The 56,363-nt window shown below is 70.4% G+C and carries 52 protein-coding genes (2 of these 52 cut by a window edge); 30 read left to right on the top strand and 22 right to left on the bottom strand.

Translation table 11 applies throughout. From position 1 onward, the window contains the following. The 4 genes from HNP84_RS26405 to HNP84_RS26390 form a co-directional block, all read left to right on the top strand. On the top strand, window positions 1-922 hold the 3' portion of the coding sequence (locus HNP84_RS26405; RefSeq protein ID WP_185052585.1) for a carbohydrate ABC transporter permease. It extends 71 nt beyond the left edge of the window; the window shows 922 of its 993 coding nt (coding positions 72-993); the start codon falls outside the window, past its left edge; the stop codon is at window positions 920-922. Further along, the gene (locus HNP84_RS26400; protein WP_185052584.1) at window positions 919-1,803 is read left to right on the top strand and encodes a carbohydrate ABC transporter permease; all 885 of its coding nucleotides are present in this window, start codon (window positions 919-921) and stop codon (window positions 1,801-1,803) included. Before HNP84_RS26405 ends, HNP84_RS26400 begins: the two co-directional genes overlap by 4 nt. 82 nt (window positions 1,804-1,885) lie before the next feature. After that, window positions 1,886-3,088: a glycoside hydrolase family 1 protein gene (locus HNP84_RS26395; protein ID WP_185052583.1), complete on the top strand. Its 1,203-nt coding sequence runs from the start codon at window positions 1,886-1,888 to the stop codon at window positions 3,086-3,088. Between the two features lie 40 nt (window positions 3,089-3,128). Then, window positions 3,129-4,565 carry a glucoamylase family protein gene (locus tag HNP84_RS26390; RefSeq protein WP_185052582.1) on the top strand — a complete coding sequence of 479 codons (1,437 nt, stop codon included), beginning with the start codon at window positions 3,129-3,131 and terminating at the stop codon, window positions 4,563-4,565. Window positions 4,566-4,626: 61 nt separating this feature from the next. Here HNP84_RS26390 and HNP84_RS26385 read toward each other — a convergent pair whose 3' ends face one another. Further along, window positions 4,627-4,890, bottom strand: coding sequence for a hypothetical protein (locus HNP84_RS26385; protein ID WP_345600089.1), 264 nt, complete (start codon window positions 4,888-4,890; stop codon window positions 4,627-4,629). Window positions 4,891-5,156: 266 nt separating this feature from the next. On the opposite strand from HNP84_RS26385, the gene HNP84_RS26380 reads away from it, so the two are divergent. From HNP84_RS26380 to HNP84_RS26355, 6 genes are all read left to right on the top strand, one after another. After that, the gene (locus HNP84_RS26380) at window positions 5,157-5,930 is read left to right on the top strand and encodes a hypothetical protein (RefSeq protein WP_221336763.1); all 774 of its coding nucleotides are present in this window, start codon (window positions 5,157-5,159) and stop codon (window positions 5,928-5,930) included. A 375-nt stretch (window positions 5,931-6,305) separates the two neighbouring features. Continuing rightward, a complete protein-coding gene (locus HNP84_RS26375) occupies window positions 6,306-7,550 on the top strand; it encodes an MFS transporter (RefSeq protein ID WP_185052580.1) in 1,245 nt (414 codons plus the stop codon). Between the two features lie 88 nt (window positions 7,551-7,638). Continuing rightward, window positions 7,639-8,322: a M15 family metallopeptidase gene (locus HNP84_RS26370; protein ID WP_185052579.1), complete on the top strand. Its 684-nt coding sequence runs from the start codon at window positions 7,639-7,641 to the stop codon at window positions 8,320-8,322. 145 nt (window positions 8,323-8,467) lie between these two features. Next, window positions 8,468-11,533, top strand: coding sequence for an AfsR/SARP family transcriptional regulator (locus tag HNP84_RS26365; RefSeq protein ID WP_185052578.1), 3,066 nt, complete (start codon window positions 8,468-8,470; stop codon window positions 11,531-11,533). Between the two features lie 133 nt (window positions 11,534-11,666). After that, window positions 11,667-13,124, top strand: a complete 1,458-nt coding sequence (locus tag HNP84_RS26360) for a CHAP domain-containing protein (RefSeq protein ID WP_185052577.1) — start codon at window positions 11,667-11,669, stop codon at window positions 13,122-13,124. Between the two features lie 20 nt (window positions 13,125-13,144). Further along, a complete protein-coding gene (locus tag HNP84_RS26355; protein ID WP_185052576.1) occupies window positions 13,145-15,256 on the top strand; it encodes a N,N-dimethylformamidase beta subunit family domain-containing protein in 2,112 nt (703 codons plus the stop codon). A gap of 468 nt (window positions 15,257-15,724) precedes the next feature. Here HNP84_RS26355 and HNP84_RS26350 read toward each other — a convergent pair whose 3' ends face one another. The 3 genes from HNP84_RS26350 to HNP84_RS26340 form a co-directional block, all read right to left on the bottom strand. Next, on the bottom strand, window positions 15,725-15,964 hold the full coding sequence (locus tag HNP84_RS26350) for a hypothetical protein (RefSeq protein ID WP_185052575.1): 240 nt from the start codon (window positions 15,962-15,964) through the stop codon (window positions 15,725-15,727). A gap of 89 nt (window positions 15,965-16,053) precedes the next feature. Beyond that, window positions 16,054-16,707, bottom strand: a complete 654-nt coding sequence (locus HNP84_RS26345; RefSeq protein WP_185052574.1) for a response regulator transcription factor — start codon at window positions 16,705-16,707, stop codon at window positions 16,054-16,056. A gap of 8 nt (window positions 16,708-16,715) precedes the next feature. Next, the gene (locus tag HNP84_RS26340; RefSeq protein ID WP_185052573.1) at window positions 16,716-17,933 is read right to left on the bottom strand and encodes a sensor histidine kinase; all 1,218 of its coding nucleotides are present in this window, start codon (window positions 17,931-17,933) and stop codon (window positions 16,716-16,718) included. Window positions 17,934-18,093: 160 nt separating this feature from the next. On the opposite strand from HNP84_RS26340, the gene HNP84_RS26335 reads away from it, so the two are divergent. Next, on the top strand, window positions 18,094-19,236 hold the full coding sequence (locus HNP84_RS26335; protein ID WP_185052572.1) for a serine hydrolase domain-containing protein: 1,143 nt from the start codon (window positions 18,094-18,096) through the stop codon (window positions 19,234-19,236). Between the two features lie 146 nt (window positions 19,237-19,382). Here the strand turns inward: HNP84_RS26335 and HNP84_RS26330 are convergent, their stop codons facing one another. Both HNP84_RS26330 and HNP84_RS26325 read right to left on the bottom strand, forming a co-directional pair. Then, on the bottom strand, window positions 19,383-20,021 hold the full coding sequence (locus HNP84_RS26330) for a response regulator transcription factor (RefSeq protein ID WP_185052571.1): 639 nt from the start codon (window positions 20,019-20,021) through the stop codon (window positions 19,383-19,385). Further along, window positions 20,009-21,214, bottom strand: coding sequence for a sensor histidine kinase (locus HNP84_RS26325; RefSeq protein WP_185052570.1), 1,206 nt, complete (start codon window positions 21,212-21,214; stop codon window positions 20,009-20,011). Before HNP84_RS26325 ends, HNP84_RS26330 begins: the two co-directional genes overlap by 13 nt. A gap of 110 nt (window positions 21,215-21,324) precedes the next feature. On the opposite strand from HNP84_RS26325, the gene HNP84_RS26320 reads away from it, so the two are divergent. Together HNP84_RS26320 and HNP84_RS56210 are read left to right on the top strand one after the other, a co-directional pair. Continuing rightward, window positions 21,325-21,558 carry a hypothetical protein gene (locus HNP84_RS26320; RefSeq protein ID WP_185052569.1) on the top strand — a complete coding sequence of 78 codons (234 nt, stop codon included), beginning with the start codon at window positions 21,325-21,327 and terminating at the stop codon, window positions 21,556-21,558. Next, window positions 21,464-22,663: an alpha/beta fold hydrolase gene (locus HNP84_RS56210; protein WP_312925725.1), complete on the top strand. Its 1,200-nt coding sequence runs from the start codon at window positions 21,464-21,466 to the stop codon at window positions 22,661-22,663. Before HNP84_RS26320 ends, HNP84_RS56210 begins: the two co-directional genes overlap by 95 nt. Here the strand turns inward: HNP84_RS56210 and HNP84_RS26310 are convergent. Then, window positions 22,644-23,240, bottom strand: coding sequence for a QsdR family transcriptional regulator (locus HNP84_RS26310; protein WP_185052568.1), 597 nt, complete (start codon window positions 23,238-23,240; stop codon window positions 22,644-22,646). The genes HNP84_RS56210 and HNP84_RS26310 overlap by 20 nt on opposite strands. A gap of 277 nt (window positions 23,241-23,517) precedes the next feature. Between HNP84_RS26310 and HNP84_RS26305 the strand changes: the two genes are divergently transcribed. The 3 genes from HNP84_RS26305 to HNP84_RS26295 all read left to right on the top strand — a co-directional run bounded on the left by HNP84_RS26305 (window position 23,518) and on the right by HNP84_RS26295 (window position 26,320). Next, window positions 23,518-23,910, top strand: coding sequence for a GNAT family N-acetyltransferase (locus tag HNP84_RS26305; RefSeq protein WP_221336761.1), 393 nt, complete (start codon window positions 23,518-23,520; stop codon window positions 23,908-23,910). 774 nt (window positions 23,911-24,684) lie between these two features. Further along, on the top strand, window positions 24,685-25,230 hold the full coding sequence (locus tag HNP84_RS26300; RefSeq protein ID WP_312925724.1) for a sulfotransferase: 546 nt from the start codon (window positions 24,685-24,687) through the stop codon (window positions 25,228-25,230). Beyond that, window positions 25,139-26,320: a thioesterase domain-containing protein gene (locus tag HNP84_RS26295; protein WP_312925740.1), complete on the top strand. Its 1,182-nt coding sequence runs from the start codon at window positions 25,139-25,141 to the stop codon at window positions 26,318-26,320. Before HNP84_RS26300 ends, HNP84_RS26295 begins: the two co-directional genes overlap by 92 nt. 34 nt (window positions 26,321-26,354) lie before the next feature. Here HNP84_RS26295 and HNP84_RS26290 read toward each other — a convergent pair whose 3' ends face one another. Both HNP84_RS26290 and HNP84_RS26285 read right to left on the bottom strand, forming a co-directional pair. Then, a complete protein-coding gene (locus tag HNP84_RS26290; protein ID WP_185052565.1) occupies window positions 26,355-26,522 on the bottom strand; it encodes a hypothetical protein in 168 nt (55 codons plus the stop codon). A 49-nt stretch (window positions 26,523-26,571) separates the two neighbouring features. Continuing rightward, window positions 26,572-26,823 carry a hypothetical protein gene (locus HNP84_RS26285; RefSeq protein WP_185052640.1) on the bottom strand — a complete coding sequence of 84 codons (252 nt, stop codon included), beginning with the start codon at window positions 26,821-26,823 and terminating at the stop codon, window positions 26,572-26,574. A 266-nt stretch (window positions 26,824-27,089) separates the two neighbouring features. Here HNP84_RS26285 and HNP84_RS26280 point away from each other — a divergent pair, with 266 nt between their 5' ends. From HNP84_RS26280 to HNP84_RS26270, 3 genes are read left to right on the top strand one after another with little or no spacing between them, the layout of a single operon-like run. Then, window positions 27,090-27,674 carry an ArsR/SmtB family transcription factor gene (locus HNP84_RS26280; protein ID WP_185052564.1) on the top strand — a complete coding sequence of 195 codons (585 nt, stop codon included), beginning with the start codon at window positions 27,090-27,092 and terminating at the stop codon, window positions 27,672-27,674. After that, a complete protein-coding gene (locus tag HNP84_RS56205; RefSeq protein ID WP_185052563.1) occupies window positions 27,667-28,359 on the top strand; it encodes an SRPBCC domain-containing protein in 693 nt (230 codons plus the stop codon). Before HNP84_RS26280 ends, HNP84_RS56205 begins: the two co-directional genes overlap by 8 nt. Before the next feature lie 16 nt (window positions 28,360-28,375). Further along, window positions 28,376-29,293 (top strand): TIGR03619 family F420-dependent LLM class oxidoreductase, encoded by a 918-nt coding sequence (locus tag HNP84_RS26270; protein ID WP_185052562.1) that lies wholly within the window; start codon window positions 28,376-28,378, stop codon window positions 29,291-29,293. 93 nt (window positions 29,294-29,386) lie between these two features. Here HNP84_RS26270 and HNP84_RS26265 read toward each other — a convergent pair whose 3' ends face one another. After that, window positions 29,387-30,244: an NAD(P)H-binding protein gene (locus tag HNP84_RS26265; protein WP_185052561.1), complete on the bottom strand. Its 858-nt coding sequence runs from the start codon at window positions 30,242-30,244 to the stop codon at window positions 29,387-29,389. 260 nt (window positions 30,245-30,504) lie between these two features. On the opposite strand from HNP84_RS26265, the gene HNP84_RS26260 reads away from it, so the two are divergent. After that, complete coding sequence (locus tag HNP84_RS26260; protein ID WP_185052560.1) at window positions 30,505-33,237, top strand: AAA family ATPase; 2,733 nt, start codon at window positions 30,505-30,507, stop codon at window positions 33,235-33,237. A gap of 11 nt (window positions 33,238-33,248) precedes the next feature. On the opposite strand, the gene HNP84_RS26255 is transcribed toward HNP84_RS26260, so the two are convergent. The 4 genes from HNP84_RS26255 to HNP84_RS26240 all read right to left on the bottom strand — a co-directional run bounded on the left by HNP84_RS26255 (window position 33,249) and on the right by HNP84_RS26240 (window position 37,207). Further along, a complete protein-coding gene (locus HNP84_RS26255) occupies window positions 33,249-34,205 on the bottom strand; it encodes a phosphotriesterase family protein (RefSeq protein ID WP_185052559.1) in 957 nt (318 codons plus the stop codon). Window positions 34,206-34,340: 135 nt separating this feature from the next. Further along, the gene (locus HNP84_RS26250; RefSeq protein WP_221336759.1) at window positions 34,341-34,799 is read right to left on the bottom strand and encodes a nuclear transport factor 2 family protein; all 459 of its coding nucleotides are present in this window, start codon (window positions 34,797-34,799) and stop codon (window positions 34,341-34,343) included. A 291-nt stretch (window positions 34,800-35,090) separates the two neighbouring features. Next, window positions 35,091-36,110 carry an alcohol dehydrogenase catalytic domain-containing protein gene (locus HNP84_RS26245; RefSeq protein ID WP_246518621.1) on the bottom strand — a complete coding sequence of 340 codons (1,020 nt, stop codon included), beginning with the start codon at window positions 36,108-36,110 and terminating at the stop codon, window positions 35,091-35,093. Window positions 36,111-36,388: 278 nt separating this feature from the next. After that, window positions 36,389-37,207, bottom strand: a complete 819-nt coding sequence (locus HNP84_RS26240) for a helix-turn-helix domain-containing protein (RefSeq protein ID WP_221336758.1) — start codon at window positions 37,205-37,207, stop codon at window positions 36,389-36,391. A gap of 118 nt (window positions 37,208-37,325) precedes the next feature. On the opposite strand from HNP84_RS26240, the gene HNP84_RS26235 reads away from it, so the two are divergent. Genes HNP84_RS26235 through HNP84_RS26220 form a run of 4 tightly spaced genes read left to right on the top strand, consistent with a single transcriptional unit; the run spans window position 37,326 to window position 41,592 of the window. Continuing rightward, on the top strand, window positions 37,326-37,958 hold the full coding sequence (locus tag HNP84_RS26235) for a (2Fe-2S)-binding protein (protein WP_185052557.1): 633 nt from the start codon (window positions 37,326-37,328) through the stop codon (window positions 37,956-37,958). Next, the gene (locus HNP84_RS26230; protein ID WP_185052556.1) at window positions 37,955-38,926 is read left to right on the top strand and encodes an FAD binding domain-containing protein; all 972 of its coding nucleotides are present in this window, start codon (window positions 37,955-37,957) and stop codon (window positions 38,924-38,926) included. Before HNP84_RS26235 ends, HNP84_RS26230 begins: the two co-directional genes overlap by 4 nt. 1 nt (window position 38,927) lies before the next feature. Beyond that, window positions 38,928-41,132 (top strand): xanthine dehydrogenase family protein molybdopterin-binding subunit, encoded by a 2,205-nt coding sequence (locus HNP84_RS26225; RefSeq protein ID WP_185052555.1) that lies wholly within the window; start codon window positions 38,928-38,930, stop codon window positions 41,130-41,132. A gap of 58 nt (window positions 41,133-41,190) precedes the next feature. After that, the gene (locus HNP84_RS26220; protein ID WP_185052554.1) at window positions 41,191-41,592 is read left to right on the top strand and encodes a VOC family protein; all 402 of its coding nucleotides are present in this window, start codon (window positions 41,191-41,193) and stop codon (window positions 41,590-41,592) included. A gap of 136 nt (window positions 41,593-41,728) precedes the next feature. On the opposite strand, the gene HNP84_RS26215 is transcribed toward HNP84_RS26220, so the two are convergent. Further along, complete coding sequence (locus HNP84_RS26215; RefSeq protein WP_221336757.1) at window positions 41,729-42,712, bottom strand: LacI family DNA-binding transcriptional regulator; 984 nt, start codon at window positions 42,710-42,712, stop codon at window positions 41,729-41,731. 189 nt (window positions 42,713-42,901) lie between these two features. Between HNP84_RS26215 and HNP84_RS26210 the strand changes: the two genes are divergently transcribed. From HNP84_RS26210 to HNP84_RS26190, 6 genes are all read left to right on the top strand, one after another. Then, window positions 42,902-44,170: an MFS transporter gene (locus HNP84_RS26210; RefSeq protein ID WP_221336756.1), complete on the top strand. Its 1,269-nt coding sequence runs from the start codon at window positions 42,902-42,904 to the stop codon at window positions 44,168-44,170. 22 nt (window positions 44,171-44,192) lie between these two features. After that, on the top strand, window positions 44,193-46,685 hold the full coding sequence (locus HNP84_RS26205; protein ID WP_221336755.1) for a glycoside hydrolase family 78 protein: 2,493 nt from the start codon (window positions 44,193-44,195) through the stop codon (window positions 46,683-46,685). A 90-nt stretch (window positions 46,686-46,775) separates the two neighbouring features. Then, on the top strand, window positions 46,776-49,121 hold the full coding sequence (locus HNP84_RS26200; protein ID WP_185052552.1) for a beta-glucosidase family protein: 2,346 nt from the start codon (window positions 46,776-46,778) through the stop codon (window positions 49,119-49,121). 14 nt (window positions 49,122-49,135) lie between these two features. After that, window positions 49,136-49,906, top strand: a complete 771-nt coding sequence (locus HNP84_RS26195) for an SDR family NAD(P)-dependent oxidoreductase (RefSeq protein WP_185052551.1) — start codon at window positions 49,136-49,138, stop codon at window positions 49,904-49,906. A 168-nt stretch (window positions 49,907-50,074) separates the two neighbouring features. Next, window positions 50,075-50,452: an alcohol dehydrogenase catalytic domain-containing protein gene (locus HNP84_RS51295; RefSeq protein ID WP_221336754.1), complete on the top strand. Its 378-nt coding sequence runs from the start codon at window positions 50,075-50,077 to the stop codon at window positions 50,450-50,452. Beyond that, a complete protein-coding gene (locus tag HNP84_RS26190; protein ID WP_246518712.1) occupies window positions 50,398-51,060 on the top strand; it encodes an NADP-dependent oxidoreductase in 663 nt (220 codons plus the stop codon). The genes HNP84_RS51295 and HNP84_RS26190 overlap by 55 nt, the downstream gene beginning before the upstream one ends. Here the strand turns inward: HNP84_RS26190 and HNP84_RS26185 are convergent. The 7 genes from HNP84_RS26185 to HNP84_RS26155 all read right to left on the bottom strand — a co-directional run. Then, window positions 51,044-51,265, bottom strand: coding sequence for a hypothetical protein (locus HNP84_RS26185; RefSeq protein WP_185052550.1), 222 nt, complete (start codon window positions 51,263-51,265; stop codon window positions 51,044-51,046). The genes HNP84_RS26190 and HNP84_RS26185 overlap by 17 nt on opposite strands. Before the next feature lie 47 nt (window positions 51,266-51,312). Then, on the bottom strand, window positions 51,313-52,116 hold the full coding sequence (locus tag HNP84_RS26180) for an SDR family NAD(P)-dependent oxidoreductase (protein ID WP_185052549.1): 804 nt from the start codon (window positions 52,114-52,116) through the stop codon (window positions 51,313-51,315). Between the two features lie 21 nt (window positions 52,117-52,137). Further along, window positions 52,138-52,779 (bottom strand): enoyl-CoA hydratase/isomerase family protein, encoded by a 642-nt coding sequence (locus HNP84_RS26175; protein ID WP_221336752.1) that lies wholly within the window; start codon window positions 52,777-52,779, stop codon window positions 52,138-52,140. Between the two features lie 8 nt (window positions 52,780-52,787). Next, window positions 52,788-54,047 carry a CaiB/BaiF CoA transferase family protein gene (locus HNP84_RS26170; protein ID WP_185052547.1) on the bottom strand — a complete coding sequence of 420 codons (1,260 nt, stop codon included), beginning with the start codon at window positions 54,045-54,047 and terminating at the stop codon, window positions 52,788-52,790. A gap of 107 nt (window positions 54,048-54,154) precedes the next feature. Beyond that, the gene (locus HNP84_RS26165) at window positions 54,155-55,096 is read right to left on the bottom strand and encodes an alpha/beta hydrolase (protein ID WP_221336751.1); all 942 of its coding nucleotides are present in this window, start codon (window positions 55,094-55,096) and stop codon (window positions 54,155-54,157) included. Beyond that, entirely contained in the window at window positions 55,093-55,833 is a 741-nt protein-coding gene (locus HNP84_RS26160; protein WP_185052546.1) for a Crp/Fnr family transcriptional regulator, read from the bottom strand. The genes HNP84_RS26165 and HNP84_RS26160 overlap by 4 nt, the downstream gene beginning before the upstream one ends. Before the next feature lie 8 nt (window positions 55,834-55,841). Further along, window positions 55,842-56,363 carry the 3' portion of an alpha/beta fold hydrolase gene (locus HNP84_RS26155; protein WP_221336750.1) on the bottom strand. 384 nt of this gene lie beyond the right edge of the window, so the window shows 522 of its 906 coding nt (coding positions 385-906); the start codon falls outside the window, past its right edge; its stop codon occupies window positions 55,842-55,844.

Below are 56,363 nucleotides of genomic sequence, written 5' to 3'. Positions count from 1 at the left end.
ACCACCGGCCGCGACGGCCCGGCGGCGGGGCGGGCGCCGCCCGCCGGGCCGGCGCAACCTGCAAGGCTGGCTGTTCTCCACCCCGTTCCTGGTGCTGTTCGGCGTCTTCATGCTGTTCCCGATCGTGGCGACGCTCTGGATGAGCTTCACCGACTTCGGGGTACGCAACGTCAGGCGGCCCCTGGAGGCGGAGTTCGTCGGCCTGGGCAACTACGCGAAGCTGCTCGGCGACGAGACCTTCCGCACGGCCCTGTTCAACACCGCCTACTTCGTCGTCGTCGGCGTGCCGCTGACCATCGTGCTCGGCCTGCTGGTGGCGCTGCTGCTGAACAACGGCATCGACCGGGCCCGCACCTTCTTCCGGGTCGGCTTCTACGCCCCGGTCGTCACCTCCATCGTCGCGGTCGCCGTCGTCTGGCGCTTCGTGCTCGACCCGTCGGACGGCCTGGTCGCCGGGCTCGCCGCCGAACTCGGCATGAAGGCGCCGGACTTCCTCGGCTCCGAGACGTGGGCCATGCCGTCGCTGATTCTCATGGCGGTCTGGCGCAACCTGGGCACCGTCATGGTGCTGTTCATCGCCGGCCTGCAGGCGATCCCCACCGAGGTGCGGGAGGCCGCGCGGCTCGACGGCGCCGGCGCCTGGCACGAGCTGCGGCGCGTCACCGTGCCGCTGCTGCGGCCGACCATGCTCTACGCGACCGTCATCACCACCATCGGCTACCTCAACGTCTTCGAGGAGCCGTTCGTGATGACCCAGGGCGGGCCCTCCAACGCCACCTTGACGGTGTCGCTGGACATGTACCGGGAGGGCTTCAACTTCTTCCACATGGGCTATGCGAGCGCCATGGCGTACGTCCTGTTCGTTGTGATCATGGGCATCACGGTGCTCCAGCTCCGACTGCTGAAGGACAACACCCGATGAGCGTCCCCACGGCATCGATCAGAACCGCCTCCACCCCGGGTGGCCGGCGTCGCGAGGGCCGCGTCCGCCGGCCGGTGCTGTACGCACTCGCCTCGCTGGGCCTGCTGGTGATGGCGGCGCCGTTCCTGTGGATGGCGTTGTCCGCCTTCAAGACCAGGCAGGACCTGACGGCCGGCCCGCCCGTGTGGATCCCGTCGCGGTGGACGCTGGACAACTTCGGCGAGCTGCTCGACCAGCTCGACATGCCGCGCTACTTCATGAACTCGCTGGTCGTGGCGGTCCTCGTGACCGCCTGCAACCTGCTGTTCTGCTCGATGCTCGGCTACGCCCTCGCCAAGCTCGACTTCGCGGGCCGCTCCCAGGTCTTCGGCATCGTGCTCGCCGCGCTGATGGTCCCCGGCAACCTGCTGATCCTGCCGCTGTACGTGCTGATGAGCAGGCTGGGCCTCATCGACACCTACGCCGGGCTCGTCCTGCCCTTCGCCGCGGGCGCCTTCGGGGTCTTCCTGATGCGGCAGTTCATGAAGTCGGTGCCGGACGAGCTGCTGGAGGCGGCCAGGATCGACGGCGCCGGCGAGTGGTTCATCTTCTGGCGCATCGTGCTGCCCCTGGTCAAACCCGCCCTGGCCACGCTGACGATCTTCACGTTCCTCGGCTCGTGGAACAACTTCGTCTGGCCGCTGGTCGCCACCAACGACCCCGGCAAGTACACGCTGCCGGTGGCGCTCGCGACCTTCGCCAACGACCCCAACCGCACGATCGCCGGCGGCAACGGGATGCTCATGGCCGGTTCCCTGCTGGTGGTGCTGCCCGTCCTGGTCGTCTTCGTCATCCTGCAACGCCACTTCACTCAGGGCATCGCGACCGCCGGCCTGAAGTGACCCCCGCAGCCCTCGCGCGGACGGCCCCACCGGCCTCCGCCAGCGCTGCCCACCGGCCCCGACAGAGAGACAGAAACGAACGATGACCGATACCTCCCTTCGCTTTCCCGACGGCTTCCTGTGGGGCGCCTCCACCGCCGCCCACCAGATCGAGGGGAACAACGTCAACAGCGACTGGTGGCGCAAGGAACACGACCGGGCGGCCGGCATCGCGGAACCGAGCCTGGACGCCTGCGACAGCTACCACCGCTGGGAGCAGGACATGGACCTGCTCGCCCGCCTCGGCTTCACCGACTACCGCTTCAGCGTCGAGTGGGCCCGTATCGAACCGGTCCCCGGAGCCTTCTCCCGGGCCGAGCTCGCGCACTACCGCCGCATGGTCGAAGGCGCCCTGGCCCGAGGGCTGCGCCCCATGGTGACCCTCCACCACTTCACCGTGCCGCAGTGGTTCGAGGACCTCGGCGGCTGGACCGCCGACGGCGCCGTGGAGCTGTTCGCCCGGTACGTCGAGAACTGCGCGCCGATCATCGCCGACGGCGTCCGCCACGTGTGCACCATCAACGAACCCAACATGATCGCGGTGATGGCGGGCGCCGCGAAGGCGGGCGGTCAGGGCTTCCCGCCGGCGGGCCTGCCCACCCCCGACGAGGAGACCACCCATGCGGTCATCGCCGCGCACCACGCCGCGACCAAGGCGGTCCGGGCCGTCAACCCGGACATCCAGGTCGGCTGGACCATCGCCAACCAGGTCTACCAGGCGCTGCCCGGAGCCGAGGAGGTCACCGCCGCCTATCGCCGCCCGCGCGAGGACGTCTTCATCGAGGCGGCCCGCGGCGACGATTTCGTCGGCGTCCAGTCCTACACCCGTACCAAGGTCGGACCCGACGGCCCCGTTCCCGCGCCCGAGGACGCCGAGCGCACGCTGACCCAGTGGGAGTACTACCCGGCCGCCGTGGGCCACGCCCTGCGCCACACCGCCGACGTCATCGGCCGCGACATGCCGCTGATCGTCACCGAGAACGGCATCGCCACCGGCGACGACACCCGCCGCATCGACTACTACACCGGCGCCCTCGCATCGGTCGCGGCGGCCATCGAGGACGGCCTCAACGTCCAGGGCTACCTGGCCTGGAGCGCCCTGGACAACTACGAGTGGGGCTCCTACACGCCCACCTTCGGCCTCATCGCCGTCGATCCGGTCACCTTCGAGCGCACCCCCAAGCCGTCCGCCGTGTGGCTCGGCAGCCTCGGCCGTACCCGCCGGCTGCCGCGCATCGCCACCTGACGACCCCACCTCCCGCCCACCCGGAGAAGAGTTGATCCCCATGAACCGTCGCCGGTTCCTCACGGCCGCCACCACGGCAGCGGCAGCCGCGGCCGTCTGCGCCACCGGCCCCGCCGCCCTCGCCGCCCGAACCCCCACCGCCTCCCGAGCCCGCACCGCCTCGGACCTCGCCCTGCCACGCACCTGGTTCGAAGCGACCTACCGGTCGATGACGGCCATGACCACGGACTTCGGCCTGACCGCCGACAAGATCGACGTCAGCCGCCCAGGCACCCCCGTCCCCTCGGCACAGACCTCGCCGACCAACATCGGCTGCGGAATGTGGTCCACGGTGGCCGCGGCCGGCCTCGGCGTCATCTCCCCGTCGCTCATGCACGACCGTCTCGCCCGTACGGTCGCGGCCGTGGAGAGGCTGGAACGCGCCCACGGCTTCTGGTTCAACTGGTACAACGCCCACGACGGGTCGGTCCTCACGACGTGGCCGGAGAGCGGCGCCCCTGTCCGCCCGTTCCTGTCCACCGTCGACAACGCCTGGCTGGTCACCGGCCTGAAGATCGCAGCCGACGCCGCCCCCGCACTGCGCCCCCGCATCGCCCGGCTCCTCGACGGAGCCGACTGGTCGTACTTCTACACCCCCTACGACCCGGCCGACCCGGTCGCGGGGCCTGGCCAGTTGCGCGGCGGCTACTGGCCCGACAAGCCCGGCAAGGGCGAACCCACCGGCTTCCACTACGGAGCCCTGAACACCGAACCCCGCATGGCCGGCTACCTCGGCATAGCCGACGGCTCCCTGCCCACCGACCACTACTGGCACCTCTACCGCACCCTGCTGCCCGGCATGGGCCAGGAACAGCAGCCGGCGGGCACGTACGTCACCGTGGACGGCGTACGCGTCTGGCAGGGCCACTACACCCACCGCGGGCGCAAGCTCATCCCCACCTGGGGCGGATCGATGTTCGAAGCCCTGATGGTCCCCCTGTTCGTACCCGAGACGGAGTGGTCACCGCACTCCTGGGGCACCACCCACCGGCGCTACGTGCGCAGCCAGATCGAACACGGCCTGATCGAGGAGCAGTACGGATACTGGGGCTTCTCTCCCGCGAACATTCCAGAAGGCGGATACCGCGAATACGGCGTCGACGCGATCGGCATGCAGGAGGACGGCTACCACAGCCTGGGAGTGGTCACCCCCCACGCCTCCTTCCTGGCCCTGCCCCAGGCCCCCGGCGAGGCCGTCGCCAACCTCAAGGCGCTCGCGCGCGACCTCGGCGCGTACGACGACCGATACGGCTTCCGTGACTCCGTCAACGTCACGACGGGCCGCGTCAGCGACTTCGTCCTCGCACTGGACCAGGGCATGATCGCCGCCGCCCTGGCCCAGCACCTGCGCCCGGGACTGCTGCAACGCCCCTTCCGCACCGGCGGCTTCCGATCACGGGTGAAGCCCCTGCTGGCCAAGGAGCGCTTCTCCATCTGAGCCGGCCTTCCGCCACACGCACGAGCCGTGCCTACGACACGCCTCCACGATGTCGGGCCGGTCAGAGGCCGATGTTCAGGCTGTGCGCCGGTCGTGCCAGCAGCTCCACCAGTTCCGTCACGTCGTCGAGGTCGTCGAGGCCCAGCACCAGGCTCTCGATGCGCCGCCAGGTCGTGGGCGGGGTCACGTCCGCCGTCAGCGTGCGGGACTTGGTGACGATGTCGGCGTCGCTCAGTGGGTTGGTCGGGCCGCCTCGGGGGCCGGCCACCTCGATGGTGTGCCGGCGCCCGGAGCGGGTGGTGATGGTGACGCGGGCGCGGGTCAGGTTCTCGCGGGTGGCGTTGCGGGCGAAGGATGCCGGGGCGCTCAGCGAGTCCTTTTTCGACGGGTGATGCCGCGACCGCAGGGCGGCCTTGGCTCGGGGACGGCGACTCTGGCCGGTCCCGGTGCGAAAGCACCGCAGATAGCGTCGCGCTTGCCGTTCGGTGCCGGCGTATCCGAGCGTGGTGATCCTGTTGGGGCGACAGACCGACGAAAGGGCTCGTCCCTACACTCGCTCCTCGAAATTCGGCTACGGATTCCGAGGAAACGATGACATCCATTTCAAGGTATGCAGGTGCGCTGGCGCTCGTGGCCCTGGCGGCGGGTGCTGCCATTTCCACGCCGTCCTGGGCGGCCGTGCCTTCCTCCGCGATGGCGACCCAGAACGAGGATCGGACGTACTTCCTGAAGCCGGGGCAGCGGCTTGAGCCCGGCGAATCCGTACGCTCAGGAAACGGCAAGTACCGGCTCATCATGCAAACCGACGGCAATCTGGTGCTTTACCAGACCGGCGGCGGGGCGCTGTGGAGCAGTCAGACCCTGGGCGGCGGGGCGTTCGCCGCGATGCAGGACGACGGCAATCTCGTGCTCTACAAGGGCAGGACGCCACTGTGGGCGTCCAACACCGACGTCCCTGGCGCCTATCTCGCCGTACAGGACGACGGCAACCTGGTGATTTATAAGGGCGGCAAGGTGCTGTGGCACCGGGGTGCCCGCATCGGCACGCTGGAGCCCGGGCAACGGCTCAAGACGCACGAGTACGTTCGCTCGGCGAACGGCGACTATCAGCTCGTCATGCAAGACGACGGCAACCTGGTCCTGTACCGCGCCGGAAAAGCGTTGTGGGCGAGTTGGACGAAGGCTCCCGGCGCGTACGCGATGATGCAGGAGGACGGCAATTTCGTCATCTTCAATGGCAAGACACCGGTCTGGAACACCAAGACGCACAAGCATCCTGGCGCCCGGCTTGAGGTGCAGAATGACGGAAATGTCGTGATCTACCACGGTCGTACACCGCTGTGGTGGAGCAAAGAACGTGCATAAGGGACAGGTGCCAACGCCCGCGTGACCTGTGGCCTCGCTCTGCACCGGGGCGAGGCCTTTCCGGGTTCCTGGGACTACACGGGACAGCCCAAACCTGGTCACTGATCGCCGTACCCGGTCGTCGTGCGCGGGCGGGGCGGCGACAGACAGAGGACAGGGACGCGACATGGCCATCGGGGAGACTGCTGAACCGCCGATGAGGACTTCCCAAGGAAAGAAACGGATGACGAAGAACAAGAAGGGCGTAGATGCGACCGGCTGAATGTCACCCGGTCGGTGAGGGCTTCGATCGCACCGACGCCCGCCGCACCATGGCGGCTTCCCCCTGCACGCCGGGTCAGGGACGGCGCGACGGTGGCGTTCCCGGGACGTGAGATGGAGGCGGCCACCTCGGAGAGGAAGGCGACGTTCGCCGCGGTTCTGGCGGTCGCCGAGTTCAGGGCGTTGTGGCTGGCGGAACTGTTCTCCCAACTCGGTGACCAGGCTGCCAGAGTGGCGCTCGCGGTCCTGGTCTATCAGCGGACCGACTCGGCGGCGCTGACGGGCCTGACGTATGCGCTGACCTTTCTACCGTCGATGGTCGGCGGGCTCACGTTGAGCTGGATCGGCGACCGATACCCGCGCCGTGAAGTGATCTTCGTCGTGGATCTTCTGCGTGCGGCGCTGGTCGCGCTGATGGCACTGCCGGGTATGCCCCTACCGGTGCTGTGCGTCCTGCTGGCCGTCATGACCGCACTCGGCGGCCCGTTCAAGGCCGCCCAACTGGCCTTGCTCGCCGACGTCCTCAAGGGTGACCAGTACGTGCTCGGCCTGTCGATCCGGCAGATCACCATCCAGTCCGCCCAGATCGCCGGGTTCCTCGGTGGGGGCTTGCTGGCGCAAGGGTTCAGCCCCGCCACGGGTTTGGTCATCGATGCCGTGACGTTCGTGATGTCCGCCCTGCTCGTCAGGCTCGGCTTACGCCACAGGGCGCCGACGGCCCGCGATTCGGGACGGCGCGGGGCGCTGGGGGGAGGGCTTGGGCTGCTCACGGTGTGGCGAGATCCGCGGTTGCGGTCCCTGGCGGCACTGAGCTGGCTGGCGGGCTTCTACATCGTGCCCGAAGGGCTGGCGGCCCCCTATGCGGCCTCTCTGAACGAGAGCTCGGCCGTCGCCGTCGGGGTGATTCTGGCGGCGGATCCGGTCGGATGCGTGATCGGCGCCTTCATCTTCGGCCGGTTCGTGCCGGAATCGGTTTGGACCAGAACGGTGGCAACGCTGGCCCTGCTGTCCGGCGTGCCCTTGATGGTGTGCGCGCTCCGTCCTGACCTGGCCATGTCCGCGATCTTGTTCGCGCTCGCCGGTGCCTGTGCGATCTGTTACCAGATGCAGGTGGGCGCACTGTTCGTGGAGATCCTCCCTGATCATTGCCGTGCTCAGGGAATGGGGGTGATGTCCTCAGGACTCCTGACCGTACAGGGACTCGGCATCCTGGCCGGCGGGGTCGTGGCCACGTGGACGGGACCGGCAACGGCCGTCGCGCTGGCCGGATTCGCCGGAGTGGTGTTCGGCGCCTACCCGGCCTGGCAATGGACGGCGGCTCGGCGAAGAACAGACCTGACGGCTCTCGGTTCCAGATAGCGCACCCACATGGCCTCGCCCGTCAGGACTGCCTACAGAGGAACTGCAGCGGTACTACAGCGCCCCCGGTCAGCCTGTTCGTGTGTGGATGGATCTGCCCCACGGGGAGGACTTGTCGTCCGGCATCGTGCTGCTCGACGACGAACGGATCGCCGCGGTGCCCGTCAAGGACTGTGGTGAGTCGCTGGTCGACCTGCGCGCCGTTGGCCGGCTCGACGTGGACGATCGGCAGGCCGATGCCGACGGCGCGTTCGCTCGGGTGCGGACGGGCACCCTGGAACGGCTGTTGGCCGCACAGCGTGCCCTGCCCTCCGGATACCGGCTCGTGGTTGTGGAGGGCTATCGCCCTCCCGCGTTGCAACGGCAATATTTCGAGGAGCATGTCGCATTTCTCCGCGACCGGTATCCGACGTGGTCGGCGGGGGAGGTGCGCAGCCAGGCGGCCCAGTACATATCTGCGCCCATGCTGGCCCCGCACACGACCGGAGGTGCGGTCGATGTGACGCTGCGCGCCCCGGATGGGGGATTGTGCTGGATGGGTACCGAGGTGAATGCTTCACCGCAGGAAAGTGACTGCGCCTGCTACACCAGCGCGGACAATATCGGTCATGAGAGCCGGGCCCACCGGCTGATGCTGGGATCCGCCCTGGTCGCGGCGGGCTTTGTTAACTATCCCGGGAAGTGGTGGCATTGGTCGTTCGGTGACCGATATTGGGCCTTTATGGCCGATAAGCCGTTCGCTCTGTACGGGCCGGTAGCGTCGATGTCTTGATAATTCGGATAGCTTCCTGGAAACTGGTCTTCCGCACCAACCTTTCAATGGTGTCGCTGTGGGGAGATCGGTGGAGTTTCGGTTACTTGGCGCGCCTGAGGTATGGCACGACGGTCGACAACTCGCGTTGACAGCCGGCAAACCCATGGCGCTGCTCGCCGCCGGCCTGCTGCGGGCCAACCGGGTTGTGTCCACGTCGGATCTGGTCGACGCCGTCTGGGGGGACGCCCCGCCGCCGACGGCGTCGGCGCTGCTGCAGACCTATGTCTCCAACCTCCGCCGGGCTCTGCACGCCGTCGATCGGCAACTGATCATCACTCGCCCGCCCGGATACCTGTTCCGCGTCGAGCGCGAGGACATCGATGCCGCCCGTTTCGAATCGTTCGCCGCCCAGGGACGTGCGGCGGCTGCGGCGGGACGGCCCGAGGAGGCCGCCGAGGCGCTGCGGACCGGGCTGGCACTGTGGCGGGGACCCGCGCTCGACGGTTTGAACACTCCGATGCTCCGACAGGCCGCCAACGGCCTTGAGGAGCTCCGGCTCGACGTCCTGGAAGAGCGAATCGGCTGCGAGCTGCGACTCAACAGGATCGGGCCGCTCGCCGCCGAGCTGGCCGCGCTCGTGGCGGAGCACCCCTTGCGGGAAACGCTTCGCGCACAGCAGATGCTGGCCCTGTTCAGGTTGGGCCGGCAAGCCGACGCGCTGGACGCGTTCCACCAAGCGCGCAGCGTGCTCCAATCGGAGCTCGGCGTCGAACCCGGGGCGGAGCTGCGCCGCGTGCACCAGGCGATCCTGACCGCCGACCCGTCCCTCGGACCGCCGGTCCCTGTCCACGCCGTCACCCGCATCGATCCACAAAGAGAGCCGGGTCCCGAACACGACACAGCGTCGGACAGCGGACCGGCAGTGGCGATCGACGACAACGGCGGCAGGCGGATCGATCCGGCGGACCGGCTGCCTCGCCAACTGCCGCCGCAGCTCGGCGAGTTGATCGGACGCGACAGGGAGATGGCGGACCTGCGGCAGACGCTGCTGACCGCCGCGAGCGCCGACCATCCCGTTTGCTGTGTCATCACCGGAAAGGCGGGCAGCGGCAAGACGGCCCTGGCGAACGCCGTCGCGCACGAGGTCCGCGACGTGTTCCGGGACGGGCAGCTCTACGCGGTCTTCCGCGGGGGCGGAACAGGGACCAACGAGACCCACGAGATCCTCGGCGCGTTCCTGCGCGCGCTCGGGGAGCCCGCATCGCGGCTGCCCGAGTCGCTTGAGGAACGCAGCAGCCTGTTCCGCAGCCGGATCGCCGGACGGCGGATCCTCATCGTGCTGGACAACGCCGGGCCGGAGGCCCAGGTCCGGCCGCTGCTGCCGGCGCACGGTGGTGGCGCGGCGCTGCTCAGCAGCCGCGCCGCACTGGTCGGCCTGGAGTCCCAGAGCAACCTCGCACTGGACGTGCTGGAGCCGGACGACGCGCTGCGGCTGCTGAGCCAGTTGGTGGCTCCCGAGCGGGTGTCGGCCGAGCCCGCGGCAGCCGAGGAGATCGTGCGCTTGTGCGGCGGGCTCCCCCTGGCCGTACGGACGGTCGGGGCCCGGCTGGCAGCGCGGCAGCGGTGGCCGCTCAACGTGCTCGCCAGTCGATTACGCGACGAGCACCGGCGCCTCGACGAACTCGTGGCGGGCGATCTGGAGGTGCGGGCCACCCTGCAACTGAGCTACTCCAGCCTGCCAGATCCCATCCGGCTGGCCTTCCGCAGACTCGGCCTGATCAGTCCGGCGCAGTTCTCGCCATGGCTGCTCGCACCCCTTCTCGACGTCACCCCGGCCAAGGCCGAATACTTCGCCGAGCGGCTGACCGACGCGCAGCTTGTGGACGCCGCCGGCGTCGGCCTTGACGGCCAGTTACGGTACGGCATGCACGACCTCATCCGGCTCTTCGCCCGCGAACGCGCCGACGCGGAGGAGCCGATCGCCGATCAATGCGAGGCGATCGAAAGGTTGGGGGGTCTCCTCCTGACGCTCATCGGCGGCCTCCGAATCGGCACCCAGCCACCTGCCGGTACCGATCCGGTTCGGACCGACCGGCCCGCCGGCATCGCCTCCGGCGACGAACCGCCGGACGACGTTCATACCTGGCTGGACCAGGAACAGTGGACGCTGGTCCACACGGTCGAGCAGGCCGCTCGGCTCGGCCGGCATCGGCTCGCACGTCGGCTCTGCGAGGCGCTTCTCCCCTGGTTCCGGCTGCGCAACAGCTTCGAGCCGTGGCTGCGCACCCACAGCGCGGCTCTTGAGGCCGTCAGGGCGGCCAAAGACCGGCCGAGTGAGGCGATCCTGCTGCGCGGCCTCGGGCAGCTCTACTACGAGCAGGACCTTTTGGACGAAGCGGCCGAGTACTACCGTGGCGCGCTGACGGTGTTCCGCGACCTGGGTGATCGGCGCGGAGAGGCCGGCTGCCTGCTCGGCGAGGCTTCCACCCACCGCGAGCAGGGACGGTTCACGCGGGCGCTGGAGTTCCTCGAGGGGGCCCGTGCGATCTACTCCCAGATGGACGACATGGCCGGCCTGGCCGAGTGCTCGTACGGCTTCGGCCATGTCAACCGCGAGGTCGGCAACCTCGCCGGCGCGGCGGCCGCCCTGGAACAGGCATTGGCCGCGTACCGCCAGGTCGGCGACCGGCGCGGAGAAGGCATGACCCTGCGGTCGATGGCGATGGTGCACCGGGCGGATGGCGCGCTCGCCAAGTCCGAACAGCTCGCTGAAGAGGCGATCTCGGTGCTCCGCGAGATCGGCGACCGGCTGCTCGTCGCCTACGCGATGCAGTGCCTGGCGAAGGTGAAGATCAGGCAGGGGTGCGGCGAGCATGCCGCGAGTCTGCTGAAGGAAGCGCTGCAGGTCTGCACAGACCTCTGTGACGGTTTCGGCGTTGCGCTGGTGACGCGCACGCTCGGCGAGCTGCATCTGGCCGCCGGCGAGCTGGACGAGGCGGCGGCGCACCTGACCGCCGCCCGTGACCGGTGGAGCGCCATGCGCCTCGATCTGTTCCGCGCGCGCACCGACCGAGACCTGGCGGAGGTGCATCGGCGGCGTGGCGATCTCGCCGCAGCCGAAGAACTGCGCGGGCTGGCGCTCGCGACCTTCCGACGGTACGGCAGCCGCGAACAGTCGGAACTCGCGAACCTCCTGGAAGCGGGGCGGGAGCCGACCGGCAGCGAGTAGTGCCCTCGGCTGCTGTAGCCGGCTGGTGCAGGGTCACTGCAGAGGGCTGGAGAGCCGGTACAGAGCTTCTAGATGGACGGATCCCACTCTGGATCTGCGACGCCGGCAAGCGTCGCGGACAAAGGGAGGGCACATGTCCATGGTTCTTTTCGCACGGCAGCGTGCGGGCCGACTGTTAGCGCGGATCGCGGCGGTCGCTTTGGGCGCCGGGTTGGTACTGAACGTCTTCGTGGCGGCGTCCCACGCGCATTCCGGCGCGTCGTCGAGCGTGGCTATGGCCGCCTCACGGGACAACATCGTCGCCGTCGCGACCGCGGAGATCGGCAAGTCCGAAGCGAACGGCGGATGCCTCAAGTACGGCTCCTGCCGCACGCTCGAATGGTGCGCCATGTTCACCAACTGGGTGTGGCGCACCGCGGGCGTATCACCTGCCCCTTCCACCTTGGTGGCCAGGGCCGTTGGAGCCTGGGGCGTCTCCAACGGCCTGTTCAAGGCTCGGCCCAGCGGCACCCGCGGCGGTGACCCGCAGCCTGGCGACATCGTCGTATACGGCACACCCGCCGGCGCCACGGGCGGACATGTCGCGATCGTGGCTCAGGTGCTCGCCGACGGTCGCCTGGTCACGATCGACGGCAACTCCACGGGCGAGGCGGTCGTCCGCAACACCATCGACCCGCTGACCGCCCGCGCGGGCGGCAGCAACCTCCTCATCTCCGGTTACGTCAACCCGCCCAACCTCACCACCACGCCACCTGCTCCTCGCGACCGTTCGGTGAGTGATCTGACGGGTGATGGGTTCGCGGATGTGCTGGCGTATCGGGCGAATGGGGAGTTGTTGCAGTACGACAACAACATGCTCATCAACGAGGGGGGCCGGCCTTATACCGGGGGGCGGTTGATCGGTGAGGGGTGGAGTGCCTTCAAGCATGTGCTGGCGGCGGATGTGACCGGTGATGGGTTCGCCGAGGCGATCGCGGTCAATCCGGAGGGCACGATGTACCAGTACGACAACAACATCCTGGTCAATCCTGATGCGAAGCCGTATACGGCTCAGCGGGAGATCGGTCGTGGCTGGCAGGGGTTCAAGAAGCTGATGGCGGCGGATGTGAGCGGTGACGGGTCCGCGGACATTCTGGGCATCAGCGCTGAGAACGAGTTGTGGTATTACCCGAACAATCGCGGCAGTAATCCGGGTGGTGTTCCGTTCACCGGTGGGGTCAAGATCGGTGAGGGGTGGGATCGGTTCGACAAGGTGCTGCTGGGTGATGTGACCGGCGATCGGTATGCGGATGTGCTGGGTGTGGAGCCCGATGGGCGCATGTTCCTGTTCCCCAATTACATCGGGGTGTCCCCGGCTCGTCCGTTCGGTGAGAACAAGGTCATCGGCGAGGGTTGGCAGGGCTTTCAGACGCTGATCGCGGCGGATGTGAGCGGTGACGGTTCGGCCGATGTGCTGGGCGTGGACGGTGAGGGGCAGATGCGCTACTACCCCAACAACAGCGGCAGCAATCCGGGCGGCTTGCCGTTCACCGGTGGCCAGGTGATCGGCACCGGCTGGCAGGGCCTCACCATCGCCTCCTCCAGCTCCTGAACCACGGAAGGAACGACACCATGTCTCAGGTGATCAGGCGTCGCCGCCTGCTGCAAGGCGCCGCCGCACTGGTCGGCGCGGCCGCGGTGCACGCCGCGCTGCCCCAGGCGGCGCGTGCGGCGAGTTCCGACCCGCGGCAGCGATTCATCCAGCTGACGGCGAGCGGCGCGGGAGCCGTCTACGGGATCGAGGCCGACGGTACGCTGCTGTGGTTCCGGCACACCGGCTGGGAGACCGGGCGGCCGGAGTGGTCGCCCGGAGTGGGCCGCGCGATCGGCACCGGGTTTCACGAGTTCGAAACGGTGCTCGCCGGCGATGACGGGCAGCTCTTCGGTGTCTGCGGGGACGGCAGGATCCGCTGGTACCGGTATGTCGTCACCGATCCGGCCACGGGTGACGGGCGCTGGGCGAACGGCGGCGGCCCGGTCATCGGCACCGGGTTCGACCGCTTTCCGGAGATCTTCGGTGGCCGCGGTGGCGTCCTCTACGCGCGGGACACCAACGGCGCGCTGTGGTGGTACCAGTACCTCGCCGGGGACGGCACGGCGGGTCCCGGGGCCTGGGCGAACGGTGGCACGGGCGTTCGGATCGGCGACGGCTTCAAGCCGTACATGCGTCTGCTGGCCGGTCCGAGCGGGGTCATCCTCGGACTCCGCAACGGTGGAAACCTGCACTGGTGGCGCTACCGCGCCGACACCGGCCGATGGGAGGGCGGCGGCAACGCCGTCGACATCGGCGGCGGATGGGGAGAGGGCGGCCAGAAGCACGTGTTCGCCGGCGACGGCGGCGTGATCTACGCCGTTGCCACCGACGAGGGCGCGGTGCCGGGAGATGACGACACGCTGGTGTGGTACCGCCTGACCAACGCCACAACGGTCGCCGCCGACGGCCGCGCCATCTGGGCGAACGGCGGCAGCCGCACGGTCGTGGGGAAGGGGTTCTCGATCGAGCGCACCGGCGCGCTGCAAGGCTACCCGATCACGTCGGCTATCAGGCAGGGAACGCGGGCAGGGTTCGCGATCTCGGCGACCACCGCTTCGGTGACCGCCGCCGTCGTCCGCCACACCGGCGAGGGTGCGCCCGCCGTGGTGCGCGCGGCGGCGCCGGTGGCCGGCGGCTTGCAGATGCTGCCCGAGGGCTACCGCCGTGACGGCTGCGGGTGGGCCGAACGGTTCGGCTTCACCGTGCCCGCGGACTGGCAGTCCGGGGTGTACTCCGTCCGGCTCTCCACAACTGAGGGCTTACGCCGCCACGTGCCCTTCGTGGTGCGGCCGGCTCGCCCCCAGGCCGCCATCGCCGTCCTTTTGCCGACGAACACCTACAACGCCTACAACCACTGGGGCGGCCACAACCAGTACACGGTGGGCGAGGCCGGGCGCCGCCGTACCGTCACCTTCCACCGTCCCACCACCAGCATGGAGGTCGAGGACGACGGGCGGATCAGCCACACGCTGTACAGCGATCTGCTCCTGCTGCGATGGATGACCGGGGCGGGCATCGCGTACGACTGCTACACCGACCAGGACCTGCACGCCGATCCCGGATGGCTCGGCCAGTACCGGGCCCTGGTGCTCGGCAGCCACCCTGAGTACTGGTCCCAGCGCATGCGCCAGACCGTGGTCTCCTACCTGGATGGCGGCGGCCGCGTCGTCTATACCGGCGGGAACGGCCTGTACGAGCGCATGGACTACACCTCGGACGGGACCGCCGCCCTGCACCGCACCGCGAACGGAGACAGGGACGTCTTCGGCGCGATCGGCCTGTCCGAGGCGCAAATCCTCGGCGTCGAGCTCGGCCCCGCCTACATGGACTTCCATCCTTACCGGGTGGTTTCCGCACACCCGCTGCTGGAGGGAACCGGCCTGCGCCCAGGCGACACCTTCGGCGGGAGGGCCTTCAACGGCGCGGCGAGCGGCTGGGAGGTCGACATCATCCCCCGCAGCGGCACACCAGGGGCCCAGATCATCGCCCAGGGCGACAATCCGGCGGGCGGGGCGGCCATGCTGTATCTGCCCAAGGCCAATGGGGGCTGGGTGTTCAGCGCCGGTTCGATCTCCTTCAACGGCGCATTGCCGTACGACGCCGCGATCGGCCGGATCATGCGGAACGTCCTCGCCCGCGCCGCCGGATGAGCACGAGATCCCCGCGTCGCCGGATCCGCTACTGACACCTCCGGCGGCGCAGAGCTCCACCTGCATCACCGGCAGCCGGGCCGTTGCTGAGATGGCCTGAAGGAGGTCGCCGAGATCCCGTCCGATCCTGGATCGGACGGGATCTCGCCGTTTCCGTGCCGCCGGGTACGGGTGCGCGGGCGCGAGGCGGCAACAGCCCGCGAAGACAGCAACGGAACTCCCGCCAGAACGGCGTCGCTCGGGATCACCTTTCAGCGGGAGTTCCGTTGGATGTGCTGTCGGTCATGTGCCGAACCTACTGGTCCCTACTGCGACGCATTCGCCTCCCCTTCCATCATCGACATGGAACCATCGTGTCCCGGACGGCTGTCGCGAGCCTTACACCGATCTGTCATGGCCTGTGGCCCACTCCGTCACCCGTCCACGGGAGTGGTGTACGAGTTCGATCCGGTCACAGGCGTGGCAGGTTCAGTGCCCGCCCCCGGAGGAGCCCAGATCCACCAGAATCTCATCGGGGCCCAGCCGGAGTCCGCGCAGCATCGCCGCGAGTACCGACCAAGTACAACTGCTGGTGGGGTCTACCTCAGCCGGGTACTCGTCCGCGAATGCCTCGGCATAAAGTCGGCGTTGCAGCTCGCCCGCGGCGTATGAGGTGTGGAAACGGTCCGCGCGTTCGGTGGTGAAATCGAACGGGTCGGTGGTCGTCATGTGCCCCTCCTGACAGCCCTCGCGGTATTTCGTAGGACAAGCCGCCGGGCCGCTGGGAGAGCAGTCCGCGCCGTGGTAGCGGGTGGGGCTCAGCCGTTCGCCTGGTCGAGGTGGCGGAGGACGGCGAGGACCCGCCGGTGCGCGTCCTGGGACATGGGCAGGCCCAGTTTGGTGAAGATGCCGCTGATGTGCTTCTCCACCGCACGGTCGCCGATGTGAAGGCTCCGTGCGATGGCGGTGTTGGAGCGGCCCTCTGCCATGAGCGCCAGCACCTCCCTCTCGCGTGCGGTGAGGGCGTCGATCGGGTCGGTGCGGCGGCCGGCCCGCATGAGCTGAGTCACCACCTCCGGATCGAGGGCGGTGCCGCCCGCGGAGATCCTCTCCAGAGCGTCGAGGAAGTCCTCCACGGCCGACACGCGGTCCTTGAGAAGGTAGCCCACCCCGCCGGAGCGGCCGGCGAGGAGTTCGGCGGCGTAACGCGTCTCGATGTACTGGGAGAACAGCAGGATGCCCACGTCCGGATGGTCGCGGCGCAGCGCGATCGCCGCGCGCAGCCCTTCGTCCGTGTGGTGCGGAGGCATCCGGACGTCGATGATGGCGACCTCGGGCCGGTGGGAGGCCACCGCGGCGCGCAGCGACTCCCCGTCGCCTGTCTCGGCGACCACCGTGTGCCCGTGATGGTGCAGGAGCCTGGCCATGCCCTCGCGGATGACCACCGAATCCTCCGCGATCACGATGCGCATATATGGCCTCACAGCCGGATCGGCAACTCGACGACGACCAGGGTAGGTCCCCCAGGCGGGCTGCTGATCGTCAGCCTCCCGTCCACGGCCCGCACCCGGTCGCCGAGCCCCGCGAGGCCCCCGGTCGCGCCGGCCACGGCGCCTCCGGCGCCGTTGTCCTGCACGCGCAGGCGCAGCAGGTCGCCGTCCTGGGTCACTTCGAGCCAGGCCTGTTCGGCGCGACTGTGCTTGAGCACGTTCGCCAGCAGCTCGGCGGCGCAGAAGTAAACGATCGACTCGATCGCCTTGGCTGGCCGCCGCGGCAGGGCGACGCGCAGGGTGACCGGGACGGCGCTGTGGGAGGCGAGGGTGGCGAGCGCGGTGTCCAGCCCTCGGTCCAGCGCCGCCGGGTGGATGCCCCTGGCCAGGTCGCGCAGCTCGGTCACGGCCGCGGTGGCGTTTCGGTGCGCGAGATCGATGACCTCTCCCGCCTTCTCCGGATCGCCGTCCTTGAGGATCTTCTTGGCGGTCACCAGGTCCATGGTGACCGCCACCATCCTGGCCTGCGCGCCGTCGTGCAGATCCCGCTCGATACGGCGCAGCATCGCCGCCGAGTCGTCCACGACCTGGCTGCGGGTGGATTCGAGGTGGCGAAGGCGCTCGGAGTACCGGGTCGGGCCGAGCAGCTTCCTGGCCAGCAGCCGGTCCAGCGCGAGCGCGCCGTGCACCGCCCGCGGCGCGAACAGCAGCAGCACCGCGCCCACCGCGGCCGCCAGGAGCGAACGCGGCCAGTCATCCAGCGGAGCGCCGCCCCACTGCTGGGTCAGGCCGGCGAGCCGCCAGATCGGGTAGGTGAGCTCGGCCAGGCCACCGGCCCAGAAAACCGTTACGGCTCCCAGGCCGGCGAAGGCCGTCACTGGCTTGAGCAGCGCGTGCAGCGCGGCCCGCCAGCCGGCCGGATCGGCGAGCCGGGCCCGGATCCTGCCCAGAAGGTCCGGCGGTGCGGCCGGCCGTACCGGGGCGGCCACCGTGACGCCGAGCCCGGCGGCGGCGCGCCGCCGTTCCAGCGCTCCCAACCAGGTGGCCACGTGGAGCCCGCCCACGAGCACCGGCAGGCCGACCACGGTGATCGCCAGCACGAGCCCCGCGCCCAGCAGGACGGCCACGCAGGCGAAGCCGGCCACCGCGACCGGAAGGCCGGTGACCGCGTACCGGAGCTCCGACCAGGTTCTGGGGGAGGAGTACACCCGTCCAGGTTTCCCGAACGTGTCACCGCCTGTCCATCGTGCAGGCCGAACCATCGCGGTGCGGGGGGCACGCGGCGGGAGACGGGAGCGTGCCCGATCGCCCGGCACCCCGCCCGTGCCTACGGTTGGCGGCACGCAATCCCTCCGGAAGGACTCTTTCATGCCGTCATCGTTCGTCACGGGCCTCACCGTCGCGTTCTTCGCGGCGACATCCTTCTCCGCGCCCGGCTACGACCAGGCCCGGCTCCAGCGAGACGTGAACGCCGTGCGCGACATCGGCGTCGCCGGCGTCCTCGCCGAGGCGCACCTCGACGGGCGACGGTTCAAAGCCCGCAGTGGCGTCGGGGACCTCCGCACGAGGCGTCCCGTCCCGATGAACGCCCGGATCCGCATCGCCAGCGTCACCAAGCCCTTCGTGGCCACGGTGATGCTTCAACTCGTGGGCGAGGGCAGGCTCGCCCTCGACGACACGGTGGACAAGTGGCTGCCCGGCCTGGTCGCGGGCAACGGCAACGACGGGCGGAAGGTCAGCGTGCGGCACCTGCTCCAGATGACCAGCGGGCTGCCGAGCCCCACCGACGAGGACTACGCCGGAGGCGCTTCCGAGCGGGGCTACCTGCGCCACCGCTTCCGCACCTACAGCCCTGAGCAGGTCGTCGCCCTCGCCATGCGCAACCGGCCGCTGTTCTCCCCCGGAGAGGACTGGAACTACTCCAACATCAATTACGTGCTGGCCGGCATGATCATTCAAAGGGTCACCGGGCGGAGTTGGCAGCGGGAGGTCACCGAGCGGATCATCGTCCCGCTTCGGCTCGCCGACACCACGACGCCCACCGAGAACCCGTTCATAGCCGGTCCCCACGCCCGCGGCTACCGGCAGTTCACGCCAGGCGGGCCAATGGTCGACACGACCGTGCTCAACCCCACCGTGGACGGCGCGGCGAGCGGCATGGTCAGCAGCACCTCGGACGTCAACCGCTTCTTCACCGCCCTGGTCACGGGCAGGCTGCTCCCTCCCGCCCAGCTCACGGAGATGCGCCGCACCGTTCCGGTCAGCGCCGGATACCGCAAGCTCCTGCCCGGCATGAGGTACGGCCTGGGCCTGATGTGGTTCCCGCTGACGTGCGGCGGCGGATACTGGACGCACTGGGGTGACGCGCTCGGCTACTCCACGCGCGGTGGCGTCACCCCGGACGGCCGGCGCAGTGTGGTGGTGTCCGCCAGCAGCAACGGCGATCACCTCCAGGCCCGCGACCACAAGGCCCTGCACCCGCTCGTGGACCACGCGCTGTGCGCCCGGTGAACCGCGTTCTCCGCCCGGTGGTCTGGCTCGGGACCCGCCCCCTGTTCTGCGCGACATACGTCGCATCGGACAGAAGAGCGGGTCAGGACGACGGTGGGCGGGACGCTTCACTCCAGGCATGGTTCCGGCGGATGCCGCAGGGTGCGTCATCCCTCCAGATAGCGCAAGACCGCGGTGACCCTGCGGCTCACGCGGTCGGTCGGGGCCAGGTCGAGCTTGCCGAAGATGCTGCTGATGTGTTTGTGCACGGCACCTTCCGTGATCTGCAGGCGCTCCGCGATCACGACGTTGCCGAGCCCCTCGGCCATCAGCGCGAGCACCTCCCGCTCCCTGGGGGTGAGGCGGTCCAAGGGCCCACGGCGGCGGATGAACAGCTGGGCGATGACTTCGGGGTCGATGGCCACGCCGCCGGAAGCCACTCTCTTCAGCGCGTCGAGGAACTCCTTGAACTGTCCCACGCGCTCCTTCAGCAGGTAGCCCACGCTACGGGCGCCGTCGGCCAGCAGTTCGGTGGCGAACGCCTGCTCGACATAGGCCGACAGCACGAGCACGCCCATGCCGGGGTGTGACCTTCTGGCCTCTACAGCGGCTTTGATGCCTTCGTCGGTATGGGTGGGCGGCATGCGGACGTCCACCACCGCCACGTCGGGAGAGTGCCGGGCGACCGCGGCGAGGAACTCCTGCGGATTCGAGACGGCCGCGACCACCTCGAAGCCTTCGCCGCCGAGCAGCATGACCAGACCTTCGCGCAGGAGGGCGTCGTCCTCAGCGATCACGATGCGCACGGCAGTTCCAATTTCATCCTCGTCGGCCCGCCTCGGGGACTGGTCAGGGTGAGCGAGCCGTCGTGTGCTTCCACACGTCGACGGATGCCCGCCAGGCCCGACCCGTCGCGTTCCCAGGCGCCTCCGACTCCGTCGTCCTCCACCTCGATCTGGAGAACCTCGCCGTGTCTGGCCACCTCGGCCCTGAGGCGTGTGGCGCCGCTGTGTTTGGCGGCGTTGGTCAACGCCTCCGCGACCGTGAAGTAGGCGGTCGCCTCCACGGACAAGGGCAGGTGCCCGAGTTGTCCTACGCTCAGGTCGCAAGGGATGGGGGAGCCGGTGGCGAGCGCGCTGAGCGCGCCGGCGAGGCCCTTGTTCTCCAGGATCGGCGGCAGAATGCTGCGTACCACGCCGCGCAGTTCGGCCAGCGCCTGCTCGGCGGCGATCTGGACGCGGTCGAGCGCGGGACCGATGGTCGCCGGGTCACGTTCCAGTGCTCGTTTCGCGGCCGTGGCCATGACGACGACGGCCAGGAGCCGGTTCTGCGCGCCATCGTGGAGTGCGCGCTCGATACGCCGCAACTCGGCCGCATGCGCGGCGAGCGCGCCGGCCCGGGTGGCGGTCAGCCGGGCGACCCGCTCGGAGAGGTCGACGGACGGGTGCGGGGTGAGCAGCCGCCGACCGGGCAAGGACTGAAGGCGTGCGATCGGGCGGCTGCACATCATGCTGATGGCCAGCCAGACGAAGCCCGACAGGCTGACTGCCATGACGCCGGGCCAGGTGTGCACGGGGATGCCGAGAGAGGAGCCGGTCTCGCCGTCGGGCAGGAGGTGCCACCACAGGGGAAACGAGGCGTCGCGCAGCCCCATGACGGGCAGCGCGATCCCCAGCAGACCGAGCAGAAGACCGAAGGAGCCGTGAACGGCGAGCCAGATCAGGTCGCGCAGGGTGGCCGGGTCGGTGCGCCAGCCCTTGGCAGGTCTCGCGGCCGGATAGGGGCTGACCACGTGTTCGCCCCAGCGGCCCAGCCTGACCCGTTCCCGCTCGGCCACGGACCGGGTCACCGACAGCATCGGCTGCACCATCGGCAGTCCGATCCCGATGAGGCACGCGGCTCCGACGACCACCCAGCCGGTCAATGTCGCAAAGGCCAGCAGGGCCGTGCCCAGTCCTCCCGCGAGGCGGTCCAGAGCCTCGAAGGCGTCACGTGTCACAGCAAGACACTCTAGGTGAGCGTCATGACGGCGACACTCCAGCCAGCTCTACCACGATCGGCCAGGTGACGGGATCCTCTCGGACGTGGCGCGCCCCTAACGTCCGGGGTATGGACGATCCCTACCGCATCGACCCCCAAGGACGGCGGCGGCCCGTGACTCGGCGCAACGCCTGGGCTCTGCGCGCCCTGCTGTGGACGATCCTCGTCACCGCCTTGTCCGTCAACATCGTCGCCGGCACGATCGGCCGTGGCAGCCTGCTCATCGGACTCCCCTCCGGGCTGGTGGCGGTCGCATGCATCGCCGGCCTCATCGTTCACCACGTCAGGTCGGGCCGCCGGTGAGCCACGTCCTCACCGTGGACCGGGTCACCGGGACCACAACGGACTCGGTGCTGATCGGCGGTGTGCGCCTCTCCTCCAGGTGGCGCTCGAAGCCGTCCGGGAGCGGCCATGGACCGGTACGGCCGGTTGGGACGGCGTCGATCCGTGCCGCGCCTCCCGGCATTGGGCGCCAGATCGGTACCGGCACCGCGACGGCGCAGCGCCACCAGGTCGGTGCGTGCGGATTCGGCGGGCGGCGCGTCGCCGTGCTTCCTCGTCCGCGCGGGCGCGGCCGCGCTGTGCTGCCCCTCGCCGGTCAGGTAGCTGGTCCCATGCCCATCACCACCAACGGGATCACTACGAAGAGCGCGGCGACGGGCAGCGGACCATCGTCCTCCTTCCCGGCTTCGGTTGCTCGATCGACTGCTGGGCCGGGATCGAGCCGCTGCTCGACGGCTACCGCGCGGTCCTCATGGACCTCCCCGGACTCGCGGGGTCGGCCGGGGCGCACGCCGACGGCGATCTCTCTCGCCTCGCGGAAACCGTCTTCGACGCCTGCCGCGAAATCGGGCTCACCGGCTTCGTCGCGGCCGGACTGTCACTGGGAGGCGCCATCAGCATGCGGATCGCCTTGGACCACCCCGACGAGGTGCAGGCGGTCGTGGGGATCATGCCGTGGAACGCGGGCGGCACCTCCGCGGGCGACCCGGTCATCGAGGGCTTCTACGCCGCGTACGGCGACATCGAGACGATAACGGCGGGCATCGCGGGCATCTCACACGATCCCACGAAGACGACCGACCTCCTGCGCACCATGCCCACGGTCACGGAGAAGATGTGGCGAGGGTGGCTCGGTGGCGGCGTGTACACCAGCATGGCCGACGAGCTCCCCCGGCTGAGAGTGCCGGTCTTCTACCTGCTCGGCGGCCAGGACTTCGTGGTCAACCAGGAGAAACAGATCGCCGACGTGCGGCAGATCCCCGGCGGCCGGTTGGTGCTGCTCGCCGACGCGGGCCACCTCGCCTGCTACGAGGAGCCCGAACTCCTGGCCCAGGAGATGCGCTTCTTTCTCGACACCCACGTGGCTGACGCAGCCGGTTCGCCGATCAGGACAACAGAAGCCTGATGGCCGCACCGACCTTGGTGGCGTCCGGCGCGTCGCCGGTGATCATGTCCACGTAGCAGAACGACTCGGTGATGCGGACGACCAGATAGGCCAGATCCTCGATGGGCAGATCTCCGACCGGTCCGGGCAGCTCCTCCCGCAGCAGGCCGGACACGTACGCGATGTAGTTGCGCTGCAGTTCGCTGCTTCGCGTGGTCAGGATCCGCAGGGCGATTTCACCCTCCTGTTTCAGGAAGGTCTGCATGAAAGGGGAGGCCAGCACCGTGGCGATGAATCGTTCGAGGGTCTGCGCCACCGCCTCGACCCCGGAACCCGTGGCCTGCCGGCGGCAAAGGTCGAGGGTGGGTTTCGCCAGGGACCAGTTGACCTCACCCAGAAGCCGGTCACGACTGCCGACCCAGCGGTTCAAGGTCATGCGGCTCACTCCGAGCTCGCTCGCGAGGGTCTGCATCTCGACGCGAACGCCGCTGATGAACTGCCGCCGAGCCAGCCGCAGCGCGGCCTGCTGTCCCTGAGACGCCGGCGTCTCGACGCCACGGCGCGACGCGCGTTCGGTACGGCGCGGAGCGGGCGGCATGATCCAAAGCTTATCCCGTGTCGTCGCATGGCGGCGTCAGATCGCACCGCTGGTCACCCCCGGTAGCGCCGTGCTATTTCCCGACGCAACGCCCACGACCAGGCGAAACGTGTGCACCACTCCCGTGGACGCCAACGGCGGCCGATCCGGCGAATAGTATCCGTGGGAGATCTTGATCGCGTTCTTCCACGACGACGAATTGATTGGAGTGTCGTGATGCCGACCGTCTCGGAGGAACCCTGGGACAAGTGCCGACGGTGACCGCCTGCGCAGCGCCATGGAAGCGGAACTGGCCGCCCGCTATGGCATCCCGGACCAGGAGAGTGACAAACCCACCGCGGAGAACGTCGATGTGTACCTCATCGCCCGCGACGCCGCCGGCAACGCGACCGGCTGCGGCGCGCTGCGCCTGCTGCCCGACGGCACGGCCGAGATCAAGCGGATGTACGTCACGCCCCAGGCCCGTGGCACAGGCGTGGCCACGAGCATCCTGCGTGACCTGGAGGAGCACGCCCGCCGGCGTGGGCTCGACACCGTGCAACTGGCGACCGGCGACAAGCAGCCCGACGCGATTCGCTTCTACGAGCGCGAGGGCTACGAGCGAACCGACGGTTACGGCCCCTACGTCGGCAATCCCATGGCCGTCTGCTTCGCCCGCCGACTCGCCTGACGTGAGGACCCGCGGCGAAGTCGCCGACCGGGGGTGACCGTACGCCACGGCGCAGCGCCTGGCGGCGTTGGACGCCGACGTCGCTCTGCCGGCCCGAGATCGACCTTGGGGGGCGGAGGCGATGCGGGCATCTTTTGGGAGCAGGTTACTCCTCGCATGGGCCTATGGAAGGCCGGATCGAAGGCCGTGAAGTCCTCGGCGCAACGGTTGAAGGGTGGGGACTGACCGGCCCGGCGGCTCGCCGCCGGCGCGACGGGTCATCGTACGTCCGCCGTCCGCAGTAACACTCCTGATTGCCGCGTCAAGGCGATTGCGCCGCCGATGCGCTGCTCCGGCGGCAAGGAGCAGGATGTGACGCGGAAACGACAGTGCAATCGCCGCGCGGTGCTCGGTTGAACGCCAGTGACATCGGATATAATACCTCGTAAATGATCGTGTAATCGGCTCTTAATTCCTGCTCAGAGGTTTCCATCGTGCATCCGTGAACCGCGTGCCCGCGCGTACGATGGGGGGCGAAATGCGGCATCGTGACCCCTGCCCCTGGCTGCCGTCGTACGAGGCTACAGGGGTGGTGGTACGAGTGAGGGCGTTTTAAAATGACTGTCGATCTTCAGACGACGGTCAGTGGGTACCCGCTGGACCTGTGGGCGTTCGTTTGGAGTATGAATCGCATCGGGGGCGTCCGGCGGCGCCTTTGTGCATGAAGTTCGGCCTGATATCCGGTTCCCATGACTGGGTGGCGGTCCTGACCCTGCACAATCAAGGGTGTGAAAGGTGGGGCGATGTCCACTCCTGCGAAAGATCCCGGCCGGCGGCGCATCGCGCGGCCCCGGGCCCGACCCGCGCATTCGGTCCGGCGAGAAGGCCCTGCGATTCACGGACCGGATGTTTCCGAATTTCGCCGACACCCACGAGATAATCAACGACGAACCCGAAGAGGAACTGTCCATCCTGGCCGCGGGGCACGCCTCGGCTCAGTACGGCCAAGGTCAGTTTCCGGCATATAAAAAGTGGTACACCGCCGCCGATCACACCGGCGGATACCGGTTGTTCCGGCGGTATCTCCAGGCGATGCAGGCCGGCCGTCCGGGTCGTGCCCGCTGGTTGCTCAAGTGCCCGTCGCATCTTGAGATGCTGCGTCCCCTGCTGACGGTTTTCGACGACGCGACGGTCGTGCTGACCCACCGCGACCCGGTTTCCTGCATCGTCTCCCTCGCCGCACTCAGCTATTTCTCCACCGGTATGTTCATGCGACGCCCCTGGCTGGGCATCCCATCATGGGAGTGGTGCACCCGGCCGGGGCACTCGACGACGGTGTGATCGAGTCGCTGCGGATCTGGGTTTCGACTCGCTGACCTCGGTGGACCTCCGCAACCGGTTGGCGGCGGCGACCGGCTTGCGGCTGTCGGCCACGCTCGTGTTCGAGCACAGCAGCCCCGCGGTGCTGACCGGCCATCTCGTGAACGAGCTGGCCACCAGGGGCACCGCCGCGCCCGCCCGCGCGGAAGTCGTCCGGGTCTCGAACCTCGCCGAGATCTACATGCGGGCCGGGGCCGATGGCAGGCGTGCCGCGTTCCGGGAGACGATGCGAGAACTCGCCAAGCTTCGCCCGATGTTCGGCGTCGACGCCGCGGATGCGGCGATCCGGCCGCCCGCCCGGGTCGCCACCGGGGGCGGAAAGCCGAAGCTGTACCTGTTCACCCCGTACATGGCCCCGGTCGAGACCATGTACTCGCGCCTGGCGTGGGCCTTCCGGGGCACCCGGGACGTGTCGGTGTCGCACTCGCCCGGTTTCCGCGCCGGTGAGGCGCTCCCGGCGGACCTTGAGGCCCTGGCCTCCGCGTACGCCGACGTGATCGTCCGGGACAACCCGGACGGGGGCGAGTTCGCACTGGGCGGGGCCGTCAGCGGCGGATTGATCGCGCATTGGGTCGCCGCGGAGCTGGCGCGGAGGGGGGTGCCTCCGGTGGGCGTCATCCTGCTCGACACTCCCTCGCAGGGCGACCTCGACACCATGGCGGAGGACCAGGGGCTGTTGCCGCAGGGGATATTCGACAGGGTCAGGCGGGTCGGCGACGCTGGCGACGACAGTTGGGTCTCCGCGATGGCCTATTACATGTCATTGCCGTGGTGGCCTCCGCGGCACATAGAGGTCCCGACGCTTCAGGTCCGGGCGACCGAGCGCATGAGCGGTTCGGCGGACCATGACGACTGGATGTTCACCTGGGACAGTGCCACGCCGGTCACCTTGGCCGACGTGCCGGGAAACCATCTGACGATCACCGACGAGTTCGCGCCGACGACCGCGCGGATGGTGAACGACTGGCTCGACCGGCCTTCCGCAACGCGCCCGTCGTTCATGGACTACCGCGAGTCCGTGCGGAGCCGGTCCGGCACCGCGTCGCCATGACCTCCCTCGGCCGGAGCGAGTTCGAGAACCACCCTCAGCCGGCGGCCTTGCGCTTGAGCAGCAGTTCGCGCGCCTTCAGGAACGGCGCCCGCAGGAAGGCCAGGTGATCGCTCCTGCCCGTGTCGATGGCCGACCTGGCCGGGCCACAGGCGTGGCTGCGCTCGTCGATGTAGTCGAGGGAGCCTGCGACGAGGTTGAGCATGTGATCGATCGTGGCCGCGTCGAACCGGGTGCCGGTCGACGTCGAAGATCTACTGAACGCGGGCGCCGACGCGGACGGTGCCGCTCGCGGGCACCCGGGCCTCCTGGCCCGGCTGATGCCCCGTAACGCCGAATCGCAGGAGCGGGCCGCTGGTGACGAAGGTCGCCCCTCTGCGAACGGCCCGGCACCAGGTCCAGTAGTCGAAATCCTCCTCCGCCGGCACGTGCGCACAGGTGCGGATGATCAGGACGGCCAGGGCCTCCTCGCGCGTCGGCGTCTGTCCGCGCAGCCCCTTGTCCACCAGTGTGGTCAGCGGTTCCCTGCCTCGATCCTCTGCCAGGCCGTCGGCGGCACCCGATGGACGACCCGGACAAGAGCATCCGGTCAACGTTGTAGATCGGCCCCTACAGCAGCGGGCGTCCCTTGTGCGGGGCCGGGTCATGGAACCGGGCGCGGCTTCTGCGAGGCGGGTCGGCGTCCATCCCACCTTGGCATGGCGGTCTCCCCGGCGGCGCGACAGGTACTGTGCTCTTGACAACGATTACTTTCCGAACAAAGTATGGGATCGTGAAACGGATCGAGTCGGTGACGCGTCCGGAGGCGCTGCAGGCGCTCGCGCACCCGCTGCGTGTCCAGATCCTGGAGCGGCTGCGTGAGCCCGCCTCGGCCGCCACCGTCGCGCGCGATCTGCGCGTGCCGCGGCAGCGGGTCAACTACCACCTCAAGGAGCTGGAGAAGGCGCGGCTGGTGCGGTTGGTCGGCGAGCGGCGCAGCGGCAACTTCATCGAGACGCTGTACGAGCCGGTGGCCCGCACGTTCGTGGTCTCGCCGCGGGTCGCCTGGGCCCATCCCCGAAGGGCCGTGGCGATGGCCGAGCAGTTCTCCCTGGAGCAGCTCGTCCTGCTCGGCGAGCGATTGCAGCGGGATGCGGCCGTGCTGCTGGACCGGGCGGCCTTCGAGGGCGAGCAGATCGCCAGTGCGTCGGTGGAGGCCGAGGTCCGCTTCGCGACCGCGCAGGACCGCGCGGAGTTCATGAAGGCGTACCTGGCCGCGCTCGGCCCGTTGCTCAAGAAGTACGGCACGGCGGGCGGAGCGCCGTACCGGGTCCTGCTCAGCGTCTACCCCGACCCGGAGGGAGAGCCTCGTGAGTGACAAGTTCGAGAAGACCTTTGAGTTCGTGGTTCCGGTGGAGCGGTTGTGGCGGGCCTTCACCGACCGGACCGAGCTGGACGCCTGGTATCCGGGGCAGATCAAGGACGCCGACGTGCGCCCCGGCGGCCGGATCACCTGGCCGATGGGTGAGTTCGACTACGTCTGGGAGTTCGTCGAGGTCGAGCCGAACCGCCGGCTGACGTGGAAGGAGCCGCCGGGCCTGCTCCCGGGCGAGACCGAGGTCACGGCCGTCTTCGAGCAGACCGGCACCGGCTCCCGGGTCAGGATCACCCAGTCCGGGTTCGGCGAGGGCGAGGACTGGCTCGGGCAGTTGGAGAGCTGGGCGCTCGGCTGGTCGCAGAACCTCGCCAATCTGTATCTCTACCTGCGCACCGGGGTGGGCTTCGACCGCTTCTTCACGTGGAAGTCCGAGACCGGCGTGACCGTCACCGACACCCCGGCCGGGCCCGAGGTGCTCGTGGTCAAGCCGGGCTCGTTCGCCGAGCAGGCCGGCGTCCGAGTCGGCGACATCGTCGTCCAGGTGGGCGCCGCGCCCGTGTTCGGCCAGTCCGACCTGTGGGTGCTGGAGCGCGAGCACGAGCCTGGCGAGGAGCTTGAGGCGATGTACGTACGCGGCGACAAGCTGCTGCGCGGCCGCGGAGTGCTGGGCGCGTTCGGCGCCTGATCGGGAGGGGGACACCATGCGGTTGGGGATCGCGCTGCCCCAGCGCGGAAAGGACGTCTCCGCCGAGGACATCGCGCGCGTCGCGCGGGAGGCCGAGGCGATGGGGCTGGACTCGGTGTGGGTGATGGACCGGCTGCTGCGCCCGCTGCGTCCCGTACGGCTGCTGCCCGACGCCCCCGCGGAGCCGCTCCCGGAGTACTACGCGACCGTCTTCGACCCGATCGAGACGCTCACCTACGTGGCCGCGCTCACCGAGCGGGTACTGCTGGGCACCAGCGCCGTCAACGCCCTGTTCCACCCGCCCGTGGTGCTCGCCCGGCGGCTGGCCACCCTCGACCGGCTCAGCGGCGGGCGGGTCATCGCCGGGCTGGTCCAGGGCTGGCTGGAAGAGGAGTTCACGGCCGCCGGCGTGCCGCGGAGCCGGCGGGGCGAGGGGCTGGCGGAGCATGTGGCGGCCATGCGCGCGGTCTGGGGTGAGGACCCCGTGCATTTCGAGGGGCGCTTCTACCGCATCCCCGAGTCACAGATCGGGCCCAAGCCCCTCCAGCCCGGCGGAATCCCGATCCTGATCGGCTGCTCCTCGCCTTCCGGAGGGCCGGGCGGCGAGCGCGCCGGGCGAATCGCCGACGGCCTCCACCCGTACCACTGGACTCGGGAGCCGCTGGCCGCCGAAATCGCGGCGTTCCGCGCGGCCGCCCGCGCCGCCGGACGGGACGCCGACGCCCTGCCGATCGTCGCCCGCGCCGACGGCCGGTTGTCCGGCACGCCGCTCGCGGAGAGGGACCGGCCGCTGTTCACCGGCACTCTGGAGCAGTGGGAGGACGACCTCGCGTACGTGCGCGAGCTCGGCGTCGGGCATGTCTTCTTCGACATCGAGGCGCCGGTGGAGGAGCAACTGCGCACGATGCGGACGCTGCGTGATCGCGTCGCATAGCTGCGGGACGCCGCCACACGCGAACAGGCCGGCGCCGATCTTCCGGCCGCAGCCGCCACGACCTTGTCCGGCGGGGATCGGCGCATGTCCCGATCAGCGACAGATCCTGAAAACGCGGTCGTTGTCCTCGCACCACTCGCGAAAGGTCCGTGGCGCGATGCCGGTGAGGTTGGTGATGTCCTCGGCGACCACTCCGGCGCGGCCCGCGCGGACGAGCTCGTTGAGGTTCCGCACCGTCTGGGCCAGGTCCTCGGGGGTCCCGTGCTCGATGCTGCGCTGAGCGAACTGCTCCGGCGTGACCGGCACGAACTCGATGCCTCGCCCGAGCACGCCGGCGAGGATCTCCACCTGCTCCCGCGCGGTGAGCGCGTGCGGGCCGTTGAGGATGTATCCCTTGCCGGCGTGACCGTCCTGAGTGAGGGCGAGCGCGGCGACCCGGGCGACGTCGTACGGATCGACGGGCACCGTCAGGCCGGGGTCGCTCGCGTCGTAGACCCGGCCCTGCTCGCGGATCGTCGGCAGCCACGACAGCGCGTTCGACATCAGTGTGTTGGCGCGCAGGTAGGTGACTTCCAGCCCGGACCGGCGCAGGACATCGTCGCGCGCGGCGATCCGCGCACCGATCATGGGCTTGGGCTCCAGGATGGCGGTGACCGAGGAGAGCAGCACGATCCGGTTCACGCCGGCGGACCGGGCGGCGTCCACCATCTTCCCGGCCTGGTCAGGCAGCGGGGCGACCTGCGTGTAGAAGACGGCCCTGACGCCGTGGGCGGCCGCGACGAGGCTGTCGGCATCGTCCAGGTCACCGACGGCGATGTCGACGCCCGCGGGGAGCCTCTCGGCGCTGGAGGCGTCGCGGACCAGCGCGCGGACCTGGTGGCCCTGTTCCAGGAGCTGGGGCACGAGGGCGCCGCCGACGTCGCCCGTTGCTCCGATGACGAGGTAGCACATGAGAGATTCCCGTCTTGTCGAATGACTCGGCGGCGGCACTCGTGGACTGACGCGGTGCGACGCCGCCCGCCTGTCGTCAGGCTCGCCCAGCGGCGGCCGGTCCGCGTCGGCAGGCGTCACCTACTCGCTACGCAAGTACGCAACCCGTTCCCCCTCGAACCGCTTGACCGGAAACCAGGCGGTCCGCGTAGCTTTATCCTCGATCAGAGGACCGGCGGCTCAGGCCCGCGGTCAGTCGGTGCCCTGCGGGAGAGCGGGTGATGATTCGAGGTCGGCAGGCCGAGCACGTGGCCGTTCAGCGGCTGCTCACCTCGGCGCGGGGCGGGCACAGCGGCGCGCTCGTCGTGCGCGGTGAGGCCGGCATCGGCAAGACCGAGCTGCTCAGGCACGCCCGCGAGACCGCGTCGGGGTTCCGGGTGGTGAACACGGTCGGCGTGGAGTCCGAGATCGGTTTCGCGTTCGCCGGGCTGCACCAGCTCTGCGCGCCGCTGCTGGACCGCCTCCCGGCCCTGCCCGAACCCCAGCGGACCGCCTTGGCCGTGGCGTTCGGGCAGCGCACCGGCGAGGCGCCGGACCCGTTCCTGGTGGGGGTGGCCACGCTCGGCCTGCTGGCCGAGGCCGCCGAGGACGAGCCGCTGCTGTGCCTGGTGGACGACGCGCACTGGCTGGACCTGGTCTCGGCACAGGTTTTCGCCTTCGTCGCGCGGCGGGTGCAGGCCGAGCGCCTGGTGCTGGTGTTCGGGCTGCGCGACCAGGTGCCCGCCTCCGAGGCTGCCAAGGTGTTCGCCGGCCTGCCCGAGTTACGCCTGGCCGGGCTCGCGGACGCCGACGCGCGGGCCCTGCTGGCCTCGGCGGTCCGAACGCCGCTGGACGACCGGGTCCGCGAGCGCATCCTCGCCGAGGCGCGGGGGAACCCGCTGGCCCTGCTGGAGCTGTCCCGGCAGGCGGCGCCGGCGGGGCTGGCGGGCGGGTTCGGCACGCCGGACGCGCTGAGCGTGCCCGGCCGGATCGAGGAGAGCTTCCAGCGCAGGGCGGCCGGCCTCCCCGCGCCCACGCAGACGTTGATGCTGGTCGCGGCCGCCGATCCGGTCGGCGACGCGGCGCTGCTGTGGCGGGCGGCCGAGCACCTCGGCATCGACGCCGAGGCGATCGCGCCGGCGGAAGCGACGGGGCTGCTCGAAGTCGGCGCCAGGGTGCGCTTCTCCCATCCGCTGGTGCGCTCGGCGGTCTACCGGGCCGCCGGACCGGCCGAGCGCCGCCGTGCGCACGCCGCGCTGGCCGAGGCCACAAGCGAGAAGGCCGACCCCGACCGCCGGGCCTGGCACCGGGCGCAGGCGGTTCTGGGCACCGACGAGACGGTCGCGCTGGAGCTGGAGCGCTCGGCCGGCCGGGCCAGAGCCCGCGGTGGCCTGGGCGCCGCGGCCGCGTTCCTGGAACGGGCGACCGCCCTCACCCCCGGCCCCGCCGACCGGGCCCACCGGGCCCTGGCCGCCGCTCAGGCCAAGCACGAGGCAGGCGCGTCCGACGCCGCCTTCGACCTGCTGAGCATCGCGGTGGCCGGTCCGCTGGACGCGCTCCACCGGGCTCGTGCCGAGCGGCTGCGCGCCCAGATCGAGTTCGCACGCACCCGGAGCAGCGACGTGCCGGGGATGCTGCTCCACGCCGCCAAGACGCTCGCCCCACTGGACCCCGCCCAGTCCAGGGACACCTATCTGCAGGCCATCGAGGCGGCCATCCACGCCGGCCCGCTCGGGCACGGCCGCGGCGTGGTGGAGGTCGCCGAGGCCGCGAGCGACGCTCCGCCGCCGGTGGGCCCTCCGAGCCCGGCCGATCTCCTGCTCGACGGACTGGTCACCAGGTTCACCTGTGGCTACGAGGCGAGCGTGCCGGGACTGCGGCGGGCGCTGCACGCGTACCGCGAGAACCTGGGCACCGACGACACCAGCCGGCGGGGGTTGTGGGGGGCCTGCCGCGCCGCGTACATGTTGTGGGACGACCAGACCCTCTACGAGCTGACCACCCGCTACATCAGGCTCGCCCGCGACGCCGGGGCGCTGACCACACTCGCCACCGCGCTCAACTTCCACTCGACCATCCTGGTGCAGATCGGCGACCTCGCCCAGGCCGCCGGCCTGGTCGCCGACGTCACCGCGATCCTGGAATCGACCGGAGCACCGCCGCTGCCGTACGACATAGTCCGCCGTGCGTGGGTCGGCCGGCGGGCCGAAGCCCTGGAGCAGTTCGAGGTCATGGTCCAGGAGGCGACCCGGCGCGGCGAGGGAACGGTGATCACTCTGGCCAACTCCTCGATGTCCGTGTTGTACAACGGCCTGGGCGACTACCGCGCCGCACTGAAAGCCGCCTCGGTACCGTGCGATTACGACGAGCTGACGCACAGCAGCGCCGCCCTGCCCGAGCTGATCGAGGCCGCCGTCCGCGCCGGCGAGCCGGCGCGCGCCGAGGCCACGCTGGAACGGCTCAGCTCCCGCGCCCGTGCCAGCGGCACGCCGCTGGCGCTCGGGATAGAGGCACGCTCACGCGCGCTGACCACCACCGGGCCCGCCGCCGAGGACCTGTACCGCGAGGCGATCGACCAGCTCTCCAGATCCCGGTACGCGACCTTTCTCGGCCGCGCCCACCTCGTCTACGGCGAGTGGCTACGCCGCGAGGGCCGGCGCCAGGACGCCCGCGAACAGCTCCGCACCGCCCACGAGATGCTCTCGGGCATGGGCGTGGAGGCGTTCGCCGAACGCGCCGCCCGCGAGCTGCGGGCCACCGGCGAGCAGCCGCGCAAGCGGGCGGCGCAGCCGGCCGATGCCCTGACGCCGCAGGAGCTGCGCATCGCCCGGCTCGTGGCGGGCGGCGCGACCTCCAAGGAGGTCGCGGCGCAACTCTTCCTGAGCCCGCGCACCATCGACGCGCACCTGCGCAACATCTTCGGCAAGCTGGGCATCGCCTCCCGCCGCGAGCTCAGGACCGTGCGACTTCCGTGACCCTGTCGGGCCTACTCGAACAGCCGCCGCGGGTTCGCGACCAGGATCGTGTCCACGTCGTCGTCGGACAGGCCGCGCTCCTTCAGCGCCGGCAGGACGTCCTCGCTGATGTGCCGGAAGTGCCAGCGCGGAGCCACTCTCGCGGCGTCCTGCGGCGTGTACCAGTCGATATAGCACGAGGCGTCGTGCGCGATCACCATGTGGTCGCCGTACCCGCGCTCGACCAGCCGCACGATCGTGTCCACCCGCTGCTCGAACGGCAGCAGCTCGTCGAGCCCGAAGCGGTCCATGCCCAGCAGCGAGCCGGCGTCGGCGAGCTCGGCCAGGTGATCGACGTCGGTCGAGTCGCCGCAGTGCGCGAGCACTACCTTCGACAGATCCACGCCCTCCTCGGCGAGCACCCGCTGGGCCACCAGCCCCGACTTCGTGTGCGGGTTGGTGTGCACCATGACCGGAGCGCCGGTGCGCACATGCGCCTGGCCCACCGCCCGAAGGACGCGCTCCACCCCGGGCGTCAGGCCGGGCGTGTCGATCGCGCACTTGAGGAACGCGGCCTTGACCCCCGTGTCCCCGATCCCCTCGGTCAGGTCCTTGACGAACAACTCGGTGAGCGGTTCGGGCATGTCGAACAGGAGGCCGGGACCGTTGTAGTGGAACTGGAACGGCAGGTCGGAGTAGGTGTAGAGCCCGGTCGCGACCACGATGTTGAGGTCCACCTGCTCGGCGATGCGCCGCACGCGCGGCACGTACCGGCCGAGCCCGAGCACCGTCGGGTCGAGGATGCTGTCGATGCCGAGCGACTTCAGTTCGGCCAGAGCCGTGACGGCCTCGGCCACACGTGTTTCCTCGTCCCAGTCCTGATAGTTCTGCTGGTACTCGGCCCCGAGCACGAACACGTGCTCGTGGGCGAGGGTCCTGCCCAACTCGGCGCTGTCGATGGCGCCGGCCGCGGTGGGAATCGTAGCCACGGTGCCCCTCATGTCGTCCAGTGATAGACACTGACAAGCATTTACTGCGGGTACAAATGTGTCACGGCGGTGACGAGAGCGTCGCATAAGGCATCGGAGTTCCGCTCGGCGACCTCGTGATCCGCCCGCCGGTCCTCACGCGTCGGCAAAGGCTCCCAGGGTGTCGACGCCGAGGCTCCAGGTGAGGGTCAGGTGCTGCCCGAGCACCCGCCAGCCCTCCTGCGTACGGACGAACTCCCAGTCGTAGGCCCCGCCCATGTCGAAGTGATCCCCGGCCGCAGTTCCGTCGGGGACGCCGACGAAGAGCATGTAGCCGACGCCCGTGGCGCGGTCGCCGTCGATCTCGAAGTGCGTGTTGTGCACGTAGTGCATCATCGCCGCGTACGGCGACTCCGCGTCCCGGACCGCTGTGAGTATCGCCTCACGTCCCCGCAGCGGCTCCCACGGGCCGAAGGCGAGCTGCGCCTCAGGGTGCCAGCAGCCGATCCAGGTCTCCCAGTCCTTCTGGTCGAGCGCGCGCCAGCCCTTGATGAGCAGGCCGCGGATGGCGTCCTTGTCCTCAAGGGTCCGGAGCCGAGCCTCGATGTCTCTCATGGTGTTCATCACTACTCGCGGTGAGATTCGAATTGTTCGTTCTTGGCCTGTGTCGCGACACCATCGACAATCGCTTACATCGCGGACCCTGTGCAGGGCGCGGTGCGCCTGGCAGCAGCGTCCCCAGGCACACCGCGCCTCCACACCAGGACAACTCCTGAGCCTCCTTGGTGGAGGAGGCGTTCCTCGTTGCCGTCCCCCGTTCGGGGGGCGGCGAGGACAAGGCGATGGCGGGGTGAAGACAGGGTCGTGGACTTGCGATTCCGGTCGCTGTCCGCCACCGGATGCCGGTCAGAACGTGACGACGGCCTTGAAACGCACGTCGCCGCTGGCGACCCTCTGATAGGCGTCGTTGACGCGCTCCAGGGGGAACAGCTCGACCATCGGCTTGACCTGGCCGCGCGCCACGATGTCGAGAGCTTCGGCGAGATACTCCATGCCGTTGTGGGCCGAGCCGATGATCTGGTGGCTGTGCGTGGTCAGCGGCAGTGCCGGCAGGATCATCTCGTCCTCGGCCAGGCCCATCAGCACGAGCTTGCCCCAGGGCCGCAGGCCCGTCATCGCGTCGATGGCGGCGGCATGCGAGCTGCTGGTGTGCAGCAGGACGTCGGCGCCACCGATCTCCTTGAGCGCCGCACCGTCGGCGACGACGTCGTCGGCGCCGAGCTCGCGGGCGAGCGCGTGCTTGCCGGGGCTGCGGGTCACCGCGATCACGTGGTAACCGACGGCCTTGGCGAACTGGATCGCGAAGTGGCCGATCCCGCCGACGCCGACGACGGCGACCCGGGCCCCCGGCTTGGCGTCGGCCCGGCGGATGCCGGCCCAGGTCGTGTAGCCGGCGCACACCGTGGGCGCGGCGTCCTCGTAGGAGATCCCGTCCGGGAGCAGGACCGTGCCCCCGACGTCGGCGACCATGTACTCGGCCAGGGCGCCGTCGACGTTTACGCCGGTCAGCGTCGGGCTCGCGCAGTTGCCGGCGGTGACGAAGCTGTTCGGGTGCTCCTCGCGGCAGAAGTCGCAGGCGCCGCAGCGCTTCTGCATCATCGGCATCCCGACGCGGTCGCCGATCCTGCGCTCGGTGACGCCCGCGCCCAGCGCCACCACCTCACCCACGCCCTCGTGCCCCATGAACAGCGGGAACTCCCGGAACGACAGCACCCCGTGGGCCATCCACAGGTCGGTGCCGCAGATCCCGCACGCGTGGACGCGCACCAGCACCTCACCCGGCCCCGGCTCCGGCACGGGCCGCTCCCGCACCTCCCAACCGGCCTTCACTTCAGGTACGACAACCGCCTTCATCTGCGTCGTCATCGGCGAAACTCCTTCCCATCGGTTCAGCGGCGGGCCGGACGAGCGTGGTCCATCCCACTCCGCTTCTTCGGGTCACGCCCCTCCCGGGACACGCGTTCATGCTCGCCGCCCCCGCACCGCGGTCGCGTCGGCGAACATCGCCTAGGCATGTCGCCTAGGAGGTGTCAGGTGACGCGTCCTGGCCGAGGATTCTCGGGTGGGCTTGCGGGCAGCGCCGTGCGCGCGCCCGCCCCGAGCGCCGGTGTGACGTTTTCGCGTGGAGACGGTGGCGGGACCGCCTACCGCACGGCCTTGGCGTAGGCGCCCGCGCTCATGCCGTAGGACTGCCGGAAGTGCCGGTTGAGGTGGCTCTGGTCGAAGAAGCCGAGCTCGGCGGCCACCTCCGCGACGCTCCGGCCCACCGCCAGCAGTGACCTGGCCCTGGCCAGGCGTAGCAGGTTCCGGTAGCGGTGCGGCGGAACGCCGTAGGCGTGCTGGAAGCTTCTGATGAGATGGTGCTTGCCGCATCCGGCCACCGACGCCAGTTCGTCGAGGCCGATGTTGTCGTCCAGCCGGTCGTGCAGGAGCTCGCGCACCTGGCGCAGCGCCCGGGGGCGGAGCACGGGGCTCACCGCGCCCGGGGCGGTGGCGTGCCGGCTGACCAGGTTGTCGAGCAGACCGGTCAGCGTCGACTGCAGGGTCAGCCGGTCGTCGCCGTGGGCCAGGCTGCTGTGCAGCACCGCGATGCCGTCGAACAGGGCGCGGTCGTGATATCTCAGCTCGCGGAACCGGGGCCGGTCCGCGCGCCCGGCGCCGGCCGGCATGAGCCCGGCGTCCACGACGAGGATGTGAGAGAACAGCCGGTGCGTGGTCGCGTCCCGGCCGAGCGAGTACACGACCTCGTCCGGCTCGACCACGGTCACCATGCCGGGGGCGGCCGAGTCGTGAACACGACCTCGGTACCGCATCGGCGGTGGCGCGCCGCCGAGCGTGATCTTGATCGCGTACCCGGTGTCCAGGCGCACGTGCCGGCGGGTGTACGCCGCCCCACGTTCGGCCACCACCTCCACCCCCGGCAGCTCCCGGGGGCGCCACGTGAGCGTCTGGGACTCGTCCATGTCAATTTCATCCTAGTTGGAGCCTTGCGCCGACCCTACGCTGCCGATCAGGTCCTGGGCGGAGTCCAGGTGGAACCAGAGAGAGGCACACGTTTCCATGCCAGATGACGCTTCAAGCATGGAGTCCTCCGGCCGCGCGGCCGGAGGACCGAGCAGACGGCAGGTGCTCGGGCGCGGCGCGCTGATCGGCGCGGCGACGGTCGGCGCGGGGCTGGCCCCCCAAGCCGGGGCCGCGCGTGCCGCGACCGCGCCGCCCGTCCGGGAGGAGACGCTGGCCGCCGAGCCGGTGGAGATCAGCCTGCGGGTGAACGGGCGGGAGCGCACGTTGTCGGTGGAGCCCAGGACGACGCTGCTGGACGCGCTGCGCGAGCGGCTCGGGCTGACGGGCACGAAGAAGGGCTGCGACCAGGGGGCGTGCGGAGCGTGCACGGTGCTGGTCGACGGCCGGCGCGTCAACTCCTGCCTCACGCTGGCGGTCATGCAGCGGGACGCCGAGATCACCACGATCGAGGGGCTGGCCAGGGGGGACGAGCTGCATCCGGTGCAGCGGGCGTTCCTCGAATGCGACGCGTTCCAGTGCGGATACTGCACGTCCGGGCAGATCATGAGCGCCGTCGCGCTGATCGAGGAGGGCCATGCCGGCTCTCCCGAAGAGGTGCGGGAGTGGATGAGCGGCAACATCTGCCGCTGCGGCGCGTACCCGAACATTGTCGCGGCGGTGCGCCAGGCGGCCGGCGGAGGCGCGCGATGAGGCCCTTCTCCTACACCACGGTGAGCACCGTGCGGTCGGCCGTGCTGCAGGTGTCGCCGGACCCGAAGGCGCTGTACGTCGCGGGCGCCACCGAGGTGCTGAATCTCGTCCGCGAGGGTCAGATCGCGGCCGACCGGCTGGTGGACATCCGCGCCCTGCCGCTGACCTCCATCCGCCCGGGTGCGGAAGGACTGCACATCGGCGCCCTCGCCCGTCACGTGGAGAACCATCCGGTCGTGCGCCGCGACTACCCGGTGCTGGCGCAGGCCCTGCTGGCCGGCGCGTCCCCGCAGGTGCGCAACATGTTCACCCCCGGAGGGAACCTGCTGCAGCGGACGCGGTGCTCCTACTACCGCGACGTCCGCTTCGCCTGCAACCGCCGGGAACCGGGCTCCGGATGCGGCGCTCTGGAGGGCAACAACCGCTACAACGCGATCTTCGGCGGCAGCGACCACTGCATCGCCGTGCACCCTTCCGACCTGGCCGTGGCGCTGACCGCGCTGGACGCGGTGGTGCGGACGCAGGGGCCGGCCGGCGCCCGGTCGATCCCGATCGAGGAGCTGTACCGGCTGCCGGGTGAGGAGCCGCACCGCGAGACGGTTCTCGACCACGGCGAGCTGATCACCGGGATCGACGTTCCGGCGAGCAGGTTCGCGGCCCGCTCGCACTACCTGAAGATCCGCGACCGTGCCTCGTTCGCGTTCGCGCTGGTCTCGGTCGCCGTCGCGGTGGACGTCCGGCGCGGTGTGGTGCGCGACTGCCGGATCGCGCTCGGCGGTGTGGCGCCGCGGCCGTGGCGGGCCCGCGCCGCCGAGGCGGCCCTCACCGGGAAGCCGCTGAACGAGGAGAGCCGGCGGGCCGCGGGCCAGGCCGCCGCGAGCGGCGCCACACCGCGGCGGCACAACCGGTTCAAGGTCGCGATGGTCGAGCGGGCGGTGGCCCGCGCGCTGTCGGAAGTGGGGGATTGAGATGAGTGTCGTGGGACGGCCCATCGCGCGGGTGGAGGGCAGGCTCAAGGTCACCGGCGCGGCCCGGTACACCGCCGACCTGCCGCAGGATGACGGGAAGGACCTCGTCCACGCGGTGGCGGTCTGCGCCGCCGTGGCGAAGGGACGGATCACCTCGATCGACGCCCGGCAGGCCCGCGCGGCCGGCGGCGTCCTTGAGCTGATCACCCACCACAACGCGCCGCGGCTGCGGCCGGTCCCGGCGCAGGAGGTCCTCGGCCCGGCCCATGAGACGCTCCTGGTGCTTCAGGACGATCGCGTGCACTACTCTGGCCAGCCGGTGGCGGTGGTGGTGGCCGACACCCTGGAGAACGCGACGCACGCGGCCTCCCTGGTCCGGGTGGAGTACGCGGAGGAGCGGCCGGTCGCCACCCTGTTCGAGGGGATCGACGACGCGTTCGACTCCCCGCGGTACGCGCCGCCGACGACGATCGGCGACGTGGACCGGGGGCTGGCCGACGCGGCGGTCGTCATCGACCGTACGTACACCACCCCGGCGCAGCACCACCACCCCATGGAGACGATGGCGACCACGGTGCGGTGGACGGCGGACGAGGTGACGGTGCACGTGTCCACCCAGACGATCAGCATGGTCCGCGACGGACTGGCCACGACGTTCGGGCTCCGGCCGGAACAGGTCCGGGTCGTCTCCGAGTTCCTCGGCGGTGGCTTCGGCGGCAAGGCCGCCTGGTGCTGGCCGAGCGTGGTGACGGCGATGGCGGCCAGGCTCACCGGGCGGCAGGTGCGGCTGGTGACCACCCGCCGGCAGATGTTCGCCGCCACCGGCCAGCGGCCGCACTCCGTCCAGCGGGTCCGGCTGGGGGCCCGGCGCGACGGCGTGCTCACCGCCATCGCGCAGGACTGCGTCGGTGAGACATCCGCGTTCTACGACACGCCGCCGTTCTACATCGGCGCCGCCACCCCGGTGCCGTACGGCTGCCCGAACATCCGGACCACCCAGCGGTTCGTGAAGGTCAACTGCCAGACGCCGGTGCCGATGCGGTCTCCTGTCGAGGGGGTGGGGCTGGTGTCCGTCGAGTCGGCGATGGACGAGCTCGCCGCCGAGCTGGGCGTGGACCCGCTGGAACTGCGCAGGCGCAACTACGCCGAGCGGGACCCGAACTCCGGCCTCCCCTGGTCCAGCAACGGCCTGCTGGAGTGCTACGAACGGGGAGCGCGGCGGTTCGGCTGGCCGGAGCGGAACCCGGAGCCGCGCTCGATGCGGGACGGCCGATACCTGGTCGGGTGGGGCATGGCCACGGCGATCCGGCACGCCGGCAGCGATCCGACGAGCGCGCTCGTCAGGCTCGGCGCCGACGGGCGCGCCGTGGTGCAGATCGGCAGCCAGGACCTGGGCACCGGCACGTTCACGATCATGACTCAGGTGGCGGCGGACGCGCTCGGCGTCCCGGTGGAGATGATGCGCGCGGAACTGGGCGACACCGATCTGCCGACCGGCGGGGGCTCGTTCGGTTCGCACACCGCGGCCAGCGTCGCTGCGGCGGCCCGGCTCGCCGGCGAGGCGCTGCGGGCGAAGGTGATCCGCATCGCCGTGGCCGACGAGGGCTCACCGCTGTCCGGCGCGTCCCCGGACGACGTCCTGGTGGACGACGGATACCTGTTCGTGCGCGGTGACCGGTCGAGGGGCGAGAGGTACGCGCAGATCCTGCGCCGCAACCGGCTGCAGTCCGCCACGGGAGACCACACCCCACCGCCGCGCGAGGGGGCGACGGTCGCGAGGTGGGCCTTCGGCGCCGACTTCACCGAGGTGAAGGTGGACCCGGAGCTCGGGACGGTCCGCGTGACCAGACACGTCAAGGCGATCGAGGCCGGCCGCATCATCAACCCCCGCACCGCCCGCAGCCAGGTCATCGGCGGAGTGGTGATGGGCATCGGCCAGGCGCTGACAGAGGCCACCGAGGTGGACCGCCGCGACGCGCGCATCACCAACGCCGGCTTCTGGGGATACCACGTCCCCGTCAACGCCGACGTCCCCGACATCGAAGCGATCTTCGTCGAGAGGGACGACCCGCACATTCCCGGGAGCGTGAAGGGCCTCGGTGAGATCGCCACCATCGGGACCGCTCCCGCCATCCTCAACGCCGTCTTCCACGCGACGGGGAAACGCGTCCGCGACCTGCCGATCACCCCGGACAAGCTGCTGTAGGGCCGATCCCGCCCCCTCGGTCGGGATGATCAGGGGAGGCTTGTGGCATCATCGCCTGATGCTCCAACTCACGGATTTCATCATCGACTGCCCGGACCCGATGAAGCTGGCGGCCTTCTACTCCGAACTGACCGGCCGTGCGATCAAGGAGGACAGCGACGACCAATGGGCCGGCATCCCCTTCGGTGAGGTCGAGCTGGCCTTCCAGCGGGTGGACGACTACCGCCCACCGCGCTGGCCCGACGGCGAGCACCCCAAGCAGTACCACCTCGACTTCGAAGTGGACGACATCGAAGCCGAACAGCGCCGTGTCATCGAACTCGGCGCGACACTGAAGCAGGACTTCATCGGCCCCGAGGGCTACGGCTGGCGGGTCTACACCGACCCGGTCGGGCATCCCTTCTGCCTGTGCCGCAACAAGGGGGTCACGTGGACCGACAAGGGGGTGGTGTGGCCCTGAGTTCCAGGTTCGGCAGGCGGCGACCGGCTTTCTGCCCGAGGCCACCGAGGCCGTGGAGCGCGCCGTCGCGTTCGTCCGGCGGTCGCCGAGGGCCGGGTCGTCGATGGGGGTGTCCTGCCGGGAGGTCCCGCCTCCCTCAGGCCGATTCCCGCTCGACCACGTGGACGCCGTGCGGGGCCAGGGTCAGGTCCTGCTCCTCGCCGTCCAGTGTGCGCAGCAGCGCGCGGGCGAGGTGGGCGCCGAGGTCGCCGCTGTCCAGGGCGATGGTGGTCAGGGGCGGTGCGGCGAAGCGGGCGGCGGGGATGTCGTCGGCGCCGATCACGGCCAGGTCGCCGGGGGCGCTCAGCCCCAGCCGGCGCATGCCGGCCAGCAGTGCCAGCGCGACCTCGTCGTTGTAGGCGCACACGGCGGTGGGGGCGTCGGGGGAGGCGCGCCAGGCCGACACCACGCCCGCCGCGCCATCGATGTCCAGGGGGACCGGCGAGCGGGCGGGGGCGGGCAGGCCGGCGTCCGCGCACGCCTGCGCGGCGCCGGCGGCGCGTCCCGCGCTCAGGTCGCTGACCCGGGGGTCGTCGGGCAGGGCGCAGGCGATGCGGGTGTGGCCCTTGGCGATCAGGTGTTCGGCCTGCATGCGGCCGATCCCTGTGGTCCAGACGCTCGCGCCGAGATCGTCGCCGGAGCCTGCCTGCGGTGGCGGCAGGATCACTCCTACGCGGGCCCGGCGCATGGCCTCGACATCCTGCGGGGGGAACGGCCGCATGCCGAACACGGCGGCGGGGGCGAGCGCCGCGCACAGCCTGCCCAGCCCGCCCGGCCGGTCGGTGTGGACGTGGGTCACCAGGGTGTAGCCGGCCTCGGCCAGCACCTCGCCGGCCCGGTCGACGAACTCGGCCATCGTGGGGCTCTGCGGCCAGTCGGGCAGCTCGCACACGATGAGGTCACTGCGGCCGCTGCGCAGCGTGCGGGCCGGGGCGTAGGGCGTGTAGCCGAGCCGGGCGGCGGCCTCCAGCACCCGCTGCCGGGTGGCCTGCGGGATGGACTGGTTGGGCGTGTCGTTGAGGACGAAGCTCACGGTGGCACGCGACAGGCCCGTCTCCCGGGCCACGTCGGTGCTCGTCACTCTGCGTGCGGGCTTCTTCGCCGGCAACTCCGCCCCTCGCTCACGATCGTCGTCACGCACCCTATTGCCGCGGTGCGTCTCCGATGTTAACGTCCTCGCACCATCAGGTTACACGTGTTAGTGCGCCTGAGGTCGCCTTTTCCGGCATGCCTATTAAACGTTTTACGATCCACCCCCGAAAGGACGTCCATGCCGAGCACCACCTACGCGCAGGACCCGCGGGACACCATGCCCAAGGTCAGCGCCACCTACATCTGGCTGATGGTCCTCGCCCAGTTCGGGGTGTTCCTGGCGTTCATCACCCCGATCGCGATCTCGCTGTCGATCCGGGTGACGCAGCTCGCTCCCGGGCACGAGGAGTACCTCGGCTACATCACCGGCATCGGCGCGCTGGTGCCGGTGGTGACCGGCCCGCTGCTGGGCACGCTCAGCGACCGCACCCGCACGCGGATCGGCCGGCGGCGCCCGTTCATGATCGCCGGAACGATCGTTGGGGTCGTCTCCCTCGTCGTGATGGCTCAGGCTCCCAGCATCCCGGTGCTCGGGCTCGGCTGGATCCTGGCGCAGCTGGGCTGGGGGCAGGCCCTGGGCGGCCTGGTCAACTCCATGGCCGACCGGCTGCCCGAGTCGCAGCGCGGCAAGGTGGCCGGGCTGGTCGGGTTCGCCACCCTGGTCGCGCCGGTCGTCGGCGTCGTCCTGGCCGGTTTCCTCACCGGCGACACGCTGCTGTTGTTCCTGGTGCCGGGGGCGGCCGGCGTGGTCCTGGTGGCGCTGTTCGCCTGCCTCGTGCCCGAGCCGGACAGCCGCGGCATGGTCTTCGCCGAGCCGCTGACCGCGTCGTCGCTGGCCCGCAAGTACGTCTTCGACCCGCGCCGCTACCCCGACTACGCCTGGAACTGGCTGGGGCGGTTCCTGTTCTACTTCGGCCTGACCCTCAACACGACGTTCACCGCGTTCTTCTTCGCCGCCCGGCTGGGCGTCACCGTGCCGGAAGTGGCCACCACCATCGCCACGGTCTCGGCGCTCGGCGTGCTGGCGACCTCGGCGGGAGCGCTGGGCGGCGGCTTCCTGTCCGACCGGCTGCGCCGGCGGCGCGTCTTCGTCCTGAGCGCCGGAGTGGTGTACGCGCTCGGCTCGGCGGTCATGGTCCTGGCACCCGGCGTGCCGCTGCTGTTCGCCGGCTCGGTCGTGTGCTCGGTGGGCCTGGGCATGTTCTCCTCGGTGGACCAGGCGCTGCTGCTGGACGTGCTGCCCGAGCGCGAGACCGACGCGGGCCGGTTCATGGGGATCATCGGCTTCGCCACCTCGGTGCCCCAGTCCGTCGCCCCGCTGGTGGCGCCGCTGATCCTCGCGGTCGGCGCCGCCGGGGAGAAGAACTACACCCTGTTGTACCTGACCGCCGCCGTCTGCACCGTGCTCGCCGGCCTGATCGTGCTGCGCATCAAGTCCGTCCGCTGAACGCTCAAGGAGGAGTTCCGCCGTGTCATCCGCCGCGTCATCCGCCGTGTCGTCCGCCTGGCGGGCGTCGTTCGTCACGCCGTCCTTTCCCGTCGAGCCGGACGGCCCCGCTGCCTACTTCCGCGGCGAGTTCACCGCCGGCGAGCGGCCCCTGCGGGCCACGCTGCACGTCACCGCGCTGGGCATCGTCGAGCCGTATCTGAACGGCGTCCGCGTGGGCGATGAGGTGCTGGCCCCGGGGTGGACGTCGTACCGGCACCGGCTGCAGGTGCGCGCGCACGACGTCACGGGTCTGATCCAGGACGGGCCCAACGCGCTCGGCGCGATCGTCGGCGAGGGCTGGGCCGCCGGCCGCCTCGGCTTCGAGGGCCGCCGCCACCACTACACCGACCGGCCCGCGCTGTTCCTGCGGCTGGAGCTGGACTACGGCGACCATGCCCGGGTCGTCGGCACGGGCCCCGGCTTCACCTGCGCGACCGGCGCGGTGCTGGGCGCGAGCCTGTACGACGGTGAGACCTACGACGCGCGCCTGGAGCCCCACGGCTGGAACCTGCCGGGCTTCGACGACTCCGCCTGGTCGCCGGTGGAGCCCTTCGAGTGGGACCTCGGCACGCTCGTCGCCCCCACCGCGCCGCCGATCCGCCGGATCGAGGAACTGGCCCCGGTGGAGATCACGACCAGCCCGTCCGGGAAGACCATCGTCGACTTCGGGCAGAACATCTCCGGCTGGGTGCGGCTGACCACGACCGGCGAGGCCGGGCGTACCGTGACCGTGCGCCACGCCGAGGTCCTGACCAAGGGCGAGCTCGACACCGAGACCCTGCGCACCGCCGCCGCGACCGACCGCTACACGCTGCGCGGCGGGGGTGAGCCGGAGGTGTGGGAGCCGCGCTTCACCTTCCACGGCTTCCGTTACGCCGAGATCGACGGCCCCTTCGACGCCGTCAGCGCCGTGGTCGTGCACAGCGACATGCGCCGGACCGGCTGGTTCGAGACCTCCGACGAGCTGGTGAACCGGCTGCACGCCAACACCGTGTGGTCCATGCGCGGCAACTTCGTGGGCGTGCCGACCGACTGCCCGCAGCGGGACGAGCGGCTGGGCTGGACCGGCGACCTCAACGCCTTCGCCCCCACCGCCGCCTTCCTCTACGACGTGCGCGGCGTGCTGGGCTCCTGGCTGGAGGACCTGGCCGCCGAGCAGCGGGAGAAGGGCTACGTGCCCTGGGTGGTGCCCGACGTGCTGTCCACGCCGTCCTCTCCCACCGCGCTCTGGAGCGACGTCGCCGTCAGCCTGCCCTGGACGCTGTACCGGCACTACGGCGACGTGGAGATCCTGCGGCGGAGCTACGACTCCATGGCGGCGTTCATCCGGAGCGTGGAGGCCCTGCTGGACGAGGACGGGCTGTGGAGCACCGGCTTCCAGTTCGGCGACTGGCTCGACCCCGACGCCCCCATGGACAACCCCTCCGGCGGCAAGACCGACCGGTACCTCGTAGCCTGCGCCTACCTGTGCAAGACCACCGCGGAGATGGCGCGCACCGCCGAGATCCTGGGCCACGACGCCGACGCCGCGCACTTCGCCGCGCTGGCCCGGCGGGTGCGCGAGGCGTTCCACCGCGAGTACGTCGCCCCCTCCGGGCGCCTGGTCGGCGAGAGCGCCACCGCCTACGCCCTCGCCATCGCCTTCGGCATCCTCGACCCCGCCCAGCGGGCCCGCGCCGGGAAACGCCTGGCCGAGCTGGTGGCCAAGGCCGGGTACCGGATCTCCACCGGCTTCGCCGGCACCCCGCTCGTGCTGCACGCGCTCAGCGACACCGGGCACCTGGACGAGGCGTACCTGCTGCTGACCGAGACCGCCTGCCCGTCCTTCCTCTACCCGGTCACCATGGGCGCCACCACGATCTGGGAGCGCTGGGACTCCATCCGGCCCGACGGCACGATCAACCCCTCCGGGATGACCTCGCTCAACCACTACGCCCTCGGCGCGGTCGCCGACTGGCTGCACCGCGTGGTCGGCGGCCTGTCCCCGGCCGAGCCCGGCTACCGCATGATGCGCATCGCCCCCCGGCCCGGCGGCGGCCTCACCCACGCCACCACCGCCCTCGACACCGTGCACGGCAGGGTCGAGGTCGCCTGGCGGATCGGCGACGGCCGGATGCGGCTCGACGTCACCGTTCCCGAGGGCACCGAGGCGGAGGTCACGCTCCCGCTCCACCCTGACGCCCAGGAGGTGCGGGTGGCGGGCGGGCGCCACTCCTGGGCCTACGCCCTGCCCGAGGGCTACGGCGCCCGCCCGGCGTACACCATGGACACCCCGTTGAAGACGCTCGCCGGCGACCCGCGCGTCTGGCACGCGCTGAGCGAGGTGTTCGCCAAGCACTTCCCCGGCATCCCGATCGACGGCAACGCCCCCGAGGCCGCCGCCTACTCGCTCGACTCCATCCTCGGCTTCATCCCCGGCGCCTCGGACGAGCTGCGCACCGACCTGCGGGACGCGTTAAACGCGACCACCTGAGCCAGGTTACTATCACGTGTAAGCGCCCTGACGGAAGGAACATCGGTGCCCCCCTTGGATGAGGCCGGCCTGAGGCGTCGCCTCGCTGCCATGACGTTGAAGGAGAAGGTCGCCCTGCTCACCGGGGCCGACGCCTGGACGCTGACGCCGGTGCCGTCGGCGGGGCTGGGCGCGCTGGCGCTGTCGGACGGGCCGGTGGGGCCGCGCGGCACCTCGTACGGGGGCGACACCACCCCCTCGCTGCTGTTCCCCAGCCCCACCTCGCTCGCCGCGACCTGGGACGAGGAGACCGCCCGCGAGACGGGGAGGTTGATGGGCGCCCGCGCGCGCGAAATGGGCGTCCACGTGCTGCTCGCGCCCACCGTGAACCTGCACCGCTCGCCGCTGGGCGGCCGGCACTTCGAGTGCTACTCGGAGGACCCGCTGCTCAGCGCCCGGATGGCGGCCGGCTTCGTCGAAGGCGTGCAGTCGGCCGGCGTCGCGGCCACGGTCAAGCACTTCGTCGGCAACGACTCCGAGACCGAGCGGATGACCTACGACGCCCGCATCGGCGAGGCGGCCCTGCGCGAGGTGTACCTGCCGCCCTTCGAGGCCGCGGTGCGCGAGGCCGGGGCATGGGTGGTGATGGCCGCGTACAACCGGGTCAACGGCGAGACCATGACCGAGAACCACCGCCTGCTCACCGGCGTGCTCAAGGACGAGTGGGGCTTCGACGGCGTGGTGGTCTCCGACTGGATGGCCGCCCGCTCCACCGAGGCCACGGCGCTGGCCGGGCTCGACCTGGTCATGCCCGGACCGGACGGGCCGTGGGGCGACGCGCTGGTCGCGGCGGTCGAGGACGGACGCGTCCCGGCCGAGGTCGTGGACGACAAGGTGCTGCGGGTGCTCCGGCTCGCGGCACGCACCGGCGCGCTGGAGGGCGCCCCCGCGCCTCCGGCGCCCGCGGTGCCGCGCGACGTCCGCGACCGGTTGCGCGAGCTGGCCGTGCGCGGCTCGGTGCTGCTGCGCAACGACGGCCTGCTGCCCCTGCGGGCCGAGGGCCTGCGCCGGGTGGCGCTGATCGGCCCGAACGCCGTCCGGCTCGCCGCACAGGGCGGCGGCAGCGCGCACGTCACCCCCGAACGTGTGGTCACCCCGCTGGAGGGGCTGCGCCGGATGCTCGGCGACGACGTCCAGATCACCGTCCACGCGGGTGTCTTCCCGCACGCCAAGCTGCCGCCCCTGCCCGGCGACCTGGCCGCCGACCCCGAGACGTCGCAGGCGGGCGTGCGGCTGGAGTACCGCGCCGCCGACGGGAGCGTGCTGTCGGCCGAGCACCGCGACCCGGCTCCCTGGTGGTTCCCGATCGTTCTGGCCGACGAGGTGCGCGAGCTGGTGGTACGCGCCCGCCTCACGTTGACCGCGTCCGGCGTCCACCGGTTGTCGGTGCTGGGCACCGGCCGGCACACCCTGCGCGTCCCCGGCCAGGACGACCAGGCCCACGAGCAGCTCCAGGATGGCGACGACATCGCCGCCCTGCTGCTCAACCCGCCCTCGCACACCTTCACCTTCCAGGCCCCGGCCGGGCCGGTGGACATCGAGGTGCGCATCGAGCCGCAGCGCAACCTGCCCTACCCGGTCACGCTGGCCGGGCTGGGCTATGAGCCGCCGCGCGGTACCGACGAGGAGGAACTGGCCGCCGCCGAAGCGGCCGCCCGCACCGCCGACGTGGCCATCGTGCTGGTCGGCAGCGACGCCGACACCGAGACCGAGAACCTGGACCGCACCACGCTGGCGCTGCGTGGCCGCCAGGACGAGCTGGTGCGGCGGGTCTGCGCGGCCAATCCGCGCACCGTCGTCGTGGTCAACGCCGGGGCGCCGTGGCTGATGCCCTGGGCGGAGCGGCCCGGCGCGCTGCTGTGGGCCTGGTTCCCGGGACAGGAGGGCGGTGACGCCATCGCCGACGTCCTGTTCGGCGCCGAGCCCGGCGGCCGCCTGCCCACCACGTTCCCCGCCACCGAGGGCGACGTGCCGGTCCTGTCCACCCGGCCGGTGGACGGGGTGCTGGACTACGCCGAGGGCGACCGCATCGGCTACCGCGCCTACCGTGCCGAGGGCGTGCTGTTCCCCTTCGGCCACGGTTTGTCCTACACCACCTGGGAGTACGTGCGGGCCATCTCGTCCGGCGACGCCGTGGAGGTCACGGTGCGCAACGCCGGCGACCGGCCGGGACGCGAGGTCGTCCAGGCGTACCTGGAGTCCTCCGGCTCGCTCCGGCTGGCCGGGTTCGCGGCCGTCGAGGCCGGCCCCGGCCAGAGCGTCACCGCCCGGATCGAGATCGCGCCCCGCGCGCTCTCCCGCTGGACCGGCGCCGGCTGGGCCCGCGCCGAGGGCCCGCACACGCTGCGCATCGGCCGTTCCACCTCGGACCTTCCCCTGACCTGCACCCTCGCCTGAATGGAGTCGACCCCGTGTCGCGACTGATCGACCGCCGTATCCTGATCACCGGCGCCGCCTCCGGCATCGGCCAGGCCACCACGCTGCGCCTGCTCGCCGAGGGCGCCCGCGTCGTCGCCGCCGACCTGGCCGAAGACGGTCTGAAGGACACTGTGGCGCTGGCCACCGAGCAGGGCACCGCCGACCGGCTCATCACACGGACGCTGGACATCGCCGACGAGAACTCGGTCGTCACCGTCGTGCCCGCCGCGGTCTCCGCTCTGGGCGGCCTGGACGCGCTGGTCAACGCCGCGGGCATCCTGCGCGGCGCGCACACCCACGACTGCTCGCTGGAGCTGTGGAACCGGGTCATCGGCGTCAACCTGACCGGCACCTTCCTCATGACCCGCGCCGCGCTGCCCGCCCTGCTCGAATCCGGCCGCGGCGTCGTGGTGAACTTCAGCTCCACCTCCGCGTTCTACGCCCACCCCTTCATGGCCGCCTACTCCGCCAGCAAGGGCGGCATCGCCTCCTTCACCCACAGCCTCGCCCTGGAGTACTCCAAGCAGGGCCTGCGCGCGGTCAACATCGTGCCCGGCGGCATCAGCAGCGGCATCACCACCAACATCGGCTCCCTCGTCCCCGAGGACACCGACTGGAGCCTGTTCGGCAAGCTCACCGCCGCCATCGGCACCGGGCTGCCCGGCCCGGAGAACGTCGCCGGCGTGATCGCCATGCTCGTATCCGACGACGGCGCGTTCATCACCGGCACCGAGATCCGCATCGACGGCGGCGCCCACATGTGACCGCCCCAGGTGCAACGATCGCGCCCGCGCTGACGGCGCCCGAGGCGGAATGGGACAGACGGACATGCGGCCTGTGGCGACACCCCACGCGCACGCCCCCACTCCAATACGATCTGTGCGGATCAGGGGCATGCGACAATTGGGGCAGGACACCACATGCAGGCATACGTGCTGACCCGGTACGGGGACGCGAGCGCGATGGAACTCCGGGATGTCCCCGAGCCGGCGGCACACGACGGCGAGGTGCTCATCCGGGTGCGGGCCGCAGGACTGAACCCGATCGACTTCAAGGTCCGCGAAGGCAAGATGAAGATGCTGACCCGTCTCGATCTGCCCCTGGTGGCGGGCAGCGAGCTGTCCGGCGTGGTCGAGGCGGTCGGCGCGGGCGTCACCCGTTTCGCGGCCGGTGACCGGGTGTTCGCCCGGGTCGACAAGACAAGGCTCGGCGCCTATGCCCCTACGCCGTCGTCAACGAGACGCTGGTGGCGAAGATGCCGGAGTCCCTGGACTTCACCGATGCGGCCGGGCTGCCGCTGGCCGGGCTGACCGCCCTGCAGGCGCTGCGTGACGTGGTGGGCGTCGCCGAAGGCGACAAGGTGTTCATCTCCGGCGGAGCCGGTGGCGTCGGCACCCTCGCCATCCAGCTCGCCGTCTGGATGGGGGCGAAGGTGGCCACCACCGCGTCGCCCAGCGGCGAGGAACTGGTGCGGTCCCTTGGGGCCGAGACGGTCATCAACTACCGCCAGCAGAGGTTCAACAACCTCCTCAGCGACTACGACGGCGCCTTCGACCTGACCGGCGGACAGGACCTGACGGACACCTTCGACATCCTCAAGCGGGGAGCCACGACGGCCTCCATCGCGGGAATCCCCGATCCGCCCACCGCTCGCGAGATGGGCGCGGGCCTGGTGGTGACCACCGCACTGAAGGCGGCCAGCGCCAAGATCCGCCGCGAGGCCCGGAAGAAGGGCGTCAACTATCGGTTCATGTTCATGCGCCCCAGCGGATCGGACCTCGCCGTGCTGGCCGGCCTGGTCGACCAAGGCAGGCTGAAGACGGTGACCGACCGGGTCTTCCCGTTCGCGCAGATCCCCGAGGCATTCACCTACCTCGAACAGGGCCACGCCAAGGGCAAGGTCATCGTCCAGATGTGAGCCGCATCACCTGACCCTCGGGGAAGACCGTCCGCGCCCGAGCCGAAGCCCGTCCGCGGCGCCGCCACCACTGCGGGGCTTGCTCGGTGCCCCCGGCCACCGCCGGCAGGGCCAGGGCGATCAGCGCGCCCACCGCGGCGACGACCAGGCACGCCCAGAAGGCGGCCTGGAAGCCCCCGGTGGCCGCAGGCGGATGCCGCTCCACGGCGGTACGTGGCCGGACACGGCTCTGCGAGCGGCCACGCCGGCGCGCTAGTAATGCACGGCGCCGCGGTTCCCGCCCGCCACGCTCACCGCGTCGCCGGTTACGGCGGCCGCCCGCTCGGAGCAGAGGAAGACGACGACGTCCGCGACCTCCTCAGCGGTGACGAGGCGGCGCAGGCTCGTCGTCTCGCCGAGGCCGGCACGGACCTGGTCCTCGGTGAGCCCGGTGGCCGCCGCTCGGTCCGCGACCAGCCGGGGAGTGCGTTCGGTCTCCACCAGACCGGGGTGCACAACCGTGACCCCCACGCCATGAGGTCCGAGCTCATCGGCGAGATTGGCGGTGAGGGCGGCGACGGCGACGTTGCGGATCGTGCCGGATATGGAGCCGGTGCGGCGGGCGTTGAGGCCGGAGATGTTGACGATTCTTCCCGAGCCCTGCGCGATCATGTGTGGTGCGACCGCGCGGGCGCACCGCAGGTAGCCCAGTACCTTGGTGTCGAAGTCGGTCGCCACCTCCGCGTCGGTGATGTCGGCGAGCGCGGGAGGAGCGGAAGCGAAGGAGGGCTGGGCGGCGGCGTTCACCAGCACGTCGATGCCGCCCCATGCGGCCACGACCGTCTCGACCATGGCTCGCACGGAGGCGTCGTCGGTGGTGTCCGCGGGGATCGCGAGCACATCGGCGCCGATGGCCGCGACGCGAAGGCCGTCGGCGGCGGTCTTGAGGCGCTGCTCGTCCCGGGCGACGAGCGCCACCCTGGACCCCTCGGCCAGGAGGCCGCGGGCGACGGCGAGTCCGATTCCGCGCGATCCCCCGGTCACGATCGCACGCGCACCGTCCAGGCGCAGATCCATGGATGACCTCCGAATTCCTCTTCACCGAAACCGCAGCGCGGCCCTGATGGCCGTCGTCATCGAGGCGATGGCCGAGTCGTTCGCGCCGCGCAGGTTCGCCAGAATCCGCTCGACCGTCGCCGATACGTCCTCAGCGCGTTTGTCGACCAAGCCGCGTGCCGCGGCCTCCTGGGCGTTCCAGCGCTCGCCTCCGTAAAGCAGCAGCCCGGCCGGGCCGGAGCCCACGACCTGCACAAGCCGCCGTACGAAGGCCGGCTCGTAGGTGAGGCCGTTCTTCAGCGCGGGTATCGCGAACTGCGAAGTGGGGGAGCAGATGCGAACATCGCAGGCGAGCGCAAGGCTGCAACCCGCTCCGAAGCACGCGCCGTCGATCTGTGCGAACTTCGGCGGCTTCAGTTCCATCAGGGCCGTGACGGCCGTCTCGGCGAGAGCCCGGTAACCGTCGACCTCCTCTGGATCCGGTGCCCTCAGCTCGGTCAGGTCGCCGCCTGCCGAGAAGCTCCCCCCGGCGCCTGTCAGCACGACCGCGGAGATACCAGAGGCTTCGCCGATCGACTTGACGTGCCGGAGGAGGGTGCGCCACATCTCCGCCGACATGGCGTTCCGCTTCTCCGGCCTGTCGATGGTAAGCCGGGCGACCCGATCCAGGACGTCGAGTCGCATCAGAGCCGTCATCCCGCGCCCGCCTCCGAATCCACCGTGGACAACGCCTCTGCGGCGCCGCCGACCACCTGATCCCGCAACAGCGCCTTGATCTCCTGAACGCCGATCCCCAGCTCGCGCAGAAGCGCGATGGTGTCCTGTCCGATGCCCGGCGCCCTCCGTTGTGCGCGTGGAGCGCCGTCGGCGATGAGCGGCGTGTTCACGATGCGGCGGTGCCCGAACCGCTCGACGTCGCTCGGGAACATGTCGCGGGCGGCGTACTGCGGGTCATTCAGCATCTGTGGGATGTCGTTGACGGGCCCGCACGGAACGCCGGCCTCACGGAGCCGGTCGATCCAGAAGTCCCTCGGTGCCGTGCTGAACCGAGCTTGGAGCAGCTCGGCGAGCTGCTCGCGGTTGACGAAGCGCGCGTACTCGCCGTCGTAGCGCGCGTCGCCGGAAAGATCGATACCGAGGACGGCGCAGAAAGCCTTCCAGGAGCGCTCGGTCACGCCGATCACGAGCATCGCCCCGTCGCCACAGGTGAAAGCCTCGTACGGTGCCACGAGCCTGTGCGCGGTACCCAGCGGAGCCGGAGCCTCCCCCGTCCCGACGAAGTCGGCCACCTCCCACAACGACCACCCGGCGATCGTGTCGGCGAGGGATACGTCGATGTGGGAGCCGCCGAGTCCGGCACGCACTCGGAGCAACGCCGCCAGCACCCCGATCGCGCCCCACATCCCGGTGCCGAGGTCGCCGATGGGGTAGCCGGCCTTCGCCGGCGCTTCGCCGGGACTCCCCGTCACGCTCAACAGTCCTCCGTACGCCTGGGCGACCAGATCGATGCCTTTCGCGTCACGCATCGGCCCGAACTGCCCGAAGCCGGAGATCGAGCAATACACAAGGTCCGGGCAATCGCCTTTGAGATCGTCGTAGGACAAGCCCTGTCGCGCGAGCGCGCCGACCCGGAAGTTCTCCACCAGCACGTCCGAGCGCATCGCCAGTGCTCTGACGAGGTCCCGCCCCCGGTCGGTCTTGATGTCGACGGCGATGCTTCGCTTGTTGCGGTGGATCAGGTCGAACGGGAGAGGCCGCTGCTCCGGCCCCACCAGACGGCGCCGAAGCGAATCGCCCTCCACGGGCTCTACCTTGATGACCTCCGCGCCGAGGTCGGAAAGTATCGTCGTGCAGTAGGGGCCCGCCAAGGCCCCGGTGATGTCCAAGACCCGAACGCCGCCGAGGAAACGGGCACCCGCCGACGACCCACCTGGCCCGCTCGCGTGTGACATGTGATCAGGCTCCCTCGCCGCCTCGTGACCTGGCCGGCCGTCTTGTCCGCACCTCCGGTCATGACCTTCCGACCGCCCGGCCTCCGCGCGGACGGCCCACTTCTCGATCACCCCACAACACTCCTCAGCACCGCGACCTCCTCAGATAGCTGGCGTTGACTCACCGCCGCTTCACGCGCCGCGAAGGACCCGTGGTACGTACCTGGGAAGAGGTGCAGCTCGGCGGACGTGCCGGCGGACAGAAGCGACCGCGCGTATTCGATCGCCTCGTCGCGCAACGGATCGAACTCCGCCACGGAGATGTACGTCCGCGGAAGTCTCGTCAGATCGGCCGCCCGCGCGGGGGCCGCATACGGCGAGACCGCGCCGGTGCCCCTCCCGACTCGTCCGAGGTACGCCGACCAGCATGTCTCCACGTCCTGCCGATTCAACGCGGGCGTGTCGGTGAATCTCCTGCTGCTGGCGGTAAGGAGCCGATCGTCCAGCACCGGCGACGCGAGGAACTGGAAGCAGATCGGCGGCCCGTTTCGGTCGCGGGCCAGCAGCGCCGTCGAAGCCGCGAGCCCGCCGCCGGCGCTCACGCCATGAAGGACGACGAGCGACGGATCGATCTCCAGTTCGCCGGCCCGCTCGTGCAGCCAGACGAGGCCGCTGTAGACATCCTCAAGAGGGGTGGGGAAGGGCCACTCCGGCGCCAGCCGGTAGTTCACGGAGACGACGACGGAGCCGACTTCTCGCGCGATCTCCACATTCCGGAGGTGACTCATCTCAAGATCGCCCAGAATGAATCCGCCGCCGTGCACGTGGTAGATGGCACCCATGTTCGTACGGTGATCCGGCCGGTACACGCGCAGTTCGACGCTCTGGCCGTCGGCTCCGGTGCAGGAGCGGTCCTCGGTGGTCACGCCCTCGTCGATCGAGTCGTAGCGGCCGGAGGCGGCCACGCGGCTCGACATTATTCTGCGCGCTTCCGCGACGTCGGTGCGATCGACTCGGGGCAGGGTGGACACCGACCGCGCCAGCTCTTCGTCTATGGGGTACTCGCTCAATCGTCTCTCGCTTCGGGCCTGCTTCTTGAGTCGTGCTGCCTGTGGCTCCGCAAGTTCGTGGACGCGAACGACTGCAGCAGCCCCGGGTCTTCGATCCAGATCTGCCGCCGGTCCCGGCGGATCGCTCCGGTGTCGCTCAGCTTCTTCAGAGCCCGGGCGACCACTTCTCGCACTGATCCGATCGCGTGAGCGAGGTCCGTCTGATCCGTCTGGACAAGGAGTCCCTTGACGGTGGGCGTGGCCATTTCGAGCAGGTGCCTGCTCAGCCTCTGCTGCACCGATCCGAAAAGATTATCCTCAAGATACGCCACGGTCTCGTACGTGGAATTCGCCAGATACACCGCAACCTGATAGCAGAGGTCGGCATTGGCGCGCATGAGGCGCCGGAAAGTGTTCGGGTTCAACACCGAAACCTCGCAGAAGGTCACCGCTTCCAGCGAGGCCGGCGCACCGTTCGTGAGCATCGCGGGCAGGGCGGTGATATGGCCGACCGTCGCGTAGCGCGTGGTGACCTCCCGCCCATCCCAGGACGTGATTTTCGAACGGATCCGTCCGCGGTGGATGAGGGCGACCCGGTAGTCCTCGTCGCCCCGGCAGATGAGCGTCCCGGCGGGATACGTCACGACCCGGCTGTCCGCGAGGAGCGTGTCCCGGATTTCCGGCTCCTGCCCAGACAGAAAGCTCTTCGACCACGCTTCCAACGACGCCGCCGAGATGCCGGTGGCATGGCGATTCATTCCCGGGCTCACCTCGTCTCCGAGCTGCCTGTCCCTCGCGGCGAGGCCGCCGCCGCGCCCGTGTGGTCGGGCTGATCGAGGCCGAACTGCGAAGTGAACCGCGACCTCGGGTCCCGCTCGGGCCACTCGTTCGCCTCGACACGTCGAATGAATCGGCGGGTGATGTCGTTGAACTGCCGAGGGTCCTCCAGGTTCGGCACATGTCCGCTGTTCGGGAGCACCTGCATTCCGCACAAGGGCGCCGTACGCTTGAGCATCATCCCGGTGGGCAGGCATGCCTCGTCCTCGTCGCCGTTGACGACGAGAAGGGGGACCGAGAGGTCTCTGATCTCGTCGATCATGTCGTGCAGAGACGGCCGGCGGGCCTGAATGCCGAGGATCGTGAGCGCCAGCCCCTCCGCGGAATGCTCGGAGAACTGTTCGATCATCTCGTGCCACGCCGGCTCGTTGTGGTATTTGAGTTGTATCCTGCTGGGCCCTTCGGCCATCTTGCGCCCGACGAAGGCCGTTCCCCGGGATCGGAGCCGGTC

It is taken from the genome of Thermocatellispora tengchongensis (genome assembly GCF_014202315.1).
Classification (GTDB): domain Bacteria; phylum Actinomycetota; class Actinomycetes; order Streptosporangiales; family Streptosporangiaceae; genus Thermocatellispora; species Thermocatellispora tengchongensis.
This window is presented reverse-complemented; position numbering and strand designations above follow the sequence as displayed.

Excerpts from the sequence above, each read along its gene's own strand:
- HNP84_RS26400 (WP_185052584.1), top strand. The coding sequence starts at position 919 with ATGAGCGTCCCCACGGCATCGATCAGAACCGCCTCCACCCCGGGTGGC.
- HNP84_RS26395 (WP_185052583.1), top strand. The coding sequence starts at position 1,886 with ATGACCGATACCTCCCTTCGCTTTCCCGACGGCTTCCTGTGGGGCGCC.
- HNP84_RS26390 (WP_185052582.1), top strand. The coding sequence starts at position 3,129 with ATGAACCGTCGCCGGTTCCTCACGGCCGCCACCACGGCAGCGGCAGCC.
- HNP84_RS26380 (WP_221336763.1), top strand. The coding sequence starts at position 5,157 with ATGACATCCATTTCAAGGTATGCAGGTGCGCTGGCGCTCGTGGCCCTG.
- HNP84_RS26375 (WP_185052580.1), top strand. The coding sequence starts at position 6,306 with ATGGAGGCGGCCACCTCGGAGAGGAAGGCGACGTTCGCCGCGGTTCTG.
- HNP84_RS26370 (WP_185052579.1), top strand. The coding sequence starts at position 7,639 with ATGGATCTGCCCCACGGGGAGGACTTGTCGTCCGGCATCGTGCTGCTC.
- HNP84_RS26365 (WP_185052578.1), top strand. The coding sequence starts at position 8,468 with ATGGCGCTGCTCGCCGCCGGCCTGCTGCGGGCCAACCGGGTTGTGTCC.
- HNP84_RS26360 (WP_185052577.1), top strand. The coding sequence starts at position 11,667 with ATGTCCATGGTTCTTTTCGCACGGCAGCGTGCGGGCCGACTGTTAGCG.
- HNP84_RS26355 (WP_185052576.1), top strand. The coding sequence starts at position 13,145 with ATGTCTCAGGTGATCAGGCGTCGCCGCCTGCTGCAAGGCGCCGCCGCA.
- HNP84_RS26350 (WP_185052575.1), bottom strand. The coding sequence starts at position 15,964 with ATGACGACCACCGACCCGTTCGATTTCACCACCGAACGCGCGGACCGT.
- HNP84_RS26345 (WP_185052574.1), bottom strand. The coding sequence starts at position 16,707 with ATGCGCATCGTGATCGCGGAGGATTCGGTGGTCATCCGCGAGGGCATG.
- HNP84_RS26335 (WP_185052572.1), top strand. The coding sequence starts at position 18,094 with ATGCCGTCATCGTTCGTCACGGGCCTCACCGTCGCGTTCTTCGCGGCG.
- HNP84_RS26320 (WP_185052569.1), top strand. The coding sequence starts at position 21,325 with ATGGACGATCCCTACCGCATCGACCCCCAAGGACGGCGGCGGCCCGTG.
- HNP84_RS26310 (WP_185052568.1), bottom strand. The coding sequence starts at position 23,240 with ATGCCGCCCGCTCCGCGCCGTACCGAACGCGCGTCGCGCCGTGGCGTC.
- HNP84_RS26305 (WP_221336761.1), top strand. The coding sequence starts at position 23,518 with ATGGAAGCGGAACTGGCCGCCCGCTATGGCATCCCGGACCAGGAGAGT.
- HNP84_RS26290 (WP_185052565.1), bottom strand. The coding sequence starts at position 26,522 with ATGCTCAACCTCGTCGCAGGCTCCCTCGACTACATCGACGAGCGCAGC.
- HNP84_RS26270 (WP_185052562.1), top strand. The coding sequence starts at position 28,376 with ATGCGGTTGGGGATCGCGCTGCCCCAGCGCGGAAAGGACGTCTCCGCC.
- HNP84_RS26265 (WP_185052561.1), bottom strand. The coding sequence starts at position 30,244 with ATGTGCTACCTCGTCATCGGAGCAACGGGCGACGTCGGCGGCGCCCTC.
- HNP84_RS26260 (WP_185052560.1), top strand. The coding sequence starts at position 30,505 with ATGATTCGAGGTCGGCAGGCCGAGCACGTGGCCGTTCAGCGGCTGCTC.
- HNP84_RS26250 (WP_221336759.1), bottom strand. The coding sequence starts at position 34,799 with ATGAGAGACATCGAGGCTCGGCTCCGGACCCTTGAGGACAAGGACGCC.
- HNP84_RS26245 (WP_246518621.1), bottom strand. The coding sequence starts at position 36,110 with ATGACGACGCAGATGAAGGCGGTTGTCGTACCTGAAGTGAAGGCCGGT.
- HNP84_RS26240 (WP_221336758.1), bottom strand. The coding sequence starts at position 37,207 with ATGGACGAGTCCCAGACGCTCACGTGGCGCCCCCGGGAGCTGCCGGGG.
- HNP84_RS26235 (WP_185052557.1), top strand. The coding sequence starts at position 37,326 with ATGGAGTCCTCCGGCCGCGCGGCCGGAGGACCGAGCAGACGGCAGGTG.
- HNP84_RS26230 (WP_185052556.1), top strand. The coding sequence starts at position 37,955 with ATGAGGCCCTTCTCCTACACCACGGTGAGCACCGTGCGGTCGGCCGTG.
- HNP84_RS26225 (WP_185052555.1), top strand. The coding sequence starts at position 38,928 with ATGAGTGTCGTGGGACGGCCCATCGCGCGGGTGGAGGGCAGGCTCAAG.
- HNP84_RS26220 (WP_185052554.1), top strand. The coding sequence starts at position 41,191 with ATGCTCCAACTCACGGATTTCATCATCGACTGCCCGGACCCGATGAAG.
- HNP84_RS26210 (WP_221336756.1), top strand. The coding sequence starts at position 42,902 with ATGCCGAGCACCACCTACGCGCAGGACCCGCGGGACACCATGCCCAAG.
- HNP84_RS26200 (WP_185052552.1), top strand. The coding sequence starts at position 46,776 with ATGACGTTGAAGGAGAAGGTCGCCCTGCTCACCGGGGCCGACGCCTGG.
- HNP84_RS26190 (WP_246518712.1), top strand. The coding sequence starts at position 50,398 with ATGCCGGAGTCCCTGGACTTCACCGATGCGGCCGGGCTGCCGCTGGCC.
- HNP84_RS26180 (WP_185052549.1), bottom strand. The coding sequence starts at position 52,116 with ATGGATCTGCGCCTGGACGGTGCGCGTGCGATCGTGACCGGGGGATCG.
- HNP84_RS26175 (WP_221336752.1), bottom strand. The coding sequence starts at position 52,779 with ATGCGACTCGACGTCCTGGATCGGGTCGCCCGGCTTACCATCGACAGG.
- HNP84_RS26170 (WP_185052547.1), bottom strand. The coding sequence starts at position 54,047 with ATGTCACACGCGAGCGGGCCAGGTGGGTCGTCGGCGGGTGCCCGTTTC.
- HNP84_RS26160 (WP_185052546.1), bottom strand. The coding sequence starts at position 55,833 with ATGAATCGCCATGCCACCGGCATCTCGGCGGCGTCGTTGGAAGCGTGG.